Below are 57,671 nucleotides of genomic sequence, written 5' to 3'. Positions count from 1 at the left end.
GGGCAAATTTTCCTTTATAAAGTGAAGGGGAATTTTGTCCTCTTTTATATAAAAAAAGAAATTGAAAGAATTTTGAACCTTGACAACTGAATAGACCAAGACAGGACATTAACCATTTGTGGAGCTTTATAATTTCTTCGCCATAACTTTTCTGCTGATAAGGATTTCGGTTTAAATAAATACTCTAGTTAAAAGAAGGATAAAAGAAAACGAGCGACAAAAAGAAATTATATATTCAGCCTAGGAAACTGATGCATTGAAGCAAATGGGGATAATGATACTTCTACAGTTGTTGCCGGCTCATCTTGAAAAGGGGCGGTGGTGAAATTCCAATGTCGTGACCTACACGCCTGTTAATGTCAAAAAACTTAAAAATATTGAAGATAAGGAGAAGATATTATGTGTGATGAACATAATATAAATACAGAAATGAAAACAGATAAAAAAGATAAACAGATGATAAATCAAATTGATGGTTGGAATATAGAAGTTAAATTTAATGAAAATGGATTTAGTTTAGAAAATTTAGTAGAGGAATACATCAAAGAAAAATTTTCTGCCTATTAGGGGCTGACAAAAAATATAAGGAGCGTTATAATATTTTTGTGGAAGCCTAACCTTGGTTCGATTTATTGTATGTAAATTGAATTAAAGGAGGCTTTTTTATGTTTAAAAACAATTTAGCAAAAGAAAATTTGGCAGTTATGTATTTAAGACTATCAAAAGAAGATGGCGAAAAAACAGAAAGTAACTCTATATCCAATCAAAGAGAAATTATAAACTCTTATGCAAGAAAAAATCAAATTACAATTGTCAAAGAGTATGTGGATGATGGGTATTCAGGTGCAAATTTTGATCGTCCCAATTTTAAAGAAATGATAAAGGCTGCCTATGATAGAAAGTTCAATACAATTATTGTAAAGGACTTATCGAGATTCGGAAGAGATTATATAGAAGCAGGAAAATATATTCAAAGAATATTTCCAGAAAACGGGATAAGATTTATATCTGTAAATGATAATTACGATAGTAAAAGTGCAGATATAAACGATACACATCTTATACTTCCTATAAAAAACTTCATCAATGATAGTTATTGCCGAGATATTTCCAATAAGGTAAAAAGCTCTCAAAAGATAAAAAGAGAAAAAGGAGACTTTATCAGTGCTTTTGCACCTTATGGATATAAAAAGTCTGAGGAGAATAAGAACAAGTTAGTGATTGATAAAGAGATATCAGATATTATCAAAAAAATATTTGATATGAAACTCTTGGGATATTCCTCAAAGGCAATTGCAGATGAACTAAATCATTTAGGAGTTTTAACTCCAAGAAAATATAAAGAAAGTCAAGGATTTAAGTGTAATGGATTTCAAAATACAAAAGGTGGAAATTGGTCAGCAAAGACAGTAAATAGAATTATAGAAAATGAAGTATATATTGGAAATACCTTACAAGGAAAGAGTGTTACTTTAAGTTATAAAAATAAAAAGCAGATAGAAAAAGAGAAAGAAGAATGGATAAGAGTAGAAAATACCCATGAAGCAATTATAAGTAAAGAAGTTTTTACTATTGCAAATACTATGTTAAAAAGAGATTTGAATAATTCTCGTGGAAAGGACAAAATTGATATTTTTACAGGAATGCTTTTTTGTAAAGAATGTGGAAGTTCTTTGATTAGAAGGACTGTAAAGTATAAAAAAAGAGAAGAGATATTCTATATCTGTTCAAAGTACAACAAGGAAAAATCTTGCACAAGACACAGCATAAAAGAAGAAACCTTGATAAAAGCAGTATCTAAAATAATGAAGTCCTACATTGAATTTAATGAAAATCTATATTCTAAAGTTCAGCGTATAGATATAAATAAAAATTTGAAAGACAATCAAATTCCTATACTAAAACGAGAAAAAGCGATGACAGAAGAACTCTTATCTTCCCTATACCTTGACCTAAAAGAAGATGTTATTAGTAAAGAAGAATATCAACTTTTTAGAAAAAACTATACAGAGAAATTGACTAAATTAGATGAAAGTATCGAGTATAGATTGAAAAAACAGGAATATACTAAGGAGAGGATTGACAAAAATAAGAGTTGGATCATCGACATTAACAAGTATAAAAATTTATCGGAAATAGATAGATTGTCTGTTGTGATGCTTATTGATAAAATTTTTATTTCTGAAAATAAGACGATAGATGTTAGGTTTAATCATACCGAAGAATTGTCTTTACTTGAAGAAATGACAAAAATGGATAAGTCTGGCATTAAATCTAACACCATAAAAAAGAAAAGTATCGATATAAGCAGGAAGTCAAAAACTATACCCATTGTTATGAATAAAAGTCTTGTAAGCGCTGAAAGTGAGGTATGCTGTGGCTAGAACAAAAAATAGGCATATATCACAATCAGGAACAGAAGTTGGAAAAGTGATTGAAAAAATATACATTGCCGGTATTTATGCTAGATTATCACAGGAAAGAAAGGAAGCTTACAGGGATAAAAGTAATTCACTTGAAATGCAGGAAGAACTCTGTATAAATGCTGCAAAAGAAAAAGATATAAAGATTTTAAGAGTATACAAGGACTATGAGTATTCTGGAACAAATTTTAAAAGACCTGCATTTATTGAAATGATGGAAGATATCCGAACAGGTAGGATAAATTGTATCATAGTAAAAGATATGTCAAGGTTTGGTAGAGAGTATTTAGAAATCGCAAACTATATCGAAAAAGTATTTCCATTTTTGGGAGTTCGATTTATTTCCGTAAATGATAATCTTGATACTAAAGACGGTATAAAATCAGATCAGAGTTATGAAATAGCAATAAAAAATATCTTCAATGATTTATACGCAAAAGATATTTCAAAGAAAATAAAAGCATCTAAAGAAATAAAAATGAAACAAGGGTCTTTTATAGGAGCGATGGCTCCGTATGGCTATAAGGTTGATAAAATTGATGGAAAAAGAGTTCTGGTGATGGACGAAAAGGCAGCAGATGTAGTAAGACTTATCTTTTATATGGCAAGTCAAGGTAAATCCAATATGCAAATAGCAAGAGAATTGACTAAAACATATACGACACCTGATGAATATAAAAGAACAGGTAAAATTTTTAAGGATAAAGAAGATACAAAACAATGGGATATTTCTTATATATCAAAAATGCTTTCTGATGAAGTATATATTGGGAATTTGATTCAAAGAGTATACTCAAATAGACATGATCCAAGTAGGAAAAGTAAGTTTCGTGATAAAGAAGAGTGGATTATAACAGAGAACACCCACGAAGGTTTAATAGACAAAACTACATTTGAAAATATCAGAGAGATAAAGGAGAAAAAACAAAACTATCTACCTTACCATTCACTGAAAAACATAATAAAAGACGGAAAAGAAAATGTTGGAGTAAAAATTCAAAGAGATCATAAAAAAGAAGGAAAGTATGACGACCTCATACAGTGCAGTGTTTGTGGCAGATATTTGAAAAAACAATATGGACCACGAGGACTGAAATATCATGATGAGATTTGCTATTGTTATTATTGTAAAGGTGGAGATAGATTAAACTTAGAAAAATCTCATGTAAGAATATACGAAACAGACCTAGATAAAATTTTAGTAGATACCTTAAAAAGACTGGTTTCAAGCTTTTATAAAAAGGATAAAAGATTACGACTAAAAATATATTTAGAAAATATAAGTACTGAAAAGATAAATCAAGTTTCTCTAAAAACAGATGTAAATAATAAAAAGATTGCTTCTCTTAGGATCAATCTACAAGAACAATATGAAAACTATGTTAAAGGAGAGGTTCTTTTAAGTGATTTTAAAATAGAAAGTAAAAAAATAAATAATCAAATAAAAACCTTAAAAAATGAATTAAAAGTTTTTGCTGAAAGAATAAGAAATATAAAAAAGAAAAAAAGAGAAATTATAGAATTTATAGATGTACTATTTTGCTGCTTGGATGCTAAAAGCATAGAAGTTGATAAAGAATTGGTCGATACATTAATTAGTCATATAGAAATATCAGAGTATAAGCAGGTTACCATATATTTTAAGTTTAAACTTGATAAAGATGTGGGAAAGCAGTTGGAGGTAGAGCATGAATAAGATAGCTATATATTTAAGACTTTCTGAAGAAGATTATCACAAAGTGGATGAAAGTGAAAGTATAGCAAATCAAAGAGATTATATAAAAAGCTACATTGAAAATGAAACATCTTTAAAAAGTTGTGAAATAGAAGAATATGTAGATGATGGATATTCTGCTACTAATACAAATAGACCTTCCTTTTTAAGGCTTATTGAGGATATAAAGAGTGGTAAAGTGGGAACTATAATTGTAAAAGATATGTCTAGGTTTTCAAGAGATTATATTTTGCTTGGGGATTACTTAAGCAATATATTACCATTTCTAAAAATACGATTTATTGCTATTAATGACAACTATGATTCTTTAAAAGAACAAGGTAATGGCTTAGATACAGATACACAGTTTAAGACATTGTATTATGATTTATTCAGTAAGGAATTATCTGAAAAGGTAAGAGGTTCTATTAGGCAAATTAAATCGCAGGGGAAAAATATAAATTGGGCAGCACCTTTTGGATATATTAAAGATCCAAAAGATAAACATAGTATCATCATTGATGAAAAAACAGCTTTTATAGTTAAAGAAGCTTTTGATTTATTGCTAAAAGGATATTCGTGTATTCAAGTGGCTAATATATTTAATGAAAAAGGTTATATTACACGCTCTGAACGAAAAGAAGAACTGAAACTTTCTGATTATACTGGAAATTTAATTACCGGAAGTGAAGTAAAGAAAAGAGTTTGGACAAATGCAGCTATCTCACAGATTACAAGGAACGAACTATATACAGGAGATTATGTATATAATAAATTCAAAGAAACAAAAATAGGTGGAAGAAAAAGAATTTTACTTCCTGAAGATGAGTGGAAAATACTTCCAAATACCCATGAATCTATTATTTCCAGAGAAGTGTTTGATAAGGTTAAGAAAATAAAAGAAAAAAGAAGTTTTGGGGGATATACAGGAAATAAAAATCGTTCTATTTTTTCTGATAAGATTTTTTGTAAAGAATGTGGTAGACATATGAGTTTTCGCAGTGATATTAGACAAAAGAAAAATTCAGATAAAATACACAAGTATAAAAGTTATTATTGTAATTTATGTAAAGCTGAGAAAACACCAAACAATATCAAAGAGAAAGATATTATTGAACTTATAAAACCAAAATTAAAAGGTTTTAAGATTCAAAACACATTAAATAAAGAGAAAGTTATAGAACACAAGAATGTAAAAGAAGAGATTTTAAAGGAAATATCCATATTAAACAGTAATTTACAAATCATTTATGAAAATTATAAAAAGAAAAATATTTCAAAAGAGGACTACTTAAAGGAAAAAACTTTTATCAAAGATAAAAAGATATTATTGGAGAGTAGGTTGAAAGAATTAAAATCAGAGAAGATTGATTTGAAGAAAGAATTCGATGGTAATTCCTTAGATAAGAATAATTTATTGAAATCCTATGTAGATAGTTCTATTGATAAAATAGTTGTATCAAGAAGTGGAGAAATAGAAATTATAGAAAAATAGATGAATAGCATTAAAAGTAACTCATAATCTCGCCAGCTTTAATTTTAATATGCCAAAATGTAAATAATGGCGAGAAAATTTGCAGAAATAAATAGTGCTGTTTACTATGAGTTGATAGGGTAAATATTTAGGAACAAACAAAAAAATGATATAATTATAGTTAAAATGAGATATTGTGAGGTGATTTTTGTGTCTAAAATAAATGTGGAAGGATCAGAAATTAGCATTATTGCCATAGATAATAGAGATTATATTTCTTTAACCGACATGGTTAGAAATGTTGAAAATGGTGTGACACTAATAGAAAAATGGCTAAGGAATAAAAATACAATTGAATTTTTAGGAATATGGGAAGAAATGTATAATGCGAATTTTAATTCCACCGAATTCGAGGGAATTAAAAATGAAGCAGGTTTTAATCGTTTTATTTTATCGGTTAAACAATGGGTCAATAAGACGAATTCTATCGGAATTGTTGCCAAAGCAGGAAGATATGGTGGAACATATGCACATAAAGACATAGCTTTTGAATTTGCATCGTGGGTATCACCTTATTTTAAGCTCTATCTTATTAAAGAGTTTGAGCGCTTAAAAGAAGAAGAACAAAAACAATTAGGTTGGGATATCAAGAGGAATTTAGCTAAGATAAATTACAAAATTCATACAGATGCAATTAAGAATAAACTTGTCCCTGAGAAATTATCAAAGGAAAGAATAAACTATATCTATGCAAGTGAAGCAGATATATTAAATGTAGCTTTGTTTGGAATGACAGCAAAAGAATGGCGTGAAAGTAATCCGGAGTTAAAAGGAAATATGAGAGACTATGCTGATATATCACAATTAGTGTGTTTATCAAATCTTGAGAACTTAAATGCTGTTTTTATAAATGAGGGAATGGATGCAACTGAAAGGATAGAAAAATTAAATGCAATTGCTATTGAACAAATGAGGATTCTAACAGAAAGTGAACGTATAAAAAAGTTAAAATAAAAGTTTTGTATATAAATTAGGCGATAGAAATATCGTCTAATTTTATGTAACAATTGCTTGACATTGTAGGGTAAAAGTACATTATTGAATTTAATATTTAATAATTTAACAGCATCTAAAGGAAGGATTATGTTTAATAAAAAGGAATTATCAACCGCTGAGATCAGGAGTTTTACCAGCTTTATATCACAAGAAAGTTATGTTTTTAATCTTAATTTAGAAGATAACATTACTTTAGGAGATAATGATAGAAATTTAGAAAAATTAAATGGAATAATTGATAAGTTACAGATAAATCATCTTAAATCCAAAGTTTTGTCCAATGATAGTTTGTCCGGAGGAGAAAGACAAAGGGTAGAAATTGCAAGAGCAATGTACCACGACAGAAAATTAATTTTAGCAGATGAAATAAAGTCTAATTTGGATAAGAAAAATAGAGAAATAATAGATGATATTATATTCTCTTCAAAAAATACAGTAATAGAAGTAATTCATCAATACGGTGACGAAACTTTAAAAAAATACGATAAAGTTATAGATATGAGGTAAATAACGGGCTTATGACTTCAATATAGTGGAGTTGTAAGCTCTTATTTATTTGTAATCTTTTTGTATGATATAATATAATATTGCTATAAAGAATGAAAGGATAGACTAAATATGGACGATTGTATTGCAGCTATTAGCTCTGCTACTGGTGAAGCGGGAATCGGCATTGTTCGAATGACTGGAGAGGGTTGTGTGGATGTGCTTGATTCTGTGTTCAAGAGGGCTAATGATAATGCTGATTTTATAAATAGAAAAATGACTTATGGCCACATTGTTGACGATAATGAGATCGTCGATGAGGTCTTGGTTTGTTATATGAGGGCTCCTCACACATACACGCGTGAGGATGTCGTGGAGATTTACACTCACGGTGGGGTTGTCGCTGTGAGAAAGGTGTTGGAAGTTCTGTTAAACAACGGTGCAAGGCTTGCTGAGGCAGGTGAGTTCACTAAGAGGGCTTTCTTGAATGGTAGGATTGATTTGTCTCAAGCTGAGGCTATTATCGATATGATTAAGGCAAAGACTGACAAGGCATATTCCGTGAGTATGAAGCAGTTGGAGGGTAGTGTTAACAGAAATATCAAACAGTTGAGAGACAAGCTGTTGGATATGCTATCTCATGTGGAGTATTCTATTAATTTTACTGAAGATATGCAGGACGAATTGGACAACACTCCTGTTTTGAATGAGGGTAAGGAAGTTTTGGATAAACTTAAAAAGCTTTCTGAGAGTGCAAACAGAGGTAGAATTATCAGAGATGGTATCAATACTACGATAATTGGTAAGCCAAATGTAGGCAAATCTTCTTTGTTGAATGCTTTGTTGAAGGAAAACAGGGCTATTGTGACGGATATTCCAGGAACTACTCGTGATGTCATCGAGGAATACATCGATTTGGACGGGATAAGTCTGAAGATTAACGATACTGCTGGTATTAGAGATACTGAGGATATCGTGGAGAAAATCGGTGTCGAAAAATCTGTGTCTTTTATTTCTGATTCGGATTTGATTATTGCGATTTTTGATTCTTCGAGAGAGTTTGACGATGAGGATAGGAAGATTTTGGATCTTATTAGAGATAAAAAGTCGATTGTTTTGTTAAACAAGATTGATTTGGATGGTGGATTTGATTTCGATGAAAACTTGGAAGGAATCGAGGTCATTCACACTTCAATCAAAAACAACGAGGGTATCGAGGATTTAGAAAACAAGATTATAGAGATGTTTAACGACGGATATATTGAAGCTAATAACGACAATATTATTACTAACATTAGACATAGAGATATTATTAACAAAGCTATTAAATCTTTGGAGAGTTCTCTACACGATATGGAAGCTGGAGTTCCTATTGATTGTTTCGAGGTTGATTTGAGAAATGCTTGGGAAATCTTGGGCGAAATCACTGGAGAAACTGTGGATGACGATGTATTGAATAAGATTTTTAGCGATTTTTGTATAGGTAAATAAAATGGATAGATTATATTATGAAAATCCCTACGATGTTGTGGTTGTAGGTGCAGGTCACGCCGGTTGTGAGGCTGCGTTGGCTACAGCGAGGTTGGGATTAAAGACTGCAATTATGAGTATAAGTTTGGATTCTGTGGCTGATTTGCCATGTAATCCGAACATTGGTGGCACTGGAAAGGGTCACTTGGTGAAGGAAGTTGACGCATTAGGTGGCGAGATGGGTCTTGTTATCGACAAGACGTACATTCAATCGAGAATGTTGAACACTTCCAAGGGTCCTGCAGTTCACTCATTGAGGGTTCAAGCGGATAAGAGAAAATACCACGATCAGATGAAAAGCGTGTTGGAAAACACAGAAAACTTGGATTTGATTGAAGCGGAAGTCGTGGATATTGGCGTTGAAGACAACAAAATAAAGTCGATTACAACTGCACAGGGAGCGATTTTCCCAACAAGAGCTGTGATTTTGGCGACTGGGACATATCTTAAGGGCCTTGTGATGATGGGTGAATACACTTATGAATCTGGCCCTCACGGTATGAAATCATCTAAGAAATTGTCAGATTCTTTGAAGAGATTGGGTATTGAGCTTAGAAGATTTAAGACTGGAACTCCTGCGAGAGTTCACAAGGACAGTTTGAACTACGAAGTGATGACTGTGCAACCTGGTGATGACGATGTTATTCCTTTTTCATTTTTGAATGACGGCAAGGATATCGGGAAAAAGCAAGAAAACTGCTATTTGACCTACACTACACTTAAAACAAAACAAATTATTGAGGATAATTTGGAGAGATCTCCGATGTATGCAGGTATTGTGAAGGGTGTGGGACCACGTTATTGTCCTTCAATTGAGGACAAAATCGTGAGATTTCCAGACCGTGATGAGCATCAAGTGTTCGTGGAACCTGAAGGTTTGAGCACGAAGGAAATGTACATTCAAGGTGTGTCATCGACTCTTCCAGAAGAGGTGCAAAAAGAAATGTACAAGACAATCATTGGTTTCGAAAACGTGAGATTTATGAGAAGTGCGTACGGAATCGAATATGATTGCATCGATCCTACTATATTAAAGAGAACTTTGGAACATTTGGAAATCAATAATTTGTTCTTTGCAGGACAAATCAACGGATCCAGTGGATATGAAGAAGCTGCCGGTCAAGGAATTATCGCAGGAATCAATGCGGCTATGAATTTACTCGGCAAAGATCCATTCGTATTGGATAGATCCGATGCTTACATTGGCGTATTGATAGATGATTTGGTAACCAAAGGAACTAACGAGCCATACCGAATGATGACTAGCAGATGCGAGTACCGTTTGACTTTGAGACAAGACAACGCTGATTTGAGACTTACTGAAAGAGCACACGAGATAGAGCTTGCGACAGATGAAAGATACGAGAAAATGCTTCACAAGAAGAAGACTATTGACGAGGAAATAGAGAGATTGAAGTCAATAATGGTGACTCCAACAGAAGAAACCAACGAAAAACTTAGAAAACTTGGATCATCAGAACTTAAAACAGGCATAACTTTGTTGGATTTAATCAAAAGACCAGAATTAACTTACGATAAAACAGAAGAATTTGACGTTGATAGACCAGAACTGCCTAGATATTTGAGACTACAAGTGGAAACACACATCAAATACGAAGGCTACATTGCAAAACAAATGAGCCAAATCAAGCAATTTAAAAAGCTTGAAAACAGAAAACTGGATATGATTGAAGATTACAAGGAAGTTATGGGCCTTTCCAATGAAGCTGTACAAAAACTTAATGACATCAAACCAGAATCGTTGGGTCAAGCGAGCAGAATCAGTGGTGTGAGCCCTTCTGACATCAACGTTTTATTGATTTATATGGAAACGAGGAAAAAATAATGTCACTAAAAGAAACATTGAACGATTATGAAATACAATTGGATGACAATCAAATAGATTTGCTGTTAAAATACATGGTTTTAGTGTTGGAAAAGAACAAGGTAATGAACTTGACAGCAATCACTGAAGAAGAAATGTTTCACGTGAAACATTTTGTGGATTCCTTGTACGTATTGAATTTATTCGATTTTGAAGAAAATAAAACTATAATTGATGTGGGAACTGGTGCAGGATTTCCTGCAATTCCAATAAAAATCGCGAGAAATGATTTGAAGTTCACACTGCTCGACAGTTTGAGAAAAAGAGTTGATTTCTTGAAGGATGTTATAGATGAACTACATCTAACAGACATCAAAGCAGTCCACGAAAGAGCAGAGGAATGCACAAGAACTGTCGAATACAGAGAACGATACGATTATTGCATATCACGTGCGGTGTCAAAGCTTGATACGTTAGCTGAGTTCTGTTTACCATTTGTAAAAGTCGGAGGATACATGATAGCCATGAAAGGAAAATCCGACGAAACAGACGTAGGAGAGAACGCAATCAAAATCCTCGGTGGTAAAATAGAACAAACTATTGACTACAAAATAGATGACGAGGATAGAAGCTTGGTTATCATCAAGAAAATCAAAGAAACGCCGAAGAAATACCCACGCGGCGGCGGCAAACCTAAGAAAAACCCACTATAACAAAGAAAATTTAAGTTAAAAATACTTCACAATGATAAGCAGAAAACAGAATTTAATATAAAGACAGAGACAAGTTTACTGTAATTGCTAAAAGTAGAAGAACATTTTTGCACGAATATCTAGACTACGAAAATAAATAAATCCAAAGCTCATAAGCCTAAAATCGCAAACTCGCTATCGCTCAAACAGTGCGATTTTTGACGGCTTATTTCACTTGGATTTATGCTTATTTTCTTCGTATGATATTCTTAGCAAAAATGTAGTCTACTTTTTTGTTTCGTTAGATGATATTTTCCGTCAATCGCGGTAATCTGCTTTTTTGTTTGCGTGGATTTTGTTTGAAAAGGTAAGAAATAGAATTGTTCGTGGGATTTTGAATGCTACAAGAGAGGGAGGAAAATACTTCACAATAATAAGCAGAAAACTGAATTGACTCAAATATCTAGCTTACGAAATCAAACAAATTCTAAGCTTGTGAATCTGAAATTGCAAACTCGCTAACGCTCGGACAGTGCGATTTTTGACGACTTATTTCACTTGGATTTATGCTTATTTTCTTCGTATGATATTCTTAGCGAAAGTGTATTCTACTTTTTTGTTTAGCTAGATTTATGAAGAAAAAGGAAAAAGTAGTCGTATTTATGGAAATTTGATTGCTACTAGAGAGGAAAGAATATTTCACAATAATAAGCAGAAAACCGGATTGGCTCAAATATCTAGCTTACGAAAACAAACAAATTCTAAGCTTGTGAATCTAAAATTGCAAACTCGCTAACGCTCAGACAGTGCAATTTCTTAACGATTCACTTCGCTTGAATTTGAGGTTGTTTTCTCCAGATGATATTTTCCGTCAATCGCGGTAATCTGCTTTTTGTTTGCGTGGATTTTGCTTGAAAAGGTAAGAAATAGAATTGTTCGTGAGATTTTGATTACTACTAGAGAGGGAGGAAAATACTTCACAATAATAAGCAGAAATCTGAATTGACAATTAAGAGGGACAATATTATAGTAATTGCTAAAAATAGAAGAACATTTTTGCACGAATATCTGACTCCATAAATTGGTGATTTGTTAATCTCGAACCACTAAAATCCAAAACTCGAGCTAAAGCTCTCAAACAGTTGGATTTTTGACGTGGTTCTTCGATGTAAAATCACAACAATTTATTACGTATGATATTCTTAGCAAAAATGCATTCTACTTTTTTGTTTCGTTAGATGATATTTTCCGTCAATCGCGGTAATCTGCTTTTTGTTTGTATGGATTGTGCTTGAAAAAGTAAGAAATAGAATTCTTCGTGGGATTTTGATTGCTACTAGAGAGGGAGGAAAATACTTCACAATGATAAGCAGAAAACCGAATTGACTCAAATATCTAGCTTACGAAAACAAGCAAATTCTAAGCTTGTGAATCTGAAATTGCAAACTCGCTAACGCTCAGACAGTGCAATTTCTTAACGATTCACTTCGCTTGAATTTGAGGTTGTTTTCTCCAGATGATATTTTCCGTCAATCACGGTAATCTGCTTTTTGTTTGCGCAGATTTATGTGGAAAGATAAGAGATAGTATTAGTCGTAGGATTTTGATCGCACGGTAGATGGATGAGTTTATAGCAATTACTAAAAGTAACAATAATGCATTCTACTTTTTTTATCTATATGACCTTTAAAATTTATTTTATTATTGTAAGTTAACAATTATTTTTTTATACAATCCAACTACAAAATTTTAATCTGTCTTATGTCAGATTTTTATTTCACCTAAAAATGTTTCACGTGAAACATTTTAATGAAAATTTCATTAGTGATATAATTTAATTGTAAATCGAAAAAAAACGACGCTCTGAGAGGCGTTTTAACAGACGAAAATAAAATATAGGTAATAAACTATGGAGGATAGATGAAAGTTCAAATAATAGCCGTTGGGACGGAATTATTGCTTGGTGACACTTTGGACACGAATTCTAACTACCTTTCTATTAAAATGAGGGAGTTGGGGTTTGATGTGTACAAGAGGGTTGTGGTTGGAGATAATTACGACAGGCTTTACAAGGAAATTGAAGAGGGTTTACAACAAAATGATTTGATTATAACGACAGGTGGTTTGGGGCCGACGGAAGATGATATCACGAAAAAATGTTGCTGCGATTGTCTTGGCAAGGAAATGGTGCTTAATGAAAAAAGCTATGCTAAATTGAGGAATTATTTTAACGAAGACGAAAAGGCGATCCAAGGCAATATCAAACAATGTATGTTTCCAGAAGATGCGATTGTTTTCGAAAACTTCAATGGGACTGCAGATTGTGGGATGATTGAAAATAACGGCAAGAGAATTCTGTTCTTACCGGGACCACCATCTGAGATGAAGCCTATTTATGAACAACAAGTGCAAAAAGTTCTGGAGCAATTCGCAAAAGACTGTATTATTTCTGAAACTTTGAATATATCCATACTTGGAGAATGGGACATGAATGAAAGGGTCAAGAATATCATTGAATCGTCAACAAATCCAACAGTCGCTCCTTATTTTAAAAAGGATAAAAGGATACTTCGAATAACTGCAAAAGCAAGTGACAGACAAACTGCTCTTAAGATGATTGATGCAAAGAAAAAAGAGCTTAGAGAAAGACTGGGCATGTATATTTTTGGAGAAAATGAAGAAACAATCGAAGAATCGGTCTATAAGGTGTTGAAAGAACATGATTTGTCGATTATGACATCAGAATCCATTACAGGTGGTATGATTGCATCAAAGCTTGTGAATGTGTCTGGAGTAAGCGATTATTTAAAAAGGTCATTGGTGGTGTATTCTAATGAGGCAAAGATTGATTTGCTTGGCGTTAAGGAAGAAACTATTGACAGATACGGTGTTGTTAGTGAGAATGTTGCGTTTGAGATGGTTGAGAGAATGTTTGAAAAATTTAATGTTGACTGTGCAATATCTACGACAGGTTACGCATCAGGAGAAAATGCTGGGCTTGTTTACGTTGGATTGGGCTACAAAAATACGATAAAAACGCTAAAATTACAGCTTCATGGAGAACGCAATAAAATCAGAAATAGAGTTTCAAACCGAGCACTAGCAGAGCTGAGACTAATGATTTTAGAAAATGTTTCACGTGAAACATTTTAAAACAAATTAGAACTTTATTTGTGCTATAATAAATATGAAAGGAGCTGTAAATTTGAAAACAATATGTGTATTTAATCAAAAAGGGGGAGTGGGTAAAACTACTACCGTCGTTAATTTGTCAGCAGCTCTTGGTTTGAAAGAAAAAAAAGTACTTGTAGTGGATTTGGATCCGCAAGGTAACACGACTTCAGGCTTTGGAATTAATAAGTTTGAGCTTCAAAAAAGCATTTACGATTTGATGGTTCACGATGATTTTGATGAGGATTTTATTATCGAAACTGAAGAAAAAAACGTGGATATAATCCCAGCAACATCTGATTTGTCGGGTGTTGAGGTGGAACTTATAAACACTGATGACAAAGAAAAAGTGTTATCTAATATACTTTCTAATGTGAGTGGATATGATTTTTGTTTTATAGATTGCCCTCCTTCATTGGGGACGTTGTCTATAAATGCGTTGGTGGCGGCAGATTCTGTCCTTATACCTATCCAATGTGAGTTTTATGCGCTTGAAGGCGTAAGTCAACTTATGAATACTATTAATTTGGTGAGAAGTTCACTTAATGAAAACTTAGAAATAGAAGGTATTGTTATGAGTATGTTTGATGGTAGAAATAATCTTAGTTTGGAAGTGGTGGAAGAAGTCAAGAAATACTTCAAGGACAAGGTGTTTACGACTATGATACCGCGTAATATAAGGTTAGCAGAAGCTCCAAGCTATGGAATGAGTGCGTTATCTTACGACAAAAATTCCAAAGGATCTATTGCTTATACGAGACTAGCGGAGGAATTTTTATAATGGTTAGGAAAAAAGGATTAGGAAGAGGCTTAGACGCTTTAATACCACAAAATATTATAGAAACGACAAGTTCTGACTCGATTGTTAATATCGAACTATCAAAAATAATTAGAAGAGAAGATCAACCAAGAACACATTTTGAAAAAGATAAAATACGTGAGTTAGCAAATTCTATCAAAGAGTACGGAGTAATATCTCCGATTATCGTTCGAAAAAAGGATGAAAAATACGAGATTATCGCCGGAGAAAGAAGGTTTTTGGCAAGCTTAGAGGCTGGTTTATCTGAGATTCCTGCAATTGTTAAGGAAATGGAAGATAGTGAAGTGGCAGAAGTGTCACTTATCGAAAACATTCAACGTGAGGATTTGAATGCTGTTGAAGAGGCTGTGGCTTATAAAAACTTGATGGAAAACTACAATTTAACTCAAAAAGAATTGGCAGATAAATTGTCCAAATCAAGGTCATATATTGCAAATACATTGAGACTTCTTAACTTAGATGAGTTGTCATTGGAACATTTGAAAAAAGGCAACATCACATCATCACAAGCTAGAAGTTTACTTGCAATTGACGATATGAAAAAGAGAAAAGCGTTATTGGACAAGCTATTATCCAAGAAGACAAATGTCAGAGAAATTGAAAAAGTGTCCAAGGAAACAGACCCGTTTTTGTTGGATTTGCAAAACAGGTTTTTGGAGAAATTCTCTACAAAGGTTAGAATTAAGCCAAGAAGAAAAGGCGGAAGTATAGAGATAGAATATCTATCTAATGAAGATTTAGAAAGGATTATGGAGATATTAGAGCTATGATGTTTATGGATCAAACTTTAGAAGAATTTATTAAAAATGTAAACTCAAAGGAACTTCCAGGTGGGGGTTCTATAAGTGCATTGACTGCACTTTTGGGAGTAGGTATTGGAAACATGAGTTTCTATCTAACTGAAGACAAGAAATCTTTCAAAGCATTAGACGAGAAAACTCAACAAGAAATTAGAAGTCATGTAGACAGACTTACTGAAATTATTGAAGAATTAAAGGGAAAAATGGTTGAAGATACTAAAAGCTTTGACTCTGTTCTTCAAGCATACAAACTACCTAAGGAAACTGACGAAGAAAAAGCATACAGAAAGAAAATGATAGCTGATGGATATATCATCGCTACAGAATCTCCAATGTCTTCTGCTAGAATTATGATGGAAGCAATGGAACTTGTAAAACAAATTGCAAAATATATAGATAAATATGCAATAACTGACCTTTTAGCAAGTGCATATTTATTACATTCTAGTATGAAATCAGTAATGTTGAACGCTAAAATCAACATGAAACAACTTGGAGATAGCAAGAAAGTAGCTGATGAAATCACAGCATTAGAAGACAAATCAGAAGTTTTATTGAGAGAAATTGAAGAAGTTTCATACAAAAAAATAGGTGAGGTATAATGGCTTATTTCGATAATGCTGCGACGAGTTTTCCAAAACCTGAGATAGTTTACGAAAAACTCGATGAAGCAATGAGAGAATTTGCCGCAAATCCGGGAAGAAGTGGACATAAATTGTCACTTAAAATGGATAGGGCGATTTTTAATTCTAGAATGAACATCCAGGAATTTGTCGGCGGAACGAATCCTCTTAATTTGATTTTCACATTGAACTGTACAGATAGCTTGAACATGGCAATCAAAGGGCTTGTTAAAAAAGGAGACCACGTTATCACGACATCTTTGGAACACAATTCAGTTCTTAGACCGCTTCACAAAATGCAAGAAGATGGTTTTATCGATTTGACTGTTGTGTATGCAGATGAACGTGGGATTTTGGATGTCAAAAAGATTGAAGAAGCAATCACTGACAAGACCAGAGTTTGCGTGACAACTGCTATGAGTAACTTGACAGGAACCATCGTTGATTTCTGCAAGATTGGCGAAATTATGCACGCTCACGATATCTTATACATTGTGGATGCTGCACAAGCTATGGGATATTTGGATTTTGATATGAAAAATATGCCGATAGACGTGTTGTGTTTTCCTGGACACAAATCGTTGTTTGGACCTATGGGAACGGGCGCTATGTATATAAAAGAAGGAATTGATGTCAAAAGCTTGAAACAAGGCGGAACTGGCTCTCATTCACAAGATTTGGAACAACCTGACGAATATCCTGACAGATTAGAAGCAGGAACTATCAACGGACCTGCAATTTATGCACTATCTGCAGGAGTTGATTTCATCAAACAAGAAGGTTTGAAAAACATTAGAGATCACGAAAATAGTCTTAAAGACAGATTTATAAATGGTTTGAAAGACGAAAAAGGTATCACATTATACGGAAGTTTGGATGAACACCAAGGGCCAGTAGTACCTGTGAATGTCGAAGGAATAGGCTCTAGCCAATTGGCTTACATCCTAGATGACAAATACGATATCGCAACGAGAGCTGGAATTCACTGTGCACCACTTGCACACAAGACGATTCATACACAAGACATCGGTGCTGTGAGGTTCTCATTTGGACATTTCAATACTGAAGAAGAAGTGGACAAGGCGATTGAAGCGTTGAAAGAAATCAACCGAGGAGACAAAGATGGGGCTATCTAGTGCTATGAACACAATATTGATAATTCTTATGGTGTTTGTGGTATTAGTTTCCGTGATAAATTTCCGTAAAATCAACATCGTCAACAAAAAAGTCAACAGGGTCAAAAGAAGATACGATGCGCTTTTCAGAGCACAAGATGGTGACATTGAAGATATTTTGAATCAAAATTCTACAGATATCGTGGCAAATCAAAAAAGAATCGAAGAATTGTCTAAAACATTGGAATCTGTGGAAACTTTACAAGCAATATCACTTCAAAAAATCGGACTTGTTAACTATGATGCGTTTGAGTATTTGACTAACAAACTTTCATATTCACTATGTTTGTTGGATGCCAATGACAACGGGCTTATAATCACATCGATTTTCGGAAGAGAACAATCTACAAGCTACATCAAAATCATAACAAACGCTAAGTGTAGCGAAAAACTAAGCGAAGAAGAAAATGAAGCTTTGAAGAAAGCTTTAAAATAGAACATTGTAATAAAGGAGAAGAAGATGGATATATTTGAATCATTAAAATCAAAAATCTCAGGCAAAAACTTAAAGATAGTATTTCCTGAAGGAGAAGAATTAAGAATTTTAAAAGCAGTAGCGAGATTGAACGAAGAAAAAATCATTACTCCTGTAATTTTAGGTGATGAAGAAAAAATCAAAGAATTAGCAAACCAAGAAAACTTGAACATTGAAGGGGTTAAAATCATCAATCCACTAAATGCTTCTGATTTCGATGAAAAAGTAGACAAATTTGTTGAAAGACGTAAAGGCAAAAACACTGAAGAACAAGCAAGAACTATGCTTAAAGATGTAAACTACTACGGAACAATGATGCTTTATTGTGACGAAGTAGACGGACTTGTATCAGGCGCAGTTCACTCAACTGGAGACACTGTAAAACCAGCACTTCAAATCATCAAAACAAAACCAGGTACAAAACTTGTATCAGGAGCAATGGTTATGATTGGACCAAACGGCGAAAGATACGTATTCTCAGACATCGCCATCAACATCGAATTGTCCGAAGAACAATTAGCAGAAGTTGGGGTTGTAAGTGCTGAAACTGCAAAACTATACGATATCGATCCAAAAGTTGCATTCCTTTCATTCTCTACAAAAGGTTCTGCAAAACACTCATTTGCAGAAAAAGTTGCCAACGCTACTAAACTTGCCCAAGAAATGGCACCAGAACTTCCAATCGATGGAGAATTACAATTTGACGCTAGTATCGTTGAATCTGTAGGAAAACAAAAAGCTCCAGGTTCAAACGTAGCAGGTCATGCAAATGTGTTCGTATTTCCAGATTTACAAGCAGGTAACATTGGATACAAAATCGCTCAAAGATTAGGAAAATTCGAAGCAATAGGACCAATCCTTCAAGGAATGGCAAAACCAGTTAACGATTTGTCTCGTGGTTGCAACGAAGAAGACGTGTACAAGCTAGCTATAATAACAGCTGCTCAAGCATTATAAAGTGAAAAATAATAGACTGTTCACGCTAATAACATATGTCATATTCTTGCTGTTTTCTGGATTTTTAGTAGAAATCGCAGTATCAGGTAAGAATTTCACAAGAATTATGCTAGTAGTTTTCGTAGCATCGTTATTAGTCGTGACTAAAATGATTTACGACAGAAGAGATGAGGACATATCATCTTTGAAGGAATTGAGATTGTATTTGGTTGCAAGTGCAGTGGTTTCCATAATGGCAATAGTCAAATATTTGAAAGAATTTTCGTTTAGTAGAATATATATGCCATTTGCGTTTGCAATAATCATACATCTAGTTTATACAATAATATACAAAAATAAATCAAAAACACAAAGATAGGTGAAAGCCTATCTTTGTCTTTAAGGAGATAAAATGGAGTTAATTAATTTCATATATATGTTCTTCTTTTATGCAGTTTTTGGATATATTTGGGAAGTAATCTGGGTAAGCGCTGGACAGAAAAAACTTACTAACAGAGGATTCTTGTACGGGCCATTACTTCCGATATATGGGTTTGGAGCAGTGTTCATCACGCTTTTTGTGGATCACGCAATAGAGAGATTTAACGATTCTTACATCGTAATATTTTTCTCGGGATTGATAATTGCAACGGCATTGGAGTTTATAACGGGATATTTGATTGAAAAAATATTCAAAGTAAGATATTGGGATTACACAGAAAGATTTATGAACATAAAAGGGCTGATATGCCTCAGATCATCACTGTTTTTCGGAGTTATGTCCATATTCATGATGAATTATTCCAACAAATACATACTTGAACTCACTGAAAAAATCAAAAACAGCAACTACAACTTCGTGATTTACATTCTTATAGCTATATTTTCAGTAGATGTTGTGATTTCAGTAAAACAAGCTTATGGATTTAGATATATAATTGAATATCAAGAAAAAATGGAATCCTACTTAAAAGAAATCAGAAAAGATGTCAAGCTCAAAGCGTTGGAAGGATCACAAACACTTGAAGCTGATTTGTCGGGACTTAAAAGTGCACTTCGTGACAGGATAGAACAAGTGGAAATCAAGAAATCCTTCATAGAAAACAGCGCCAAAATATTAGAAGACAGAATTGAAAGAGAAACCAACCTCAAAGAAAAGCTCAAAACTTTGTTGGATGAAAGAGTTGAAAGCGCTGAAAAGGTCGATCTAATCCACGATAGAATCGACAAAGTCTATGATAAAAGGCTTAAAAGATTACAAACTCACCAAAAAAACATACAAAGAGTTGCAAAGAGAAACGATATAACTTACAAAAAATAAAAATAAGCAGATGTCTTATACGGCATCTGCAATAGTGTTCATTTTGAATTAGTAAGAATAGCATGAAAATAATAATTTAATAAAAAGGATATGGAGTATGAAAAAAAATAGAAAAATATTTTTAAGTGTAGTAATATTAATATTGATTTCAACAACGATTTTTCATTTTCTTAATCTAGACAAGCTTGGAAAATATATTGATTTTAAAGATTCTCAAAAAACCGCACATAATATTGCAGATGTAGTAAAGGGACAGGTTACAGAATACTACGACAAAGACGGTAGGAAAAATTATTACGCGTTGAATACAGATAACAATGAGAAAAACTCCATTTATTTATCTTCTTCAATATTAATAACAGAAGATTTGCATGATAATGGAATTTATCAAATTAGGATTAATACACCCAATAAAGAGTTATTGATTAAGATTTTTGAAGATCTTAATTTAAAATTAAAAAATGAAGATATTGAATATTTAAATAAACCCGTTAAACAAGTAAAGCATTCTAAAATTAAAAATTGTTTTTTGAGATTAAAGGGGGGGAATAAAGAATTATATGATGGTTCAATCTTGGTAGGTGCAATAATTACGAAAGATAAAGGAAAAATTGAAGAAATTTTAGAAATAGATAATCAATATTATAATAATTAAAATAAAAATAAGCAGATGTCTTATACGGCATCTGCTTTTGCTGCATTCAAAACAAATATTTATACAGAATTATTTTGCATAAAATTTCATTATTTCTTCAGCACACTTTTCGCTATTTTCATTATTTATTTCCAGTTCAAAATCTTTTGCTTTGACTGCGTAATTGATGTCGTAGTATTTCGTAATCAAACTTTCTATCACATAATCGTAGTCTTCGTCCTCTAGTTTATCAATCAAAATGGAGGAGTTATTCTTGCCAATGTATTTGGACAAATGATTTATCCCTTTTTTAATATCCTCCAAAGCATCGGAATTTTTCAAATAATCTGTTTTTATTCTATCTATTCTATCTTTAAGGCTTGAATTTATCATAACTTGATGATGTGAACCGTTGTATTTTTGTCTCAAAGATTTGGGAACATTAATTCTTCCTATTTTGCTACTTTCACATTCCACAAAAACAGGAGAATTATCAAAACTTTTGAGCTTATCGAACAGCAAACTTTCGAACATTTTTTGCGTTGGTTGTTTGTTCAATCCGGCATTTCCAAGGATGGAGCCTCTGTGGTTTGCAAGTTGTTCCAAGTTGAGGACGTTTTTATGAGAATTTTCCAAAATATTAAGAATTTCTGTCTTGCCAACACCAGTGTAGCCGTTGATATTTACGTATTCGTGTGAATTAATAAGCTTATCTAAGTTTTCAATAACGTGTTTACGATAAGCTTTGTATCCTCCTTTTAGCCTGTAAATGTCAAGCCCCATTGATTTCATTATGTTAAAAAGTACAGTGCTTCTCATTGATCCTCTGTAACAAAACAAGCACACATTATAATTTTTACTCAAATCCAATAACTTCACGTAAATGTCTTCGAGTTTTACAGATGCATATCTTATCGCCAATTTCTTTGCACATTCGTGATCTCCTGCATCATAAATCGTTGAGATTTCCACTCTTTCCTCGTTATTTAGTATCGGAATATTAATAGATCCTGGTATGGTTTCTTTCTGAAACTCGTACTCGCTTCTAACATCGACAAATATTAAGTTTTCCACATTTATAAGTTCTTCATAAGTATTTGCTACGAACATTTTGGCCTCCAAGGTACTAATTATACATCTTTTATTGCGTTTGTAAAAGAGATTTTCAATAAAAAAAAGAACCTGCAAATAGCAAGTTCTCAATTAAAAATTAAAATACATTCTAATAAGTCCAAGTATCAATATATGAACTGGATAGAATAGATAGTTTACCAATTTGTTTTGTTTTCCACGTTCTCCGTTGTATGTCACAGTAAAGGCGAATCCCAAGAAAGAATACACTTCTTTGATAATCGACAAATATCCAAGACCTGCGGAAATCACAGGCTTGTCGTAGAAAATGTAGAACAAGTAAGCTAGAATTATCGCGTGATAATCGTAGTCCAAGCTTAAATACATTGCCAAGAATCCGAAAACAGCTACGATTATTACAGATGCAGCATACCAAAGTATCCTGTTTTTAAACTTATCTTTAATATAATCAATTATCCACACAGTTACAAGACACAATGCCAACGTGAACATCATATTGTTCCAGTACGGATCGAAGAATACTTTTGATGTGAAAATATCGAATGGAACTTCTGAAATCACCGCAAAAACCAACAAGTTTCTAAGATATTTTGCCCTGTCGTGTGTCTTGAAAAATCCTTCAACTATGAAAAATATAAATATTGGAAATGCAATTCTTCCTAATATCGATAGAAAGTTCGAGATATACAACAATGCTCCTTTTCCATTTAAAAAATGCGTTACAATCGAGTTGTTAACATGATCTATCAGCATCGATGTAAACGCAATGTATTTTAGCTGAGCTGCGTTAAATATCTGAAACTTCTTTAATTTATCGTGTTCAAATCTTTTATTTATATCCATTTGTCCTCCTTAAATTTTGAGTATACTGTATGATACAATAATTTGAACAAATTTGCAATATTTTCACGTAAAAAAATAGTTCAAAGCAAATTTCACTTTGAACTACTCAAATTTATTGATTATTTCATTGATTTCTTCTTTTTTCTGTAACAAACATTTAATTATTTTTTCTTTTTTAGATTTTGTAGCCCTGTATTTTGGAATGGAAACGCTAATGGCATACTCCACTTCATCACCATGGCTCAAAGGCACTGCAAAACAGATTATGTCGCGCATAGATTCTTCTACTTCGTAAGAATAACCGTATTTTCTGATATCTTGAATTTGATTGTACAATACATCAATATCAGTAATTGTATTTTCGGTTAAAGCTGTGAGGCCGTTTGGATAGATTTTATTCAATTCGTCGTAGGTTAGGTTGGAAAGTAGAGATTTTCCAAGTGATGTCGCGTATGCGGGGATCATCTTTCCTACAGATGAAATCAATTGTACTGGCTGTTTTGGATTTACTTTTTCAATGTAGGTTGTGTACTGGCCTGTCAGAATGCTTAATTGACAAATCTCATTGACTTCTGTCACTATTTCTTGCATTTTTTCTTTGATTAATTCCAATATAACTGAACTTTTTGAGAAATTTTGTCCAATGCACCACATCATTATTCCTATTTTGTAATAGCCATCTTCGCATATCAAAAATCTGTTTTCTTCTAATGTTTTAAGAATTGGAAACAGAGTTGATTTTGGAATAGATGTTTCATTCGAAATTTCTGTTTGAGTGGCACCTTTCGGTTTTGTCTCTAAAAAATTAAGTATATCAATAACTCTTTGTGTTGGTTTATGCATTTTAATACTCTTTCTAATATTTGTATTTTAATTTTGGTCTAAATTAATATAAACAAGTATACCACATTTTTCATAAATTAAAATGTTGACAGACTTGAGAGCAGGTGTTAATATGTAATTAACAAATTGTAAATACAAACGTAATTCGTATATACGAAGTTATTAAAAAAGTTAGGAGTGTAATATGAAATACGAAATTATAACTCCACTATTAACCAGTATTCAAGATGACGGAAATATCGATATTGACGGTACTTTGAATCTTGTTGAATACGTTATAGATGGTGGAGTTGACGGAATCCTACCACTTGGTAGTGCAGGGGAATTTACAGCATTTACTTTTGAACAAAAAAGGAAATTCCTTAAAGAAATTATCAAAAAAGTTGACAAAAGAATTAAAGTTTTGGCTGGAACAACTTCATTAGTACCACAAGAAACTGTTGATTTATCAAATGAAGTTTTAAAATGTGGAGCTGATGGTGTGGTTATTCTTCCTCAATTTTATTTTGGATTGAACGATGAAGAAGCTTACGAATATTTCTCATATATGGCAGAAAATATCGAAGGAGACATCTACATTTACAATTATCCAGCAAGAACTGGATACAATATTTCGATTGATGTTGTGTTGAAATTAATCGAAAAATATCCAAACATCGTAGGATTGAAGGATACTATAGCAGAAACAGGGCACACTCAAGAGTTAATTTCAAAAGCTAGATTAATAAGAGATGATTTCAGAGTTTATTCTGGTTTCGACAATCAATTTAGTGCAAACATTGCCGCTGGTGGAAGCGGTTGCATATCAGGATTTTCAAATATAAGACCAAAATTGTGGGCAGACTGGGTGAAGGCTGCAAACGATAATAATCTCGATGAAATTCACAAATACCAAAAAATCATCAACAGAATGATGGACATCTACGCTATTCAAACGAACTTCTCAAATGTATGTAAGAATGTTTTGAAAAGAGAAGGTATGAAGATTAATACTAAATGTATGCTACCTTACGATAAAATCACAGAAGATGAAATCGATAGGGCATTTGAAATATTAAAAGATTCGGAGAAGATTAATGGTTAAAGCATTATTAATTCATAAAGACGACAATGTGGCTGTGGTGATTAGTCAAGTTAAGGAAAACGACGAGGTTGTTTATGTTGACAAGGACAATAATTCTCACAGCATCATTGCAAATGGAAGTATTCCACAATATCACAAAATAGCTATCAGAGATATTAAAGAAAATGATTATGTGATTAAATACGGCGAACATATCGGGCTTGCAAGTTGTGATATAAAAGTTGGAGATTATGTTCATACGCACAATGTAAAAGATAACAGAGAGAACAATAAATTAAAGGAGAAATAGTTAATGAAGACATTTATGGGATATAGAAGACCAGACGGAAGAGTCGGCATTAGAAACAAAGTTTTGATATTACCTTGTTCTATGTGTGCATCTGACACAACTAGAATGGTTTCTCAAAAAGTTGAAGGAACGACAACCTTTAATTTACAGACTGGTTGTTCACAAGTAGGTAGTGATTTGGATATGACTATTGAAACTATAGCAGGATTAGCGGCCAATCCTAATATATATGGAACGATTGCTATTTCACTTGGTTGCGAAGATGCACAAATCACAAAAGTAATGGCAGAAATCAACAGACGTACCAACAAACCTCTTGAATCACTTGTTATTCAAAACGAAGGCGGCACTATCAAAACAATCAAAAAAGCGACAGAACTTGCTAAGAAAATGGTTGAAGAAGCAAACAAACAACAACGCGTAGAAGTGCCTGTTTCTGAATTGATTTTTGGAACAAACTGCGGTGGATCTGATACGACAAGTGGACTTGTTTCCAATCCTCTTGTAGGACAAGTTAGCGATTATTTGGTAGAACAAAAAGCAACTACAGTGATTTGCGAAACAACAGAATTCATAGGGGCGGAACATATTTTAGCAAAGCGTGCTTCCAACGAAGAAACCCGCGACAAAATCTACAATATAGTAAAAACTTACGAAGACAATATCAGACAAATGACAGGAAAAGATGTTAGAGAAGGAAATCCTTCACCGGGAAATATCCATGGGGGACTTACAACATTAGAAGAAAAATCACTTGGATGCATCCACAAAGGAGGAACATCTCCTATCAATAAAATTTACGATTACGCACAACCAATGGAAACTGGTCAAGGACTTGTAATCATGGATACTCCAAGTAACGACTCAGCATCTGTCACAGGGTTAATCGCAGGTGGAGCACAAATTGTAGTATTTACAACAGGAAGAGGAACCCCAACGGGAAATCCAATAGCTCCAGTTGTTAAAGTGACTGCGAATAGAGAAACTTACGAAAAAATGTCGGACAACATTGATTTCGATGCTAGTGGGGTTTTGTTCGATGAAGTAAGCATGGATGAGCTAAGAGAAAAATTAATCGACAGAGTTATAGATTATTGTAACGGCGAAGAAACAAAAGCAGAAGAACTTGGTTTTACTGAATTAGCAATACAACGTACAGCTGTATTTGTGTAAATAAAAATAATAATTAAGGAGAAGAAACATGGATTTAGGTTTAAAAGACAAAGTAATTTTTGTAACAGGCGGATTTAAAGGAATAGGACGTGCGATAGCACTTCAAGTGGCAAGAGAAGGAGCAATTCCAGTTGTATTGAACAGAAAAAACGATCAATACGAACCATTCAAGAAAGAATTGGAAGAAATTACAGACAAATATGAGATTTACTTCATTGATTTGAACAACACTGAAGAAATCGAAGCTATTGTAAAAGATGTTGTGAAAAAACATGGTCACATCGATGGTGTTGTGAACAACGCTGGACGTAACGACAACTTGGATATTGAAGAAACTTCTTGGCAAGATTTCGAAAAATCAATTCATTCTAACCTTACTCACTACTACGAATTAGTAAGACAAGCACTTCCAGAATTAAAGAAAAACAAAGGATCAATAGTAAACATTTCATCCAAGACAGCTCTTACTGGACAAGGGAAAACATCTGCATATGCAGCAGCAAAAGGAGCTATCCTTGGACTTACAAGAGAATGGGCAGCAGCATTTATTAAAGATAGTGTAAGAGTTAATGCGATAGTTGTTGCAGAAGCTTGGACTCCATTGTACCAAGATTGGATTAAAACATTTGGAGACGAAAAAGCACAACAAGAACGTTTAAGTTTAATCACAGACAGAATTCCACTTGAACACAGAATGACAGAACCAGCTGAAATTGCTAACACAGCAGCATTCTTGTTATCTGACAAATCATCTCACACAACAGGACAATGGGTACACGTTGACGGTGGATACGTACACTTGGACCGTGCACTTGACTAATACAAATAGGTGATAGTAATGACAGAAAACAAAAACACTAAACAATTGACAGGAGGAAAAGCAAAGCTTGCGATAATTCTTGTTACATCGCTATTCTTCGTATGGGGATTGACGATGAACTTGGTAAACGCTTTGAAAACTCCTATGGAAAACTACATGCAATTAAGTGGTACAGAATCTGCACTACTTCAAGTTGCATATTACGGAGCGTATTTCTTCATATCCATTCCAGCAGCAAACTTAGCTAGAAAAAAAGGATACAAAGCTGGAATATTGCTTGGACTTGCGTTATTTATCGCAGGATCATTCTTGACAGTACCAGCAACAATATCTACAAACTATCCACTATTTTTGTTGGCAATGTTTGTAATAGCAGCAGGTGCTACATCTCTTGAAACAAACTGTAACCCTTACATCACAAAACTTGGAGATCCTGAAAAAGAATCCACTAGAATAAACCTTGCACAAAGCTTCAACGGAGTAGGTAACATCGTAGGACCACTTATTCTTGGTGGAATCGTAGGAGCGACAGTAAAACCAGGAAATTCTGGATTTGATGAAGCGAAGTTAAGCTTTTTAACAAGCACGAAAAACATATATCTAATCATTGCAATAGTATTGATAGCTGTATTTGCAACGTTTATCTTCGTAAAATTACCAACACCTCCAGGTGATGTTGAAGAAGATGAAAATGTTCATGAACCAACAAAATTTATCATCAAAAGACTTATGAATAAACCTCATTTCGTATTGGGACTTGTAGCAGAATTCATATTCATAGGATTACAAGTTGCAGGAATGTCCTTGTTCTCAGCTTATGCTGTGGGACAATGGGAAGGATTAACAGCAGGACAAGCTACACAATATCTAGGAATATTGTCACTTTTATTCACAGTTGGCCGTTTCGTAACAACACCTCTTATGAATAAATTCAAAGCTGGTAAAATATTGGGAGTATATATGCTATTATCTGCAATTTTCTTTGCAGCAGTTGCCATGGGATTGGGAAAAGTTTCTGTAATAGGATTCATAATATCATACCTATTTATATCAATAGGATTCCCTACAATTTACTCATTAGCATTACATGATATTCAAGGATCAGAAGCAAAAGTTGCAGCAAGTATGCTAACAATGAGTATCGTTGGAGCAGCACTAATTCCTCTATTAATGAGTGCGATAGCAGATGCATCTAACCTACAAATAGCGTTGGCATTAGCAGTACCAGGATTTTTATATTGCTCATGGTACGGATTCAAAGGATCAGTAAAAAGTAATTAGAGAGGAAAACAAAATGGCAAACAAACTTAAAATAATCGACACACATTTTCACATTTGGGATCTTGAAAAACAAGATTTACCTTGGTTAACGGGAGTTCCTGAAACCATCAAAAAAACATTCACAATTCAACAATATATTGAAAACTACGACAAGATAGAAGACATTGATTTTGTAGGTGGAATATATGTTGAAGTAGATGGAAAAGATCCTATCCAAGAAGATGAAATCATATATAATATCAAGAAAAACAACGAAAAATTATTGGCAACACTACTCAGAAGCAAAGTATCTCCAACAATGAGAGTACCAGCACAATCAGTTGGGATCAGAGAACCTCTACACACTGATGACAACCCAAAAGGACGTTGTCTTGAAGAATCCTTCATCGAAGGATTACAAGAATTAGCTAACAGAGGACTAATATTTGAATCATGCAACAGAGTAGAAGAATTAGATGATTTGTACCAAGCATTAAAACAAGTTCCAGAATTAAAAGTAGTATTAAATCATTTAGGAAATCCAGTTGAATTATTAGAAAAATATAAAAAAGATATGAAAAACTTAGCAAGCTTACCTAACTTGTATGTAAAAGTTTCTGGATTTGCCACAGAAGATGAAAAATTTGTCCAAGAATTACTGGAATTCATAAAAGAAACATTCGACAAAGACAAGTTAATTTATGCATCCAATTGGCCAGTAGTAGAATTGTACTCTACATTTGATAAACACCTTCAAATAGTTAGAGATTTCTTCAATGACGATGAAGACATATTCTACAACAATGCCATTAAATGCTACAACTTAAAATAAAATAATGAACATAATCGGCACAGAATAACACAACTTGTGTCGATTATTTTATTATATAACCCCTTTAAATGGTATATAATAAAATAAAAATGGGGTGAAAATTCATGGAATATATACGCGTGACAAAAGACAATATAGATACTGAACATATTTGTTGTGCATTATCAAACAACAAAGATATTCAAGTTTGTTCGAAGAAAGAATGGATGAAAAGCTGCTTTGACGATGGTCTTGTATTCATCAAATCAGAAAAAAGGGGTAAATGTTTCATTGAATACATACCAGCTGAAAGTGCGTGGATACCAATTAAAGCAGATGATTATATGTATATTGATTGCTTTTGGGTTTCAGGAGCGTTAAAAGGTCACGGATATTCAAATGATTTGCTTAATCAATGTATCCAAGATGCAAAATCACAAGGTAAAATTGGTCTGTGTATACTTTCTTCTAAAAAGAAAAAGCCATTCCTATCTGATCCTAAATATTTGTCAAAAAAAGGATTTCGTGTAGCTGATGATTCTGATTGTGGAATAAATCTAATGTATTTGCCATTTGGTGAAAATAATCCTATCCCAAAATTTAAAACACAAGCCAAAAATCCTCACATTGAAGAAAAAGGAGTTGTCTTGTACTATACCAATCAATGCCCATTCAATGCAAAATATGTACCTATTTTAGAAAAAATCGCACAAGAAAACAACATTTCCTTCAAAACAGTTCACATCCATTCCAAACAACAAGCACAACAAGCTCCCACTCCATGCACGACTTATGCGTTGTTTTATGATGGAAAATGGATTACCAATGAACAACAGAATGAAAAGAAATTTTTGAAATTAATTGAAAAAGTTAAAAATAGTTAATTTAAAATATTGATTTGAGAGTATAGGATAAAATATTTTAACCGTTACCTGATACTTAAAATTAAAAAAAAGAAATTTATAACTAAATTTTTTTGTTTTGTGTTAGCATACTAATAATTACTTTAATTAGTGTTAGTGTGCTAACTTTTTTTTATCAAGAAATATGGTTTAATAATAGTACAAGGAGGATGGTTATGGAAAAGGATATAGTAATTGTTACTAATAATAGTTACGTAATTAACGAATACGACAACACTATTAATATCGAAGGAGAATATTTGGATGTGCTTTATAAGGTAAGAGATCTCACACATTTGGGGTATTCTTTGGTTACTCATCCTCTAGCTGCATCGATTAGGATGTTTTATTCGCCGGTTAGAAGTGTAGTGATGAAAAAAGGTTTTTCGGAAAGGTCAATTGAAATTATTGAAAACTCTATCGAAAAATATATCAACACTATGGGAGTTCGAAAGCCAGATTACAGAAATGGTGAAGATTATTGTACTCTCGATGCGGTTCTTCTAAAAGAAGGTATAGAGAATTAATGAAGGAGTTGGAGTTATGAAATTAGAATATCAAAACTGTCTGATTGAAGATGTTAAGTTTTCTGATACTACTAAGGTAGAAAATAAGACTCTTTTTATCAACAAAGATGAAATGATCGATTTTTTAAAGGATGTCGATTTTGTAACAGAAATTAGCATTGACTTGGCTAAGCCTGGCGAAAAAACTAGGATTATTCCAGTTAAAGATTGTATTGAACCTAGATTTAGAGTTGGTAGAACGAATAAGTTCCCAGGTGTCACAGGTGAAATCGAACAACTTGGAGACGGAATCACTAAAATTATGAAAAATGTTGCTGTAGTTACTGTCGGTGATGTGGTTGGTTTCCAAGAAGGAATTATAGATATGTGGGGAGAAGGAGCAGACTACACTCCATTTTCCAAGACTTTGAATGTAGTTGTGGATATTACAGTTCAAAAAGATATCGAACCTCACGAACACGAAACTTGTGCTAGACTTGTAGGTTTGAAGTCAGCGGAATATTTAGGATATGCTCTTGAAAATGTAGAGTGCGATAATTCAGAAATCTTTGAAATTCAAGATATTAAAACAGAAGCAGAAAAACTTAAAGATCTTCCAAGAGTCGTATATGCACAAATGATGATTGCACAAGGTTTGCTTCACGATGTGTACATTTATGGTGTTGATGTTAAGAAGATTTTGCCTACACTTCTTCATCCTAATGAAGAGTTGGACGGTGCTGTTGTAAGTGGTAACTGTGTAGCTGCTTGCGATAAGATAACAACTTACCAACACCAAAACAACTCAGTAATTAAGGAATTGTACAAGGAACATGGCAAAACTATTAATTTTGTCGGTGAAATTATGGTTCCAGAACTTACTACATTGGATGGTAAATTTAGAACTTGCGATTACACTGTTAAGCTATGTAAGATGTTGGCTGCAGATGGTGTAGTAATTTCTGAAGAAGGTTACGGTAATCCAGACTCAGACTTGGTAATGATATCTTCAGGATTGGAAAAAGCTGGAATAAAATCGGTACTTATTACTGACGAATGTGCTGGATGGGCAGGAGATTCTCAACCTTTGGCAGATGCCAAGAAGGAAGCATGTGCTGTAGTATCTACAGGAAATGTATCTCACCTTGTTCATTTGGATAAGCCGGACAAAATTATTGGTAATGTAGAAGCCATTAAGAACTTAGCTGGTGGTTGGGATGGATGTTTGGATGAAGAAAAAGGAACTATTGTTTGCGAACTTAACGCTGTTACTGGTTCTACATCTGAAATAGGATTCCACAACTTAACAGTTAAGCTTTACTAGGAGGTTTTTATGAAAAAAATATTATACTACGTAAATCAGTTTTTTGGACAAATAGGTGGAGAAGACAAAGCTGATTATAAGCCTCATTTTGAAGACAAACCGATCGGTTGTGCACAAGCTTTTGATAAGGCTTTGGTAGATGGTGAAGTTGTTGGAACTGTCGTTTGTGGTGACAATTTTTACAACGAACATAAAGAAGAATCAGACAAATTTATATTAGATGTATTTGAAAAAGTTAATCCTGACATTGTCGTAGCAGGACCTGCATTTAATGCTGGTAGATACGGTATGGCTTGTTCTGGTGTTATCAATTTATTAAAAGACAAAGACATCCCACTTGTAACTGGAATGTACATTGAAAACCCAGCTGTCGATATGTGTAGACTTCACAGCTACATTATTGAAACTGCAGACTCTGCAGCAAAAATGAGACAAGCTATAAAAGAAATGGCTACTTTGACAAATAAAATTATCGAAGGAAAGAATCTTTCTCCAAAAGAAGACAATTACCTTGCACAAGGTAGACGTTTGACAGAATTTTCTGACAAAATCGGTGCACGTCGTGCAGTGGAAATGCTTCTTAAGAGATTTAACGATGAAGAATTTGAAACAGAACTTCCAATGCCAGAATTTGACGAAGTTGAACCAGCAGCTCCAATAGCTGACATGAATAAGGCTACTATAGCACTTATCACAACAGGTGGTGTTGTTCCTGAAGGAAACCCTGACAAAGTTCAATCAGCATCAGCTCAAAAATGGGCAAAATACGATGTAAGTGATTTGGATGAATTAAAAGGTAAATTCATAACAATCCACGGTGGATTTGACCCTGTATATTGTAATGCAAAAGCAGACAGAGTTGCGCCTTTGGATCAGCTTACAAGACTCAAAAAAGAAGGCGTAATAGGAAATGTGTTCAAATATTTCTACACTACAACAGGAACAGGAACATCTGTAGCCAATGCTAAGAGATTTGGTAAGGAAATTGGACAAGAATTGAAAGATGCTAAAGTTGACGGCGTTATAATGACTAGTACCTGAGGTACTTGTACGCGTTGCGGTGCAACGATGGTAAAAGAAATCGAAAGATATGGTATCCCTATAGTTCATATGGCTACTATAACTACAATTTCACAATCAGTAGGAGCAAACAGAATTGTACCTACAGTCGCAATTCCATACCCAGTCGGTAATCCAGAATTGAAATCTCGTGAAGATGGTTTAAGAGAAGAATTGGTTGAACGTGCAATCAAGGCATTAGAAACAAAAGTCGACAAACCGACTATATTTAAGTCTTAATGGAGGTGTAATTATGAGCGACAATAGAGGTAATTGGAATAGTAGATTTGGTTATATCATGGCGGCAGCTGGATTTTCCATTGGATTGGGAAATGTGTGGAGATTTCCATATCTAGTTGGTACAAATGGAGGTTTTGACGACTTTCTGCAAAATCGTTAAAAACTTCATTTCCATATCTAGTTGGTACAAATGGAGGGGGAGCGTTCGTATTAGTTTATCTTCTAATATGTGTGTTCATTGGGATACCTCTATTCTATATGGAAGTTACACTTGGTAGAAAAGCGCAAGCGAGTCCAATTGCAGGAATGAGAAATCTAACTAAAAAAGGCAGCCCTTGGGTAAGTTTCGGTTGGCTTGGAGTATTGAGTGCGTTTTTCATTCTAACTTACTACATTCAAATAATGGGTTGGATATTAAACTATTTTGTGAAAATGCTTACAGGGGAAATGACAGGATTTACAGCAACACAGTACACTGAAAACTTTGGTAAAATGTTGGATTCTCCAATGACGCTTTTAATATTTACATTGATTTGTACAATCATAATTGGTGTCATTTCAGCTAAAAACTTAAACGACGGATTGGAAAAAGCTTGTAAATTTATGATGCCAGCATTATTTATAATGCTAATAGCAGTTGTAATTAGATCAATAACTCTTCCAAATGCAATTGAAGGTGTTAAATGGTATATGAACGTTGATTTCTCAAAAATCAATGCAGAATCCATACTAGCAGCACTAGGACAATGTTTCTTCTCAGTAGGAATCGCAAGTGGTGGTGCATTTGTATATGGATCTTATCTTAACAAAGACTCAGACATACCAACAGATGGATTAATGGTTATAGGATTTGACACACTGGCAGCTCTTATCGCTGGATTTGCAATATTTCCAGCAGTATTTGCACTAGGATTACAACCAGATTCAGGATCAAACCTATTATTCGTAACTATGAGTAACGTGTTTATGAATTTGCCATTCGGAAGATTTTTCGGAGTATTGTTCTTCTTATTGATGTTCTTTGCAGCGTTATCATCCGCATTAGGATATTTGGAACCTGTAAGTTCATCATTTACTGAATTACTTAATATTGACAGAAAAAAAGGCGTAATCTACGCACTAACATCAATATTTGTTGTGGGATTGTTAACTATATTTGGACAAAACATACTAAAGTCAGTCACAATAATGGACAAAAACTTGTTCGACTTTGCAGACTTCTTATCAGGAAATATATTAATGCCACTTGGCGCTATAGCGTTGATACTTTACACATTATTCAAATGGAAATTCGATGTATTTAGAGAAGATGTCAATAACGGAGCAAATTCTATAAAAGTGCCTAAGTTTATGAAATACGTATCATATGTTTTACCATTTGTATTGATAATAATATTCCTTAAAGGACTAGGAATATTCTAGTAAAACAATTTCATATCTCTTATATAAAATACCAGAGTTAGATATCATTCTAATTCTGGTATTTTGATGTGTAAAATATTAGTTAAATGATTTACACTAAAAACTTTTTTTGTTAGAATTTAAGTAAGAGAAGAGGGTTTTAAATGAAAATATTAGACTTTAAACTATTCGATAATATATCGGAGAAATCAAAGAGAGAGCTACTTAAATTAGATGTTTTTTCGAAAAACTATGAATCTGGTGAAAAGGTTCTTAGCAAGGAAGAAGATTTGAAGCATGCAATGTTTATTGACAAAGGTTGCTTAAAAGCGTGTGAATACACCATAAATGGAAAGGAAATAGTGTCCTCGTATTATTTTGCAGGGGACGCATTTCCATTTTACTTGTATTTTGGACACACGAGAAAGTTTCCATACGATGTATATGCTACCAAGAAAACAAAAGTGTATTTCTTGCCACTAAAAGAGTTTGAGAAAATCATGGACACAGACATCGTCCTAACGAAAAATATACTGAAATTTGTAGCTGAATACACTTGTTTTAACAAACTTGTAATCAGAGCGACTCAGTATTCAAAAGTATCACAGAGGCTATCTTACTGGATACTCCATTTGCAAGAAGTTGATTATTTGAAACTTCCAACCTCACAAACTATGCTTGCAGATATTCTTCGTGTCAACAGACCAAGTTTGAATCAAGAATTGAAGAAGTTCGCTGAAGACAAGGCGATTTGCATAGAAGGAATGGAAATTCGCATAATAGACAGCGATTATTTACGTAAAATGATTGACTAGCTTTATCGACCGAAATCAACCAATACAAAAAATGTTTATTTTAGCTAAAAATATAATATAATATTGTTATGGAGGAAAATATGGAAACCATAATAGTTTTGATGTTGATAGCTAAATGTTTGATGGATTTATATTTGAAGAGATTGTCCATCAAAAACGTTGGAGTGTTTGTGTTGATTTCGGCATTTTTGTATGCGATATTTCGCATTACGAATACTACATCAAACTACGATTTTGCATTATTACTTGGCTGTAGCGACATGATGGTTGATGATTTCAAAACTAATGAGGTGTACTGGATTAATGTTGTGTTTTTCATCATTTGTAGCATTATTGTTTCTGTGTTTTCGAGATTTTTCCTGACGAGTTTTCTGCTATTATTGGTTATTTTGATGTTTAATTTTTTGACCGAGGAAAAGTTTATGGGTAATGTGGATTGTTTGATTATTCTAGGACTTGGTATGAGCAGAAGTTTCGCTGATTTGGTGAGTTTTGTGTTTTATCTGGGGATTATTAGTGGAATCAGGGCTTTAATTTATATTCTAAGAAAAGAAGATAATGAGGAGATTGCATTCATTCCTGTGATTTGGTCTTCTTTTTTATTGTATGTGGTGATGGGAAATGTTTTCTAAATTAAAAATGAAAGCTAAGGCATTCAGTTTAATAGAGGTGATGGTGAGTCTGTTCATAATTTCGGTTGTGATTATGACTTGCGTTTTTAAATACGACTTCAAAACTGATGTTGCAAGTAGAAAAGAGATTAATACGCTTGTTAGCGATTTGAAAAGTGCCAGAAGTGTTGCGATGAATTCGGGAAGAAGTATTCAATTTCGATTCGACACAAATTACTATTATTTTTACGATTCAAATAAAATGAAGAATCTTTTTGAAAGAGATTTGAAAAATGGGACGCTTAGCTTAAGTGAAGAAGGGATAAGTACTATAGACCTTGGAAATATCGGAGCAAATATATCCAAGTCATCTGCAGCAACACGTTTTCCGACTATTTATTACGAAACCAAAAACAAAACATACAGGATAAATTGTTACATAGCGACAGGGAGAGTGGATGTGGATGAGACGAAAAAATAAGGGATTTACACTACTTGAGGTTTTGTTTGCATTGTTTTTGGTGAGTCTTTGTGTCGTAGTGTACTATCCACAGCTTAAAAATGTGATTACGATGCAGGATAAATCCTACACTGAAAATATTGTGCTACGCGATTTGGACAATTCTGTGGAATATTTGAAAGCGCACGATGATGTGGATGATTCAATTGTTGATGAGAATTCAAAAGTCGTTGTAACAAAAGATGATGTGGGAGATTTGGTTAAGGTAAATGTCAGTGTAACTAATGGAGATATCACGAAAGATGTGTCATTTTACAAAGAAAAGTAGGGGATTTACGTTGCTTGAAGTTATGGTGAGTTTGTTCATATTCTCCGTAGTGTTGGGTGTGATTTTCCTATCATTTAAGACTAATTTTAAAATTATGCAGTCGGGTTTTACTCTGAAAAACAACGTGGACGATGTCGACCACTGCGCATATTACATAAAAAACGAAATCGAAAGGTCGAGGTCTGTAATTACAGAAAAGCCTAATTGGACTCATTTCGACCAATCAATGGGATTTGTACTAGTAAAATATATTGATGATAAGCAAAACTATGTGTATTTTACAAAAGAAAACGGCAAAATCATACGATACGCTTTTACAGATCCTAGTAGTTTTGATGATTTAAAAGAACACGGGCCCAACGGTAGGATAACTCAGAACAAACTCAAGGACAACGCCGATGATTTCACATTTAGTCAGGATGGCAATTACATTTATTTAAAAGAAAATGGAAAGACACTTGTAGTCTACATTGGAGATAAGGTAAAATGAAACGAAAATCCAAAGCCTACATCACAATTTATGCTCTTTACATGATATTCGTGTTGATGATTGTCATTGCGTTTTTGATAGTTCAAGTGAAAAATATCAGAACTGTGAACGCCTACAAATACGACTACATTCAAGCCAAGGCGATTGCTTATTCAAAGGTTCGAATCATCAATCAAAGGAAACTTTTTGATGAAGAATTGAAGAAAAATTCTAAAAGTGGAACATTTACCTTGCAGATTGCAGATATCCCAGAATTCAATCGCCCTACGGAGATTAAGTATTGCGAAGAGAAAGATGGAGCAACAAAAATCTTCTCATTTACAAGCAAATATCCAGAAAATAATGGATCTAGAGTAACGACTAGAATGGTGTATAATAGGAAAAACCCTTTTGAAAAAAGAATTATATCAGAAGAAAAAATCGACGAACTGTTGCCGGAAATCATTGAAGGAAAGAAAAGCATCGGAATAAAAGATTGTTTAATATTTTCATTGAATGATGAAACGTATTTTGTGGACAAAAAGGTCGCTGATGAAAAATACAATGAATTCGTAGCCGAAAAAACAAAGCAAAACAACGAAGAAGTTTCGGAAGATGAAAAGGGAAATGGCTCTGAAGAAAATGACGGAGATAAAGAAACAGAAATAGATGATGAATTTCTTACTAAATTAGTAGAATTTTCCAGAAAAGAGAAAAACATTCTAATTGATTCAGAAGATATCACGATACTTAACGATGTTACAATAGATGGAGTGTTCATCGATAAGGTTAACGTGTATTATGTAGAAAATGAAAAAATCCAAAAAACTCCTGAAATTACGGTTAATGGGATATTGATACTCAAAAATTCCAACGCAGATAGTTATAAAGTAAATGGAGAATATTTATCAACGAAAGAGGTCGACATAAAATTTACAGAAGATAAAACAAAATACACGAGTAAAAAATACGAGTTTGCGGGTAGTTATTACAAATAATCGATGGAATGATTGAAACTCTACTTTGAAATGATGTATAATATATATATGATAAGCGAAAAGGGGAGGGTTTGCTTATGAAAAAATTAAAAAAAATAGGTGAAATGAATAGCAAACAATCTGAGCTTTACGATAATGTATATGAGATTTTCGAGTTTATGGGAGAAACACTGGAACTTCCGAAAAATCGATTCAAAAATAAAAAACACGGCTTGTTTAAAATGGGATTATTAGCTTTTATCATCACAGCTATTTTGGAATATTATTCAAGCTTTGACACAATTGCATTTATCAGGAGAAACTTTCTCGTAGGATACATTTATTTTGCGATAAGATGCGTGTTTATATTTGCATTTGCTATTCTTAAATTCAAAATAATTTACAGAGTAGCTAACAAGTTTTTCGTAAAAGATGATTGGCGAGAAGACGAAAACTACAGCATATTGCTATTAGTTATGTTTCAAGCAGCAATGTCAATGGCACTTTATCCACTGGGAGTTTACATTGTTATTGCAGAAGCTTTCGTTATATTGTTGTTTTTCTTGGGACTTAACATCAAAAACTTCAAATTTGAGAAAATACCTTACGTCATCATCACATTCATGTCTTTGTACATTGGCTTGAGATTTGTTAGACTTTTCATTTACAACATAGTGATAAATTGGATAGAAACGACAAACATTGTTTTCTTATAACACAAGCGCTCACAACTGTGGGCGTTTTTTGAATGCAAATACATACAAAAATTAAAAAGGTAAGCTAATAAAAGCCTACCTTTTTAAATAGAGAATTTTAAATGAAATGGTTAGTTAGCTAATTTATAAGTGATAACAACAGGTGTTTTATCAGCTGGAACTGAATCAGCCAAAGTATATTTTACTCCGTCTTTTTCGTCAGCGCCGATTAATTGATTTGCGTTTGAAGTTATTCCCAAAGGACAACTTTGCAAACATGTCATACAACCTGTATTCATATCTTTTGCTGGTTTTTGGTTACCACCAAATCTTATGTCGAATTCTTTTCCTGAAGAATCTTTTATAACATCGTTGATTCCTTGTTCATTGTCTGATCCTTGGAATTTGAATGTAAGATCAATCTTATCACCTTTAACGGCTTCTTTTCCCATGTTGTCCATTGTAACATTGTTACCTGGTTTTGCACCGATTTTTTCTAATGCATCGTACAAATCATTTTGGTTAGCATAAGAAACAAACATTGATTGTTCGTTATTTTTACCTGATTTTGCTACGATAGCATGCATTGTGCTTTCGTTTTTGAACTTATCGTTAACTTCAGCATAAACTTTGATTTGTTTGTTAGCTTCGTCAACAATCATAGGATTATCAGCTGTAGGTTCTTGTGCTTCTTCCTTCTTTTCTTCTGTTTTTTCCTCAGTCTTTTCTTCTTTCTTTTCTTCAGTTTTTTCTTCTGTTTTTTGTTCTGTAGAAGAAGTTTGTTTATTATCTTCCTTAGAACATCCTGCGAACATCAAACTTGCCATTAATAATAATGCCAAAATTTTGAATTTTCTCATAAAAATCATCCCTTCTTTGAATAGTTTAATTATTTTCGTTTCATTCATTAATACTATAGCTATATTTTATCATAGTTTTAAGTGTTCATTTATTGTAAAATCTAATAAATAACACACTACTTATAAGCTGAATAAATAAATGAAATCTAAGGTATAATAATAAAAGAGGTGATTAGTGTGAAAAAATACGGAGAAGACGTGGCAATTGTAGAAGAAAATCCTAAGATTGAAAAAATTTACGATAATAATATGCGTCAAGGTGAAGAAATCGTGATAAAAAAGGGAACACCTACTATTAAGAAATTGTACTACGAAGATATCAACGGACAACCGACAATTAAAAAGGAAGAAATAATCGAAGAAGGCTCTCCAACGGTTATAAGAGTTGGAACGAAGGGAATTATTAACGATTTGGACTTGAACAAATCTGACATGTAATGTGATAAAATTCTTGGTTTGTGGTATAGTTATATTAGAAATGAATTGTTAAATTCATTCAAATTTACAAGGGGGAAAAATTATGGCAAGCTTAAAAGGTACAAAAACAGCTACTAATTTAATGGCAGCATTTGCAGGGGAAAGTCAAGCAAATATGCGTTATACATATTTTGCTAAAACAGCAAAAAAAGAAGGATACGTTCAAATTTCTATGATTTTTGAAGAAACAGCAAGAAACGAAATGGCTCACGCAAAAAGATTCATGAAGTTTTTGAGTGAAGATTTACAAGATGCTGAAATAGAAATCGAAGCAGGATTCCCAGTTCACTTAGGAGACACTAAGAGTAACCTTAAATCAGCAGCAGAAGGAGAACACTTTGAAAATTCTGAAATGTATCCAGAATTCTCCAAAATCGCTGAAGAAGAAGGCTTCAAGGAAATCGCACACGTATTCACTGAAATCGGAGAAGTTGAAGAAGCTCACGAAAAAAGATACAGAAAATTATTAGAAAATATCGAAAAAGAAAAAGTATTCGAAAGAGAAGAAGTATACTTATGGAAATGCAACAACTGTGGCTACATTCACGAAGGTAAAACAGCACCAAAGAAATGCCCAGCATGTGATCATCCACAAGGATTCTTCGAAATCTTCAAAGAAACTTATTAAAATTAGACAATCAATCCCCAAAAGTTTTGTGGCTTTTGGGGATTCTTATTTGGGAAAATCATTCTCGCTTTAAATTTCAAATATTAAAGCGAAAGTGTAAACAACACACACATATCATACCAAAATTTTACACACAATTTTCCAACATTTTACCAAAACCATTGACAATTAGCTAAAATTAGTATATAATTTCGTTGTAATTATTTATCTATGGGTACCAAATAAATATTTGGTAGTTTTTATCTGATGACTATTGCTCGATAAAGAGCCTGGAAAGGATCTGATGTGATACTCTTATAGGCTAAAAAGAACAATAAGGTTCAGAGTTTTTACAAGAAAAAATCAGCAAACAAAAAAGCATCAAAACCAGAGATTGCAAAGGCAAGTTAAACTTGAACCGCAGTCTTTTTTTCGTGGTCAACTTTAACTTCCTAATTTCTAAACGGGGGAAGATAAAATGCTTAGTAGAATGCTAAAATTTTTCGGATTAACTAAAAAAGGATTACTTAAAATAATCCTAGGATGTGCAATAATGGCGTTCGCAGTAGTGAACGTACATAAACAATCAGGCGTAACTGAGGGCGGAGTGCTTGGAATGATGTTGTTCTTGAACAAAATCTTCGGATTTGACCAATCAATAACATCAGTAGTATTGGATGTGAGCTGCTACGTTCTTGGATTTTCAATAATGGGATTTGATTTTGTGAAGAAAGCTTTCGTAGCCACAATATCATTTGCCGTATTTGCGAAATTTTTCAATATTATAGGGCCAGTGTTACCAAGTATGTACGATATGCCATTGTTAGCAAGTATTGTCGGAGGAATTTGCATCGGATTGGGATGCGGACTTGTAGTAAGTGAAGGTGGAGCAGCAGGTGGCGATGACGCCTTGGCAATGACGATATCCACAAAAACGGGACTTAAAATATCATTAGCGTATTTGTTCTCGGATATAACAGTGTTGGCACTGTCACTTTTATACATTCCAGTCGACAGAATTATGTTCTCACTTTTGACAACTGTAATATCATCATTTTTGATAGGACAATTCGAAGTGGAACTTCCAAATTCAGAAATCAAAATGGCAAATCAAGCCATATCAAAAGCTTAAATAAATCAAGCCTTGTGCTTGATTTTTTTTATTGCTCACATTCTCTTTCAAACACCAAATCAATTTTAGGATTGTATCCAATAGCTATTTTAGTTTTATTGATAGTAGTCACAAACCTAAAACCTTCCTTGGCATGATCATCTATGATTTTTTTATAATCATCTGATGCTAATCCACAAGTTCTCACTTCAACGTATTTGTATTCGTATTTTTGTTTCATAATAATCTCCTCAATTTATTTTGCTGTTAATAGATTATTACCCCAAATTTTAAAATAATATATCAAATGATTTACAAATACAATAATAAGATATATAATCGGGTTAAGAAAACGATGTGCAAAATCAAAGGAGGGGGATATGAGACTCAAAGACAATAAAATAATAATCCTATTGATATTTCTGACTAGTTCAATACTGATATTTGGATTTAATTATTTATATGGCAACAACAGAAAACCTTCTCCTTACTTTATGAGCGACAAATTTATAGCTTTTGAATCAAACAATAATAATCATAGCCTTGACTTTCTTAATATGAATGAAAACATATCAGTTGTAGCTGAAATAAAAAACTCCAAGGATGTTGCAATATATGACCCAGTGATGAAATACTATATGGGTTCTACAAAAATAATTGATCCAACTATATTTAGGTATTTTTCAAAAGAAGATTACAAAAACAAAAATAACGTGTCTATTTTGATATATCCAGTGACTTATTTAGTAGAAGGGAAAATATCAGATTACGATGAAAAAGAAATAGAAGATAATTATCATACTGATATAATTAATATGTTTGATGTTCAATCTTTCATTGCTAATGATGGAAAAGTCGATGTAGTGAGAAATCTGTTCACAATTAAACCAGAAAACATTTCAACACTTTACATAGACTCTAGTGATGATAAGTCATTGAAACCGATTGCAGATTCTCTTGAAAAAATCGGATATAAGAGAAAAGAAATCAAAATGTACGACAAGCTTACTTTGAGAGATTTAATAAAATCATATCCAGAATACAAGGTGTATGCTCAGTTTATTACTAATAGCACGGTCATGGCTGTGGCAATGTATGCAATTGCATTGTGGATGTTTTTGAACAAATACAAGAAATTCGTCATTGTAAGTGCAAATTTTGGAGCAAAACTAAAAGACATCATGAAGATGTTCATTGAAAAAGCACTTGGATATAGTTTTATAACATGTGCAATATCAACAGCGTTGACGTATGGATATCTCGCAATTATTAATGAAAACAAAATCACGATTTATCTTATATTGCAATTGCAGATTATTCTAATAATATTGACTGTGATTTTGAGTGCTTTAAGAGTTAAACTCAGCTACGATGAGTTTGAAAAAGAGGTCTTGTATGATAAAAGATAATATTAAACTAGGGCTAATGGATGTTTTCAGAAATAAAGTTGTGTTTTGTTTGATGGTACTCTTAATTTTCTCATTGGGAATAATTGTGGAATCTGCAACAGATGCTTATTTGAGAAATACGTTCGCGAAGTTTCAATTAAGTGAACAGCCTTCATATAGCACTGTTGTGTTAGAGACAACTGATGATAAAGGATACGATTATTCGAATACTTATGGAAAAAAACTGGACGATATATTTTCCAAAAACGGGCACACTTATACTACGAATTCATCGCTTTGTAGAAATTGCGGTACAGATATAATTGTGTTGTTTGGAAAATTCAACAAAAACACTAATGGCAGAGTTTTTTGGTTAGTTGATAATAAAAATGTGACTGACTTGAAGAATGAGGCGGAATTTGAAGTGGTTTCTCATGATGCGATGGACTATGATATGATGAATCAAGAAATCAAATACGCTATTGATTACGATAAAAGAGTATTATTGGAAATAAAATCCGATAAATATAAAAATGTTAGTGGCTACAAGTTTCGTGATGCAGATATACTTGGTTTAATTGAGAATGCAAAGTTTTCAGAAGATGAGATAAATAAAGGCATTGACAGAGAATTTGAGAAGTTTTTCGATGGGAACAAGCTAATGGTCATTAATAACACAAATAAAAAACATGACAACGATGAAAATACATTCATCCTCAAATACATTGGTGTGTATTGTCTGATTATGACTGTAACAACGATATTGGGTTTTGTGATTTTCTTCAAATATATGCTAAAAAATCTACAAAAAGAGTACAAAATCCACATTTTATCAGGAGCTAGAACCAAGGATATTATGGCACGAAACTCCGTTTTCGTAGTTTTAGTAAATGCTGCAGCATTTTGTTTGTTTTTTGTATTAAATGGATTTGCAATTAATACTTTTTCGATAGTGGCGTTTATTTACATGATTTTATGTATATTGATATTAGAAATAGTTATGTATTTGATTTTGAAAAGAAGCGATCTGATTGATTTGATAGGTGATTGATTATGATAGAAATAAAAAATTTGACCAAAAAATTCAGCACAAATGGTGAAAAACTCCTTGTATTGGATAATGCTGAAATGAATATAAACGATGGGGACAATATCATTATTTCAGGAGAAAATGGAGCAGGTAAGACTACTTTTTTGAAGATTGTGGGTTTGTTGGACAGGAAATATTCAGGAGATTATATTCTGGATTCCAAATCAGTTGGGGATTTTACTGAAAAAGATATGTCTAAATACAGAAATGAAGTGTTTGGATTTATTTTTCAGGAATACAATTTGATAGAATCAGAGACTACCTACGATAATATTCTCATACCATTGATTTACTCATCGAAATACAAGAGAGCTGACAGGAAAAAAAGAATTCAAGAGATTAGCGAAGAATTTGAAATAACGGAGATTTTGAACAAAAAAGTGAAGTATCTATCAGGAGGAGAAAGACAAAAAGTGACCATTGCACGAGCTTTGGTGAATGAGCCGTCTGTTATTCTAATGGATGAGCCCTCGAACACGCTTAATCTGAGAATGAAGGACAAGCTGATAGAATATATCGAAGTTTTGAAAAGAAAATCAAAAACTATCGTAGTTGTCAGTCACGACAAGTATTTGACTGATAATTTGAAAAACAAAGATTTTGCGGAATATGAATTGATAGATGGGAAGTTTTACGAAATTGGAGAATAAATTAAAAATCAAGCCTAGTGCTTGATTTTTAATTGCAAGAAAACTTGGGTATATATAATTAACTGGAGGTTTTTATGGAGAATACAAAAAAACTAAAATTTTCTAATCTTATGATTGCGATTCTACAAGGAGTTATTCTTTTACTTTTGTTCGTTATTCCAGAGCTTATTGTTGGAGTTATTGGGGGAATTGTTGCCCAATTTGTAGGATTTGATGGTAATTTCCAAGATTTTTATGCGAAAAATGGGGCGGCTTTTCTTCTTTGTGGACAAATCCTAAGGATTATTATTTTCCTTTTAATCATTAAATTTAGAACAAAGATTTTTCAAACGAAATACAATAGGGATTACTTAAAGAAAAGAAAGATTTCTTTTTCTGAAATCGTGAAGCTTTTCGTGGTGGGAATTGGTCTTATGGGTCTTATCAATATTACTGTTGCTTTGATGATGTATTTGGGCAAATTCTTCCCACAAATCGTGTCCAGCCTTGAAGTTTACAACAAGGCATCTGAAGAATTGATGAAGGGCAATATGATGTTGTCCGTTCTTGCTATTACGATTTTCGCTCCGATTTCAGAGGAGTTGATGTTGCGTGGGACTTTATTCACAGAAAACGAACGACTTCTTCCTTATAAATGGGCAATTATTCTGAATGGAATTGTGTTCGGAGTGTTCCATTTTAATTTGTTCCAAGGAGCGTATGCATTAATCGGAGGGATTGTGATTTGTGCGGTGTATTATTACACAGAAAGCATTTACGCATCCATTCTTCTTCACATGATTAACAACACTTTCAGCGTGGTTATTTCTTCGAATGAGGCTGTGGTGCAAAGTTTTTCGTCGATTTTTGGAATTGTAATGCTTGTGTGTATGGTTTTGATGTTTGTTTTCTTGAAAGATTTTAAAAAGAAGAGAGAACTCAGACATTTGAATTACGAAGATTTAAAAGAATAAATTTGAAATTATTGACAAACCTTGATGTGTAAATACGCATTGAGGTTTTTTGTTTATTGTAATCAGATGTTGATTTTTTTGTTGAAAAACTATAGTATAATAGCATGTAAGTGAGGTTAGATTATGATTTATTTGGATTATGCGGCGACATCTTTGAAAAGGGTGGAGCTTATTGAATATATTATGAATAATATGATGGATTTTGATGCGAATGCTGATAGTATTCACAAAATGGGAAGACTTGCGAAGAAGACTTTGGAGAATTCCCGTCATGAGATTGCGAAGTTTTTGAATACTTCTGATGATAGGATTGTGTTCACAAGCGGTGCGAGCGAATCCAACAATTATATTATCAATAATTTTTCTGATGAGAATTACGGTATTATCACATCACAAATAGAGCATCCATCTATTTTGAATCCACTAGATCACAACAAATCTAATGTAATTTTGATAGATGCACAACAAAACGGTGTGGTTGATTGCGATGAAATTATACGAAATATCACACCTAATACAAAGCTAATTATTCTTCAACATGTAAACAATGAAACGGGAGCCATTCAACCTGTGAAAAAACTTGGCGAATATTTGAAGGATACGGACATTTGGTATCATATCGATGCGACTCAATCGGTGGGTCATGTGGATGTCGACGTTGAGGATTTGCACTGCGATTCGTTGTCGTTTTCGGGACACAAACTAGGAGGACTCAACGGATTCGGGGTGTTGTATATAAGGAAGGATTTGAATAATCTGATTTATGCAGGTGAGCAAGAAAATTACAGAAGAGGTGGCACTTCTTTTGTGATGGGGGCATTTACTTTGGAGAAATCTTTGCAAAAATCTGTCGAAGAACGTGAGTATATTGCAAATTTGAAGAAGATTTTCATTGAAAACATCAAATTCAAATACGAAATTAATGGTAATGTGGACAATTCTGCATCTCATATTTTGAACTTGTACATTCCTTTTGAGAAGAATGATTTCTTGTTGACTTATTTGGATATGCACGGGGTGTGCGTGTCAGCAGGGTCTGCTTGTTCTGCAGGTAGTATCACGAATTCTCATGTGATTGAAAATATGTACGACGGACAAAGGGCAGAACATTCGGTGAGGTTTAGCTTTGGTTTTAAAAATACAGAAGAAGAAATATTGAAAGCAGTAAATGTGTTAAATGATTTGTACGAAAAAGGAAAATACAATGGATAATTCGAAAATAAAAGTAGTAGTAGGAATAAGTGGGGGCGTGGATTCGTCAGTGGCGGCACTTTTGTTGAAACAACAAGGCTATGATGTCGTGGGAATTTTCATGAAAAATTGGGACGAAACAGATGATGATGGCGTCTGCACGGCAGAAGAAGATTACAAGGACGCGGTGGCTGTTGCGAATGAAATCGGCATAGATTATTATTCGATTAATTTTGAGAAGGAATACTACGACAGAGTGTTCACTTATTTCTTGGACGAATACAAAAAGGGCAGGACTCCCAATCCCGACATAATGTGCAACAAGGAAATCAAATTCAAAGCGTTCTTGGATTTTGCGATGAAACTAGGCGCAGATTATGTGGCGACGGGTCACTATGCTAGAATCGAACGATGTGATGATGGAGTGAAGCTACTTCGTGGGCTTGATAATAACAAGGATCAGACGTATTTTCTAAGCCAACTTACGCAAGACCAAATCAAAAACGTAATATTTCCAGTTGGAGAACTTCAAAAAAAAGAAGTGCGTGAGATAGCGAAGAAATATAACTTGGCTACGGCTGACAAGAAAGATTCTACGGGAATTTGTTTCATAGGAGAGAGAAATTTCAATGAATTTTTGTCACATTATTTACCAGCAAAACAAGGAAACATCGTAGATGTCGATGGAAATGTAATGGGCAAACACAATGGGCTTATGTATCACACAATCGGTCAACGAAGAGGGCTTGGAATTGGAGGAGATGGAGCAGCGTGGTTTGTGTGCGGGAAAAATTTGGAGAAAAATGAATTAATCGTATGCCAAGGAGAAGACAACCCACTATTGTACTCCAACAAATTATACGCCAGTCAATTTGAAACATCGCTTAATCATTTGGACAGAAATGAGTTTGATTGCACAGCGAAATTCAGATACAGACAAAAAGACATCAAAGCGCACGTCAAATTCATCGACGACACGCATGTGGAAGTCACTTATGACGACACAAAAGCCGTAACACCAGGACAAGCAGCAGTGTTCTACGACGGCGAAGTGTGCATAGGCTCAGCGATAATAGACGAAGTGTACAATGGAGATAAAAAATTAATGGTATAAGCAAGTCCACTAGGTTGTAAAATCTGGTGGATTTTTTGAATTGTTACAAAATGTCAAATAGTGAATAAATTGACGATATTTGTGGTAAATATTGTATAAGAAGGAGAGTAGACTATGCAAAAACAAGAAATAAAAGAAGCTATTGATGTGTGTGATGATTTGGTAATAAAACTTGAAGATGTACTTAACGATTTGAAATCGGCGAAAAACTGGGCTATGGCAGATTTTATATTCGGCGATGGTATGATTGGTTTTTTCAAGAGAAGCAAAATGGAAAAAGCACAAAGCAAACTTCACTTAATCGAAAATCTTTCACTTAGATTAAAAAAAGAATTATCGGACATTAACGTGGAATTGGAAGATTTTGGAGATTTGTATTCAATGAGAGATTTTATGCTAGACATTGTGTTCGACAATCCATTTACAGATTGGAGAATTAGAAAAGAAATCAACCAAGTGTACGATTCAACGTATGAATACTTGGAAAATATTGAAATGTTGAGAGATAGCTTAACAAAAGAATACAATAAATTGTAAAAGAAGAAATGTATGATAACGATGTACATCTGGTAATGATTGATAGTTACAAAATGTCAAAGTTTGGTTTTATTGTTGATTTTTCAAAATAAAAAGATATAATTAAGTTAACGATAAAGCTATCGTAACGGTTTATAAAAAGGTTTTCAAGAAAAAGGAGGAGTATCATGAAAAATGATAAAAAATTTACAATTGTGGCAATACTTTTTGCAATATCACTTGTGTGCAATGCGTATTTTTTAACTAACATGACAAAGGCTGACGATGCTGACACTCATAGAATAATTGAAAGATACGTCAAGGAAAATCCGGAAAAAGAAGACGATACTTTAATTAAAGATACATTAGAAAAGTTTGCCAAGGACGAAAAACATTTGGTATTGACTCAAGATGGCAAAGATGTAACCAAACAACACGAAGATAAGCTATTGGAATTCAACAAAAACCAAGACTACAAGGGCGCCAAAGAGTACGTCCTCAATGAAAACATATCAATCGGTTATTCAGATGACAATATAAAATAGAAAACAAAAATAGCAGCTCATGGCTGCTATTTTACTTTACTACGACTTGTACTCCTTTGAGTATGTCGAATGTTTCTTTGTTTAGTTTTTCATCGAAGCTATCAGTCAAGTTCTTGTCGACTATTACTGTTGCTTCTGGATTGAATGTTTTGGCGAGTATTGCGTTGGAAAGTATGCAGATGTTGGATACAAGTCCACACAATTCTATTTCTGAGAATTGGTGTTCTTTTAAGTAATCACAAAGTTCAATGCTACCAAATGTTGGTTTTTCGATTAATATGTCTTCTTTTTCTACTAATTCAGCTACTTTTCCGTACAATTTGTGTCCGTTACTTCCTTTGATGCAGTGTTCTACTGGAAGAAATTTGCCTTCTTGTGTGTTCAAATAATTTTCTTCGTGAGTATCAAATGTGAATATGATTTGTTCATTGTCTTCTCTTGCTTTTTTGATTCTGTCACAGATTTTGTCTTCGAGTTTGTTTGCATCGTCGAATCCTAAAGCACCGTCTACGAAATCATTTTGAAAATCTACTACGATTAAAAGTTTATCCATTTATGTCACTCCTTTAAGTTATTATATCTCAAATACAAAATTTTTTACAATAAGTGTTTAAATTATCAAAAGATTGGTATATAATCATAAAGGTTAGGAAAATAAAATTAAACAATCAATCGGCAGAAAAATAATGTTTGGTTGATTTTTATGAAGGAGAAAATATGGATAAAATATATATAACTGGTCACAAAAACCCAGATACAGATTCTATCTGTGCGGCGTTATCTTATCAAGAATTGAAGAAAAGAACTGGAGAAGAAAACGTCGAAGCGATAAGACTTGGCGATGTCAACAGGGAAACTCAATTCGTGTTGGATTATTTTGGAGTGGATGCACCTACTTTCAAGGACTCAATGAAGCCACAAGTCAAAGATTTGAGCATTGATGTGGCAACATGCGTGTCCCAAAACGCGAGCCTTTACAAAGCGACAAATATTATGCAAGAAAAAAATGTCGCTAGTTTGCCAGTAATAGACATCGAAGAAAGACTTCTTGGGGTTGTGTCAATTTCTGACATCACAAAATGTTACATGGAAGTGTGGGACGATCAAATTCTTCACCACTCAGAAACTCCTGTGGAAAATATTATCGATGTTTTGAGCGCAAATATTTTGAATATTCCAGCAGAAGACAGGGCGTTGTCCGGGAAAATGGTAGTAGGAGCGATGGATCCGAAACAAATGGCGAAGTATTTGGAAGAAGATGACATCGTGATTTTGGGTAACAGAGAAGACTCACAAGTAGATGCGATAGATAAGAATGTGTCCATGATTATACTTACTGGTGGCAACAAATTATCAGATGAATTGATAGAAAAAGCAAAACAAAAAGACATAATAGTAATTTCTACGGAATTCCAAACATACATGGCAGCACGTCTTCTTCCACAATCTGTGCCTGTAAATTACGTTATGACAAGAGATGATGTTGTTAATTTCTCATTGACAGACACTGTTGAAGATGTTAAAAACACAATGTCAAAGACAAGATACAGATCATATCCAGTAGTCGACAATCAAAACAAAGTCGTGGGAAATATTTCCAGATATCATGTTATCAACGAAGAAAAGAAGAAGCTAATCTTGGTGGATCACAACGAAAGAAACCAATCAGTTGATGATATGGAATGCTGCGACATCACGGAAATCATCGACCATCACAGAGTTGCAAATGTAGCTACACAAAACCCAGTTTATTTCAGAAACGAACCTGTTGGATCAACTTGTACAATTCTTTCCAAGATGTTCTTGGAAAAAGGAATTGTTCCTACAAGACAAACTGCGGGATTGTTGTGTTCAGCGATAATTTCCGACACGTTATTGTTCAGATCACCAACTGCAACTGAAACAGATAGAATGATTTTGGATAGAATGGCAAAAATCGCCAACATCAACCCAGAAGAATTTGCGATGGAAATGTTCAAAGCTGGAACATCTTTAGAAGGAAAATCACCAGCAGATTTGTTAAACACTGATGTGAAGACATTCAACATCGAATCATACACTTGTAGAGTAGCGCAAATCTTCTCAATGGATTTGGATAATCTTGGCAAAATCAAAGACAGTTTACTTGAAGAAATGAACAAAATCAGAAACGACAAGAAAGAAGCTACATTTGTACTAATTCTTACAGATATCTTCAGAGAAGAAAGCGAAGTTTTGGTTTCTGGAATGTTCCAAGAACAATTAGCAGGGGCCTTCGATACTAAAATCGACAACAATTCATTCTTGGCAAAGGGACTTCTTTCAAGAAAAAAACAAATGATCCCAAAACTTAACCAAGCTGTGTTAAAATATATCCAAGAGAATTAATTTGAAAGGGAGAGATAAATTGAAAATTACAATTTTAGGGGCAGGAGCAATGGGTTGTATGCTTGCAAAAGCAATCGAATCTCCTGGTAACGAAGTCAATTTAGTAGATCCATACGAAGCTCACATGGAAAAAATTAGAAAAGATGGAATCAGAATTATCGACAGAACTGGCGGTGAAAGCACAGTAAAAGTAACATCTGCAAACACATCTTCAGAAAATTTGGAAGTTCAAGATGTCGTTGTAATTCTTGTAAAAGGATACGACACAGAAAAGATTTTGACGGAAAATATGAACATCGTAGGCGACAAAACAGTCGTAATGACACTTCAAAATGGTATCGGCAACGTAGATATATTGAAAAAGTACATCAAAGAGGAAAACATCGCACAAGGAATTATGTTCATCTCTGCATCTATCGAAGAACCAGGAGTTATCAGTGCAGGATACGACAGCGACAAAACCAACGTAATATTTGGCGCTATCAATGAAAACCACGACGATAAATTGTTCCACGAAATCGAAAAAACATTCAGCATGAACGACATCAAAACAGAATTAAATCCAGATGTAGACAGAATTATGTGGAGAAAATTATACATCAACGCAATCTACAACCTACCTTGCGCAGTAATGCATTTGTCCACAAAATACACTAGAACTGACGAAAATTCCGTAGCCATTTTGAAGAAAATCTCAGATGAATTCATAGCAGTTGCTGACAAATTGGGCTACGACTTCGACGGCGACAAGCTTTTCAGAAAATACGTCACAGATGCATTCGAAGAATACGGAGATATACTACCATCTGCAGCACAAGATACACAAAAACACAGAAAAACAGAAGCAGAATTCTTAAATGGAGCAATCGTAAGACAAGCGAAAAAACTTGGACTAGAAGCTCCAGTCAACGAAACAATCTACAGATTAGCAATGGTTCAAATGAACAACTACGACAATATGTTTAGTTTGTAAAATAAAATACGACAATTATTGCCACCAATAATTTTGGAATTTATCCAATTTTATTGGTGGTTTTTGTTTGCTAAAATAAAAAAGCAAATAAAAGAACATTAAATTTATTTAGAAAAAGTATTGCGTTTTTTAAGAAATTTTTTTATAATAAAAAGCGATACTGATAATCAAAACCATTTGTGAGCTGATGAATAGTTCATAAGTTGGAAAATATTAGTATAAATTTCTTATAGAAAGGAAAAATATGGAGAGAGATAAATTAAAAAAATATTTATCTTTTACTCTTGCTACATTAGTAACAGTTGCGATTGTATTTTCTATTATTTCTTATAATAAAAAACACAAGATAAATTACGCTACAAACAACAAAACACAAATAGCATCTGGTAGTAATGTAGAGGGATTAAAAGACGGAGAATACGAAGGAAATAGCCAGGGATACGGTGGAGATTTCAAGGTCAAAATTAAAATAAAAAATGGAGAATTGTCGGCGATTAATGTCGTAACAAACAATGAAACACCTGAATATTACGAAAAAGCATCTGTAATTATTGCGCAGATTTTGGAAAAAGGAAACACCGATGTGGACTCTATTTCAGGGGCGACGATTTCATCTGAAGCGATCAAAAACGCTGTAAGAGATGGACTACATAAAGCTGGTTCAAAAAAAGAAACACCAAAACTAGCACAAAAAACACAAAAATCAAACACACCAAATGTAGTCACAAAAGGACTAAAAGATGGAGTGTACGAAGCAAGTTCCAATGGTTATGGTGGAATATTATCGGTAAGAGTCACAGTAACAAATGGCAAATTGACAAATATTGATGTGATTTCAAATAACGAAACGCCGTCGTATTTTAACAGAGCATCTTCTGTGATCGACAGAATTCTAAGCACAGGAAGTGTGAATGTGGATTCTGTTGCAGGAGCGACGATATCTTCAAACGCAATCAAACAAGCAGTATCCAAAGCGTTGGTACAAGCAGGTTCCAAGGAAAAAGCGAAGATTTCAAAAGTAAATCCAAACGCAAAATCAGGCAAGAAAAGCATCAGAAATCTTGTCGGAAAAATTTCCGTAGGAAGCAAACAAATAAAAGATGGTCAGTACATAGGAACCGCACAAGGTTTCAACGGGCCAATCAAAGTAAGAGTTACAGTAAAAGAAGGATCCATTGCAAAAATAGAAATATTATCTCATCACGATGATAATCCATATTTCCAAAGAGCTTCTCGTGTAATTTCGAAAATTCTTGGAAAACCTGGGAAATCAGTGGACACAGTATCACAAGCGACATATTCAAGTAGAGGAATTATAAATGCGGTGAATAATGCTCTGTCAAAAGCAGGAGTAGCGCCAAACATATCCAAGGAAAAATCAAAAAATTCTAAAGGAAAATCTTCTGGAAATAAAAACCAAGAAAAAGAAAATAACAAAAAAACACAAAACAACCCTGAAAATAATTCAAAAACGAATAACAGCAGTAAAATAAATGATGCAAAACTAAAAGATGGTCAATTCACAGGAGTTGCACAAGGATTCAGTGGACCAATCACAGTTAGAGTTACAATAGCCAATGGATCAATTACAAATGTGGAAATATTATCTCATAGTGATGATGCACCATATTTTGCAAAAGCAATGTCTGTAGTTTCAAGAATTCTTGGAAAACCTGGAAAAACGGTGGACACAGTATCACAAGCGACATATTCAAGTAGAGGAATTATAAATGCAGTCAACAACGCATTGTCCAAAGCAGGAGTAGCGCCAAATATATCCAAGGAAAATTCAGCAGGAAATTCTAAAGGAAATTCTCAAGGAAATTCGGGTAACAAAAACGAAGAAAAACCACAAGACATTCCAGAAAAACCAGAAAATAATAACACAAACAGCAGCGGAAAAATAAATGATGCCAAACTAAAAGACGGTCAATTTACTGGAATCGCACAAGGATTCAATGGACCAATAACAGTTAAAGTTACAATAACTAACGGATTAATCTCTGGTGTGGAAATAATATCTCACAGTGATGATGCGCCGTATTTTGCAAAAGCAATGGCTGTTATTTCTAGAATTCTTGGAAAACCAGGAAAAACAGTGGACACAGTATCCACAGCGACATATTCAAGCAGAGGAATTATAAATGCAGTCAACAACGCGTTATCCAAAGCAGGAGTCGCTCCAAACGAATCTAATCAAAAACCAGAAAAACCAGAAAAAGAAAACAACGAACAACCAGACAATAAACAACCGGAAAAAGAAAAACCAGATAAGGACAAGCCAGAAACGGACAAAAATGACCCACAAAAAATTGACGACGCTTTGAAAAAATACTACAACGACAATCCATTGAGAGATGGAGAGTATAGCGGATGGGGCATCGGTTACATCAACACAAGGAAAACTAAGACCTACATCAAAGTTGAAAATGGCGAAATATCTGACATCAAAGTAGGTCAAGATTCTGAATACGGAGACGATATGGGTCCATTTAGAAAAAAAGCTGAGAAAGTTTTGTCGTTCTTAAAAGGAAAAGAAGGACGACTCAATCTTGCAAAAATGGGATTATACCGCGAATATTTCGAACAAATTAGAAATAGCAAGGACCCGAAATCAAAAGTAGAAGAATTATTTGGAAAAGAATACGGCACGCTTTTGAATGGACTTTCTGGAAGCAACATTAAAACAGAATCTGATTTGACGCTACTTTCAAGAGCTGTAAAAGCGTACATGTCAGACAAATACAACTCAAAAGAAATGTTTGATAGTATATCGGGTGCGACTGTGAGCGCAAGTGGAATCGCACAATCGACAAGAGAAGCGACAGCAAAATCGTCAAATGATTACAAGAATAATTCAGACGTCAAAGAAATCAAGATTATATCACCTAAAAACAAAACAATTGAAGTGAACAAAAACGATGCAGCTGATTTTTCTGAAATGAAGATTATTGTAATCAAAAAAGACGGTTCATCCGAAAAAATCGGCTGGACAGATTTCCAAGCAAATGGAATTTCAATTACAGATGACAAGGGCAACGCAATTACGGATGATTTGTCAAAATATTCCGATACGAACCTAATCAAAGCAAAAGTTGTTCACGAAAAATCATTGTCATACGATGAGTTCAGAATTTTGATTGGAAACTACAGCAAGGATTATATCGTAGGATTGGAATACAGCGTTGACGGAATCAAATGGTACAGATTGGAAAACGCATCAAAAGATTTTGAAAACACAAACAACATCGCAGACAGACAAATAATTGATGCGCCAATTTCATTTGAATTTTCAAAAGTAAAAATTCGCGCAGTATCGAAAAACAACAAAAGATACGAATATACAACATCAAACGCTGCAATCAACAACACTCAAGCAAACTATCATCTCGTATCGAAAGACAATCCGAACTTGCCAAGCGTAATATTTGTAACATTCAAATTGTCGGGAAATGAATCTGACAAGAAACTCGTTGAGGACAAAGAAAAAGAAAAACCACAAGAGAAAGAATCAGAAACAAAAGAAGAAATTGAAGTGGATCAAAAAGTAATCGACACAAGCTTGATGGATTCAAATGGGCAAAAATGGATCGAAGGAAAACCAATCAGACCAGCGACAGTGACAAGCTTGGATAAGGACGCGAAAATAATTGCGAAAATAGATGGATTGCCACAAGGATTATCATTTGACGGAACGACAATAACAGGAACACCACAAGTAAGCACAGAAGGATGGCCGGAAGATGGAAGTGGATTTAAAACAATAACACTAAAATTAAAAGCCGAGAAAAACGGCAAAATATTAGTGAGAACATTGACATACTGGTTGTATCGAGACAAAGATCGTGACGGAATATCAGATGACGACGATGTAGATAACGGAGAAAAATTCACACCGCAAAGAAATGGAGCGTCACCAATAATAGTCAACGGAACAAGGCCTACAATAGAAGATTTCAAAAAGAAATTCTCCAACATTCCACAAGATGGATCGGTAGAAGTAACACTTGAAAAAGAGCCTGATTACACAAAAGTAAGTGAACTTCCACAAAGAGTTAATCTGCTATTCAGAGTCAAAGGGACAAAAGAAGTTGGAAAAAGCTATGTAATGGTAATAGTGAAAAAACCAGTCGACAAAAAAGTTGAACAAGAATCAAAAGAAGAAATCCCTGTAGATCAAAAAGTAATCGACACAAGCTTGATGGATTCCAACGGGCAAAAATGGATCGAAGGGAAATCAATCAGACCGGCGACAGTTACAAGTTTGGACAAAGATGCGAAAATAATCGCAAAAATAGATGGATTGCCACAAGGATTATCATTTGACGGAACGACAATAACAGGAACACCACAAATAAGTGCAGAAGGCTGGCCTGAAGATGGAAGTGGATTCAAAACATTCACACTAAAATTAAAAGCCGAAAAAAATGGCAAAATATTAGTGAGAACATTGACATATTGGTTGTATCATGACAAAGACCGTGACGGAATATCAGATGACGACGATGTAGATAACGGAGAAAAATTCACACCGCAAAGAAATGGAGCGTCACCAATAATAGTCAACGGAACAAGGCCTACAATAGAAGATTTCAAAAAGAAATTCTCCAACATTCCACAAGATGGATCGGTAGAAGTAACACTTGAAAAAGAGCCTGATTACACAAAAGTA

General features: G+C 33.7%; 57 protein-coding genes and 1 pseudogene. 52 read left to right on the top strand and 6 right to left on the bottom strand.

The window, feature by feature from the left end:
* Positions 1-399 precede the first annotated feature (399 nt).
* The 19 genes and pseudogenes from B9N53_RS08425 (at position 400) to B9N53_RS08335 (ending at position 21,176) form a co-directional block, all read left to right on the top strand.
* Positions 400-567, top strand: a complete 168-nt coding sequence (locus B9N53_RS08425; RefSeq protein ID WP_094204547.1) for an aminoacyl-tRNA hydrolase — start codon at positions 400-402, stop codon at positions 565-567.
* 98 nt (positions 568-665) lie between these two features.
* Positions 666-2,384, top strand: a complete 1,719-nt coding sequence (locus B9N53_RS08420; RefSeq protein ID WP_094204546.1) for a recombinase family protein — start codon at positions 666-668, stop codon at positions 2,382-2,384.
* Positions 2,377-4,119 (top strand): recombinase family protein, encoded by a 1,743-nt coding sequence (locus B9N53_RS08415; RefSeq protein WP_022620609.1) that lies wholly within the window; start codon positions 2,377-2,379, stop codon positions 4,117-4,119. Before B9N53_RS08420 ends, B9N53_RS08415 begins: the two co-directional genes overlap by 8 nt.
* Positions 4,112-5,632, top strand: coding sequence for a recombinase family protein (locus B9N53_RS08410; protein ID WP_094204545.1), 1,521 nt, complete (start codon positions 4,112-4,114; stop codon positions 5,630-5,632). Before B9N53_RS08415 ends, B9N53_RS08410 begins: the two co-directional genes overlap by 8 nt.
* A gap of 189 nt (positions 5,633-5,821) precedes the next feature.
* Positions 5,822-6,625 (top strand): KilA-N domain-containing protein, encoded by an 804-nt coding sequence (locus B9N53_RS08405; RefSeq protein ID WP_023059212.1) that lies wholly within the window; start codon positions 5,822-5,824, stop codon positions 6,623-6,625.
* 81 nt (positions 6,626-6,706) lie between these two features.
* Positions 6,707-7,174: pseudogene (locus B9N53_RS08400) on the top strand (ATP-binding cassette domain-containing protein); the annotation flags it as partial.
* Positions 7,175-7,285: 111 nt separating this feature from the next.
* A complete protein-coding gene (mnmE, locus tag B9N53_RS08395) occupies positions 7,286-8,644 on the top strand; it encodes a tRNA uridine-5-carboxymethylaminomethyl(34) synthesis GTPase MnmE (RefSeq protein WP_094204544.1) in 1,359 nt (452 codons plus the stop codon).
* A 1-nt stretch (position 8,645) separates the two neighbouring features.
* Positions 8,646-10,529 carry a tRNA uridine-5-carboxymethylaminomethyl(34) synthesis enzyme MnmG gene (gene mnmG, locus B9N53_RS08390; protein WP_094204543.1) on the top strand — a complete coding sequence of 628 codons (1,884 nt, stop codon included), beginning with the start codon at positions 8,646-8,648 and terminating at the stop codon, positions 10,527-10,529.
* On the top strand, positions 10,529-11,221 hold the full coding sequence (gene rsmG, locus B9N53_RS08385; RefSeq protein WP_094204542.1) for a 16S rRNA (guanine(527)-N(7))-methyltransferase RsmG: 693 nt from the start codon (positions 10,529-10,531) through the stop codon (positions 11,219-11,221). Before mnmG ends, rsmG begins: the two co-directional genes overlap by 1 nt.
* 1,899 nt (positions 11,222-13,120) lie before the next feature.
* Positions 13,121-14,353 (top strand): competence/damage-inducible protein A, encoded by a 1,233-nt coding sequence (locus B9N53_RS08380; protein ID WP_094204541.1) that lies wholly within the window; start codon positions 13,121-13,123, stop codon positions 14,351-14,353.
* A gap of 52 nt (positions 14,354-14,405) precedes the next feature.
* Positions 14,406-15,152 carry a ParA family protein gene (locus B9N53_RS08375; protein WP_094204540.1) on the top strand — a complete coding sequence of 249 codons (747 nt, stop codon included), beginning with the start codon at positions 14,406-14,408 and terminating at the stop codon, positions 15,150-15,152.
* Positions 15,152-15,961, top strand: a complete 810-nt coding sequence (locus tag B9N53_RS08370) for a ParB/RepB/Spo0J family partition protein (RefSeq protein ID WP_094204539.1) — start codon at positions 15,152-15,154, stop codon at positions 15,959-15,961. Before B9N53_RS08375 ends, B9N53_RS08370 begins: the two co-directional genes overlap by 1 nt.
* Complete coding sequence (locus B9N53_RS08365; RefSeq protein ID WP_002835961.1) at positions 15,958-16,593, top strand: cyclodeaminase/cyclohydrolase family protein; 636 nt, start codon at positions 15,958-15,960, stop codon at positions 16,591-16,593. The genes B9N53_RS08370 and B9N53_RS08365 overlap by 4 nt, the downstream gene beginning before the upstream one ends.
* Positions 16,593-17,750: an aminotransferase class V-fold PLP-dependent enzyme gene (locus B9N53_RS08360; protein WP_094204538.1), complete on the top strand. Its 1,158-nt coding sequence runs from the start codon at positions 16,593-16,595 to the stop codon at positions 17,748-17,750. The genes B9N53_RS08365 and B9N53_RS08360 overlap by 1 nt, the downstream gene beginning before the upstream one ends.
* Positions 17,737-18,225, top strand: a complete 489-nt coding sequence (locus tag B9N53_RS08355) for a DUF4446 family protein (protein ID WP_094204537.1) — start codon at positions 17,737-17,739, stop codon at positions 18,223-18,225. The genes B9N53_RS08360 and B9N53_RS08355 overlap by 14 nt, the downstream gene beginning before the upstream one ends.
* 24 nt (positions 18,226-18,249) lie before the next feature.
* Complete coding sequence (pta, locus tag B9N53_RS08350; protein WP_094204536.1) at positions 18,250-19,221, top strand: phosphate acetyltransferase; 972 nt, start codon at positions 18,250-18,252, stop codon at positions 19,219-19,221.
* Between the two features lies 1 nt (position 19,222).
* Complete coding sequence (locus B9N53_RS08345) at positions 19,223-19,579, top strand: hypothetical protein (RefSeq protein WP_242428076.1); 357 nt, start codon at positions 19,223-19,225, stop codon at positions 19,577-19,579.
* A gap of 33 nt (positions 19,580-19,612) precedes the next feature.
* Positions 19,613-20,521: a putative ABC transporter permease gene (locus tag B9N53_RS08340; RefSeq protein WP_094204534.1), complete on the top strand. Its 909-nt coding sequence runs from the start codon at positions 19,613-19,615 to the stop codon at positions 20,519-20,521.
* Positions 20,522-20,618: 97 nt separating this feature from the next.
* Positions 20,619-21,176, top strand: a complete 558-nt coding sequence (locus B9N53_RS08335; protein WP_094204533.1) for a hypothetical protein — start codon at positions 20,619-20,621, stop codon at positions 21,174-21,176.
* A gap of 69 nt (positions 21,177-21,245) precedes the next feature.
* On the opposite strand, the gene mnmH is transcribed toward B9N53_RS08335, so the two are convergent.
* From mnmH to B9N53_RS08320, 3 genes are all read right to left on the bottom strand, one after another.
* Positions 21,246-22,265: a tRNA 2-selenouridine(34) synthase MnmH gene (mnmH, locus tag B9N53_RS08330; protein ID WP_094204532.1), complete on the bottom strand. Its 1,020-nt coding sequence runs from the start codon at positions 22,263-22,265 to the stop codon at positions 21,246-21,248.
* 93 nt (positions 22,266-22,358) lie between these two features.
* Entirely contained in the window at positions 22,359-23,090 is a 732-nt protein-coding gene (locus tag B9N53_RS08325) for a TraX family protein (RefSeq protein WP_094204531.1), read from the bottom strand.
* 102 nt (positions 23,091-23,192) lie between these two features.
* Positions 23,193-23,933 (bottom strand): IclR family transcriptional regulator, encoded by a 741-nt coding sequence (locus B9N53_RS08320; RefSeq protein WP_094204530.1) that lies wholly within the window; start codon positions 23,931-23,933, stop codon positions 23,193-23,195.
* 184 nt (positions 23,934-24,117) lie between these two features.
* Between B9N53_RS08320 and B9N53_RS08315 the strand changes: the two genes are divergently transcribed.
* The 19 genes from B9N53_RS08315 to B9N53_RS08230 all read left to right on the top strand — a co-directional run bounded on the left by B9N53_RS08315 (position 24,118) and on the right by B9N53_RS08230 (position 39,178).
* On the top strand, positions 24,118-25,017 hold the full coding sequence (locus B9N53_RS08315) for a dihydrodipicolinate synthase family protein (RefSeq protein ID WP_094204529.1): 900 nt from the start codon (positions 24,118-24,120) through the stop codon (positions 25,015-25,017).
* The gene (locus tag B9N53_RS08310; RefSeq protein WP_094204528.1) at positions 25,010-25,306 is read left to right on the top strand and encodes a UxaA family hydrolase; all 297 of its coding nucleotides are present in this window, start codon (positions 25,010-25,012) and stop codon (positions 25,304-25,306) included. The genes B9N53_RS08315 and B9N53_RS08310 overlap by 8 nt, the downstream gene beginning before the upstream one ends.
* A 3-nt stretch (positions 25,307-25,309) precedes the next feature.
* Positions 25,310-26,479: a UxaA family hydrolase gene (locus B9N53_RS08305; protein ID WP_094204527.1), complete on the top strand. Its 1,170-nt coding sequence runs from the start codon at positions 25,310-25,312 to the stop codon at positions 26,477-26,479.
* A 28-nt stretch (positions 26,480-26,507) separates the two neighbouring features.
* The gene (locus tag B9N53_RS08300; protein WP_094204526.1) at positions 26,508-27,299 is read left to right on the top strand and encodes an SDR family oxidoreductase; all 792 of its coding nucleotides are present in this window, start codon (positions 26,508-26,510) and stop codon (positions 27,297-27,299) included.
* Positions 27,300-27,317: 18 nt separating this feature from the next.
* Entirely contained in the window at positions 27,318-28,580 is a 1,263-nt protein-coding gene (locus B9N53_RS08295; protein WP_094204525.1) for an MFS transporter, read from the top strand.
* Positions 28,581-28,593: 13 nt separating this feature from the next.
* A complete protein-coding gene (locus B9N53_RS08290; protein WP_094204524.1) occupies positions 28,594-29,391 on the top strand; it encodes an amidohydrolase family protein in 798 nt (265 codons plus the stop codon).
* A 104-nt stretch (positions 29,392-29,495) separates the two neighbouring features.
* Positions 29,496-30,254: an N-acetyltransferase gene (locus B9N53_RS08285; RefSeq protein WP_094204523.1), complete on the top strand. Its 759-nt coding sequence runs from the start codon at positions 29,496-29,498 to the stop codon at positions 30,252-30,254.
* A gap of 194 nt (positions 30,255-30,448) precedes the next feature.
* Positions 30,449-30,799: a GrdX family protein gene (locus tag B9N53_RS08280; RefSeq protein ID WP_002838759.1), complete on the top strand. Its 351-nt coding sequence runs from the start codon at positions 30,449-30,451 to the stop codon at positions 30,797-30,799.
* 16 nt (positions 30,800-30,815) lie between these two features.
* On the top strand, positions 30,816-32,102 hold the full coding sequence (locus tag B9N53_RS08275) for a glycine/sarcosine/betaine reductase component B subunit (protein ID WP_094204522.1): 1,287 nt from the start codon (positions 30,816-30,818) through the stop codon (positions 32,100-32,102).
* Positions 32,103-32,111: 9 nt separating this feature from the next.
* Positions 32,112-33,401 carry a glycine/betaine/sarcosine/D-proline family reductase selenoprotein B gene (locus tag B9N53_RS08270; protein ID WP_094204521.1) on the top strand — a complete coding sequence of 430 codons (1,290 nt, stop codon included), beginning with the start codon at positions 32,112-32,114 and terminating at the stop codon, positions 33,399-33,401.
* 13 nt (positions 33,402-33,414) lie between these two features.
* Entirely contained in the window at positions 33,415-33,561 is a 147-nt protein-coding gene (locus tag B9N53_RS09450; protein WP_242432461.1) for a hypothetical protein, read from the top strand.
* Positions 33,562-33,626: 65 nt separating this feature from the next.
* A complete protein-coding gene (locus B9N53_RS08265; protein ID WP_242432472.1) occupies positions 33,627-34,823 on the top strand; it encodes a sodium-dependent transporter in 1,197 nt (398 codons plus the stop codon).
* Positions 34,824-34,966: 143 nt separating this feature from the next.
* Positions 34,967-35,617 carry a Crp/Fnr family transcriptional regulator gene (locus B9N53_RS08260; protein WP_094204520.1) on the top strand — a complete coding sequence of 217 codons (651 nt, stop codon included), beginning with the start codon at positions 34,967-34,969 and terminating at the stop codon, positions 35,615-35,617.
* 80 nt (positions 35,618-35,697) lie between these two features.
* The gene (locus B9N53_RS08255) at positions 35,698-36,249 is read left to right on the top strand and encodes a hypothetical protein (RefSeq protein ID WP_094204519.1); all 552 of its coding nucleotides are present in this window, start codon (positions 35,698-35,700) and stop codon (positions 36,247-36,249) included.
* On the top strand, positions 36,239-36,709 hold the full coding sequence (locus tag B9N53_RS08250) for a prepilin-type N-terminal cleavage/methylation domain-containing protein (RefSeq protein WP_094204518.1): 471 nt from the start codon (positions 36,239-36,241) through the stop codon (positions 36,707-36,709). The genes B9N53_RS08255 and B9N53_RS08250 overlap by 11 nt, the downstream gene beginning before the upstream one ends.
* A complete protein-coding gene (locus B9N53_RS08245) occupies positions 36,693-37,016 on the top strand; it encodes a prepilin-type N-terminal cleavage/methylation domain-containing protein (protein ID WP_094204630.1) in 324 nt (107 codons plus the stop codon). Before B9N53_RS08250 ends, B9N53_RS08245 begins: the two co-directional genes overlap by 17 nt.
* Positions 36,991-37,506 (top strand): prepilin-type N-terminal cleavage/methylation domain-containing protein, encoded by a 516-nt coding sequence (locus tag B9N53_RS08240; RefSeq protein ID WP_094204517.1) that lies wholly within the window; start codon positions 36,991-36,993, stop codon positions 37,504-37,506. The genes B9N53_RS08245 and B9N53_RS08240 overlap by 26 nt, the downstream gene beginning before the upstream one ends.
* A complete protein-coding gene (locus B9N53_RS08235; protein ID WP_094204516.1) occupies positions 37,503-38,483 on the top strand; it encodes a hypothetical protein in 981 nt (326 codons plus the stop codon). The genes B9N53_RS08240 and B9N53_RS08235 overlap by 4 nt, the downstream gene beginning before the upstream one ends.
* Positions 38,484-38,560: 77 nt before the next feature.
* Positions 38,561-39,178: a hypothetical protein gene (locus B9N53_RS08230; protein ID WP_094204515.1), complete on the top strand. Its 618-nt coding sequence runs from the start codon at positions 38,561-38,563 to the stop codon at positions 39,176-39,178.
* Positions 39,179-39,288: 110 nt separating this feature from the next.
* Here B9N53_RS08230 and B9N53_RS08225 read toward each other — a convergent pair whose 3' ends face one another.
* Entirely contained in the window at positions 39,289-40,017 is a 729-nt protein-coding gene (locus B9N53_RS08225; RefSeq protein ID WP_242432460.1) for a YdjY domain-containing protein, read from the bottom strand.
* Positions 40,018-40,194: 177 nt separating this feature from the next.
* Here B9N53_RS08225 and B9N53_RS08220 point away from each other — a divergent pair, with 177 nt between their 5' ends.
* The 3 genes from B9N53_RS08220 (at position 40,195) to B9N53_RS08210 (ending at position 42,233) form a co-directional block, all read left to right on the top strand.
* Complete coding sequence (locus tag B9N53_RS08220; RefSeq protein ID WP_094204514.1) at positions 40,195-40,455, top strand: G5 domain-containing protein; 261 nt, start codon at positions 40,195-40,197, stop codon at positions 40,453-40,455.
* A gap of 82 nt (positions 40,456-40,537) precedes the next feature.
* The gene (rbr, locus tag B9N53_RS08215; protein WP_094204513.1) at positions 40,538-41,122 is read left to right on the top strand and encodes a rubrerythrin; all 585 of its coding nucleotides are present in this window, start codon (positions 40,538-40,540) and stop codon (positions 41,120-41,122) included.
* 457 nt (positions 41,123-41,579) lie between these two features.
* Positions 41,580-42,233, top strand: a complete 654-nt coding sequence (locus tag B9N53_RS08210; protein ID WP_094204512.1) for a YitT family protein — start codon at positions 41,580-41,582, stop codon at positions 42,231-42,233.
* A 28-nt stretch (positions 42,234-42,261) separates the two neighbouring features.
* On the opposite strand, the gene B9N53_RS08205 is transcribed toward B9N53_RS08210, so the two are convergent.
* Positions 42,262-42,453, bottom strand: coding sequence for a DUF4177 domain-containing protein (locus B9N53_RS08205; protein WP_094204511.1), 192 nt, complete (start codon positions 42,451-42,453; stop codon positions 42,262-42,264).
* Positions 42,454-42,592: 139 nt separating this feature from the next.
* Between B9N53_RS08205 and B9N53_RS08200 the strand changes: the two genes are divergently transcribed.
* The 8 genes from B9N53_RS08200 to B9N53_RS08165 all read left to right on the top strand — a co-directional run bounded on the left by B9N53_RS08200 (position 42,593) and on the right by B9N53_RS08165 (position 49,659).
* The gene (locus B9N53_RS08200; RefSeq protein ID WP_094204510.1) at positions 42,593-43,621 is read left to right on the top strand and encodes an FtsX-like permease family protein; all 1,029 of its coding nucleotides are present in this window, start codon (positions 42,593-42,595) and stop codon (positions 43,619-43,621) included.
* Entirely contained in the window at positions 43,608-44,651 is a 1,044-nt protein-coding gene (locus B9N53_RS08195; protein ID WP_094204509.1) for a hypothetical protein, read from the top strand. The genes B9N53_RS08200 and B9N53_RS08195 overlap by 14 nt, the downstream gene beginning before the upstream one ends.
* 2 nt (positions 44,652-44,653) lie before the next feature.
* Positions 44,654-45,340, top strand: a complete 687-nt coding sequence (locus B9N53_RS08190) for an ABC transporter ATP-binding protein (RefSeq protein WP_094204508.1) — start codon at positions 44,654-44,656, stop codon at positions 45,338-45,340.
* 74 nt (positions 45,341-45,414) lie between these two features.
* Entirely contained in the window at positions 45,415-46,293 is an 879-nt protein-coding gene (locus B9N53_RS08185; protein ID WP_094204507.1) for a CPBP family intramembrane glutamic endopeptidase, read from the top strand.
* Positions 46,294-46,416: 123 nt separating this feature from the next.
* On the top strand, positions 46,417-47,505 hold the full coding sequence (locus tag B9N53_RS08180; RefSeq protein WP_094204506.1) for a cysteine desulfurase family protein: 1,089 nt from the start codon (positions 46,417-46,419) through the stop codon (positions 47,503-47,505).
* Entirely contained in the window at positions 47,498-48,598 is a 1,101-nt protein-coding gene (mnmA, locus tag B9N53_RS08175) for a tRNA 2-thiouridine(34) synthase MnmA (protein ID WP_094204505.1), read from the top strand. Before B9N53_RS08180 ends, mnmA begins: the two co-directional genes overlap by 8 nt.
* Before the next feature lie 114 nt (positions 48,599-48,712).
* The gene (locus B9N53_RS08170; protein WP_094204504.1) at positions 48,713-49,135 is read left to right on the top strand and encodes a hypothetical protein; all 423 of its coding nucleotides are present in this window, start codon (positions 48,713-48,715) and stop codon (positions 49,133-49,135) included.
* Positions 49,136-49,302: 167 nt separating this feature from the next.
* Positions 49,303-49,659 carry a hypothetical protein gene (locus B9N53_RS08165; RefSeq protein ID WP_094204503.1) on the top strand — a complete coding sequence of 119 codons (357 nt, stop codon included), beginning with the start codon at positions 49,303-49,305 and terminating at the stop codon, positions 49,657-49,659.
* A 31-nt stretch (positions 49,660-49,690) separates the two neighbouring features.
* Here B9N53_RS08165 and B9N53_RS08160 read toward each other — a convergent pair whose 3' ends face one another.
* Complete coding sequence (locus tag B9N53_RS08160) at positions 49,691-50,212, bottom strand: cysteine hydrolase family protein (RefSeq protein ID WP_094204502.1); 522 nt, start codon at positions 50,210-50,212, stop codon at positions 49,691-49,693.
* Positions 50,213-50,376: 164 nt separating this feature from the next.
* Here B9N53_RS08160 and B9N53_RS08155 point away from each other — a divergent pair, with 164 nt between their 5' ends.
* From B9N53_RS08155 to B9N53_RS08145, 3 genes are all read left to right on the top strand, one after another.
* Positions 50,377-52,026 carry a putative manganese-dependent inorganic diphosphatase gene (locus tag B9N53_RS08155; RefSeq protein WP_094204501.1) on the top strand — a complete coding sequence of 550 codons (1,650 nt, stop codon included), beginning with the start codon at positions 50,377-50,379 and terminating at the stop codon, positions 52,024-52,026.
* A gap of 19 nt (positions 52,027-52,045) precedes the next feature.
* Positions 52,046-52,999 carry a ketopantoate reductase family protein gene (locus B9N53_RS08150; protein ID WP_094204628.1) on the top strand — a complete coding sequence of 318 codons (954 nt, stop codon included), beginning with the start codon at positions 52,046-52,048 and terminating at the stop codon, positions 52,997-52,999.
* 244 nt (positions 53,000-53,243) lie between these two features.
* A partial coding sequence (locus B9N53_RS08145; RefSeq protein ID WP_094204500.1) for an FMN-binding protein occupies positions 53,244-57,671 on the top strand: 4,428 nt, incomplete at its 3' end.

It is taken from the genome of Finegoldia magna, assembly GCF_002243175.1.
Taxonomy (GTDB): Bacteria; Bacillota; Clostridia; order Tissierellales; family Peptoniphilaceae; genus Finegoldia; species Finegoldia magna_J.
The sequence above is the reverse complement of the archived record's forward strand: the minus strand, read 5'-3'. Positions and strand labels throughout refer to the sequence as shown.

What these genes read in the sequence shown, in the direction of transcription:
- B9N53_RS08425 (WP_094204547.1), top strand. Translation starts at nt 400, where the DNA reads ATGTGTGATGAACATAATATAAATACAGAAATGAAAACAGATAAAAAA.
- B9N53_RS08420 (WP_094204546.1), top strand. Translation starts at nt 666, where the DNA reads ATGTTTAAAAACAATTTAGCAAAAGAAAATTTGGCAGTTATGTATTTA.
- B9N53_RS08410 (WP_094204545.1), top strand. Translation starts at nt 4,112, where the DNA reads ATGAATAAGATAGCTATATATTTAAGACTTTCTGAAGAAGATTATCAC.
- mnmE (WP_094204544.1), top strand. Translation starts at nt 7,286, where the DNA reads ATGGACGATTGTATTGCAGCTATTAGCTCTGCTACTGGTGAAGCGGGA.
- mnmG (WP_094204543.1), top strand. Translation starts at nt 8,646, where the DNA reads ATGGATAGATTATATTATGAAAATCCCTACGATGTTGTGGTTGTAGGT.
- rsmG (WP_094204542.1), top strand. Translation starts at nt 10,529, where the DNA reads ATGTCACTAAAAGAAACATTGAACGATTATGAAATACAATTGGATGAC.
- B9N53_RS08380 (WP_094204541.1), top strand. Translation starts at nt 13,121, where the DNA reads ATGAAAGTTCAAATAATAGCCGTTGGGACGGAATTATTGCTTGGTGAC.
- B9N53_RS08370 (WP_094204539.1), top strand. Translation starts at nt 15,152, where the DNA reads ATGGTTAGGAAAAAAGGATTAGGAAGAGGCTTAGACGCTTTAATACCA.
- B9N53_RS08365 (WP_002835961.1), top strand. Translation starts at nt 15,958, where the DNA reads ATGATGTTTATGGATCAAACTTTAGAAGAATTTATTAAAAATGTAAAC.
- B9N53_RS08360 (WP_094204538.1), top strand. Translation starts at nt 16,593, where the DNA reads ATGGCTTATTTCGATAATGCTGCGACGAGTTTTCCAAAACCTGAGATA.
- B9N53_RS08355 (WP_094204537.1), top strand. Translation starts at nt 17,737, where the DNA reads ATGGGGCTATCTAGTGCTATGAACACAATATTGATAATTCTTATGGTG.
- pta (WP_094204536.1), top strand. Translation starts at nt 18,250, where the DNA reads ATGGATATATTTGAATCATTAAAATCAAAAATCTCAGGCAAAAACTTA.
- B9N53_RS08340 (WP_094204534.1), top strand. Translation starts at nt 19,613, where the DNA reads ATGGAGTTAATTAATTTCATATATATGTTCTTCTTTTATGCAGTTTTT.
- B9N53_RS08335 (WP_094204533.1), top strand. Translation starts at nt 20,619, where the DNA reads ATGAAAAAAAATAGAAAAATATTTTTAAGTGTAGTAATATTAATATTG.
- mnmH (WP_094204532.1), bottom strand. Translation starts at nt 22,265, where the DNA reads ATGTTCGTAGCAAATACTTATGAAGAACTTATAAATGTGGAAAACTTA.
- B9N53_RS08325 (WP_094204531.1), bottom strand. Translation starts at nt 23,090, where the DNA reads ATGGATATAAATAAAAGATTTGAACACGATAAATTAAAGAAGTTTCAG.
- B9N53_RS08320 (WP_094204530.1), bottom strand. Translation starts at nt 23,933, where the DNA reads ATGCATAAACCAACACAAAGAGTTATTGATATACTTAATTTTTTAGAG.
- B9N53_RS08315 (WP_094204529.1), top strand. Translation starts at nt 24,118, where the DNA reads ATGAAATACGAAATTATAACTCCACTATTAACCAGTATTCAAGATGAC.
- B9N53_RS08310 (WP_094204528.1), top strand. Translation starts at nt 25,010, where the DNA reads ATGGTTAAAGCATTATTAATTCATAAAGACGACAATGTGGCTGTGGTG.
- B9N53_RS08305 (WP_094204527.1), top strand. Translation starts at nt 25,310, where the DNA reads ATGAAGACATTTATGGGATATAGAAGACCAGACGGAAGAGTCGGCATT.
- B9N53_RS08300 (WP_094204526.1), top strand. Translation starts at nt 26,508, where the DNA reads ATGGATTTAGGTTTAAAAGACAAAGTAATTTTTGTAACAGGCGGATTT.
- B9N53_RS08295 (WP_094204525.1), top strand. Translation starts at nt 27,318, where the DNA reads ATGACAGAAAACAAAAACACTAAACAATTGACAGGAGGAAAAGCAAAG.
- B9N53_RS08290 (WP_094204524.1), top strand. Translation starts at nt 28,594, where the DNA reads ATGGCAAACAAACTTAAAATAATCGACACACATTTTCACATTTGGGAT.
- B9N53_RS08285 (WP_094204523.1), top strand. Translation starts at nt 29,496, where the DNA reads ATGGAATATATACGCGTGACAAAAGACAATATAGATACTGAACATATT.
- B9N53_RS08280 (WP_002838759.1), top strand. Translation starts at nt 30,449, where the DNA reads ATGGAAAAGGATATAGTAATTGTTACTAATAATAGTTACGTAATTAAC.
- B9N53_RS08275 (WP_094204522.1), top strand. Translation starts at nt 30,816, where the DNA reads ATGAAATTAGAATATCAAAACTGTCTGATTGAAGATGTTAAGTTTTCT.
- B9N53_RS09450 (WP_242432461.1), top strand. Translation starts at nt 33,415, where the DNA reads ATGAGCGACAATAGAGGTAATTGGAATAGTAGATTTGGTTATATCATG.
- B9N53_RS08260 (WP_094204520.1), top strand. Translation starts at nt 34,967, where the DNA reads ATGAAAATATTAGACTTTAAACTATTCGATAATATATCGGAGAAATCA.
- B9N53_RS08255 (WP_094204519.1), top strand. Translation starts at nt 35,698, where the DNA reads ATGGAAACCATAATAGTTTTGATGTTGATAGCTAAATGTTTGATGGAT.
- B9N53_RS08250 (WP_094204518.1), top strand. Translation starts at nt 36,239, where the DNA reads ATGTTTTCTAAATTAAAAATGAAAGCTAAGGCATTCAGTTTAATAGAG.
- B9N53_RS08245 (WP_094204630.1), top strand. Translation starts at nt 36,693, where the DNA reads ATGAGACGAAAAAATAAGGGATTTACACTACTTGAGGTTTTGTTTGCA.
- B9N53_RS08240 (WP_094204517.1), top strand. Translation starts at nt 36,991, where the DNA reads ATGTGTCATTTTACAAAGAAAAGTAGGGGATTTACGTTGCTTGAAGTT.
- B9N53_RS08235 (WP_094204516.1), top strand. Translation starts at nt 37,503, where the DNA reads ATGAAACGAAAATCCAAAGCCTACATCACAATTTATGCTCTTTACATG.
- B9N53_RS08230 (WP_094204515.1), top strand. Translation starts at nt 38,561, where the DNA reads ATGAAAAAATTAAAAAAAATAGGTGAAATGAATAGCAAACAATCTGAG.
- B9N53_RS08225 (WP_242432460.1), bottom strand. Translation starts at nt 40,017, where the DNA reads ATGAGAAAATTCAAAATTTTGGCATTATTATTAATGGCAAGTTTGATG.
- rbr (WP_094204513.1), top strand. Translation starts at nt 40,538, where the DNA reads ATGGCAAGCTTAAAAGGTACAAAAACAGCTACTAATTTAATGGCAGCA.
- B9N53_RS08210 (WP_094204512.1), top strand. Translation starts at nt 41,580, where the DNA reads ATGCTTAGTAGAATGCTAAAATTTTTCGGATTAACTAAAAAAGGATTA.
- B9N53_RS08205 (WP_094204511.1), bottom strand. Translation starts at nt 42,453, where the DNA reads ATGAAACAAAAATACGAATACAAATACGTTGAAGTGAGAACTTGTGGA.
- B9N53_RS08200 (WP_094204510.1), top strand. Translation starts at nt 42,593, where the DNA reads ATGAGACTCAAAGACAATAAAATAATAATCCTATTGATATTTCTGACT.
- B9N53_RS08195 (WP_094204509.1), top strand. Translation starts at nt 43,608, where the DNA reads ATGATAAAAGATAATATTAAACTAGGGCTAATGGATGTTTTCAGAAAT.
- B9N53_RS08190 (WP_094204508.1), top strand. Translation starts at nt 44,654, where the DNA reads ATGATAGAAATAAAAAATTTGACCAAAAAATTCAGCACAAATGGTGAA.
- B9N53_RS08185 (WP_094204507.1), top strand. Translation starts at nt 45,415, where the DNA reads ATGGAGAATACAAAAAAACTAAAATTTTCTAATCTTATGATTGCGATT.
- B9N53_RS08180 (WP_094204506.1), top strand. Translation starts at nt 46,417, where the DNA reads ATGATTTATTTGGATTATGCGGCGACATCTTTGAAAAGGGTGGAGCTT.
- mnmA (WP_094204505.1), top strand. Translation starts at nt 47,498, where the DNA reads ATGGATAATTCGAAAATAAAAGTAGTAGTAGGAATAAGTGGGGGCGTG.
- B9N53_RS08170 (WP_094204504.1), top strand. Translation starts at nt 48,713, where the DNA reads ATGCAAAAACAAGAAATAAAAGAAGCTATTGATGTGTGTGATGATTTG.
- B9N53_RS08165 (WP_094204503.1), top strand. Translation starts at nt 49,303, where the DNA reads ATGAAAAATGATAAAAAATTTACAATTGTGGCAATACTTTTTGCAATA.
- B9N53_RS08160 (WP_094204502.1), bottom strand. Translation starts at nt 50,212, where the DNA reads ATGGATAAACTTTTAATCGTAGTAGATTTTCAAAATGATTTCGTAGAC.
- B9N53_RS08155 (WP_094204501.1), top strand. Translation starts at nt 50,377, where the DNA reads ATGGATAAAATATATATAACTGGTCACAAAAACCCAGATACAGATTCT.